Origin of the sequence: Streptomyces sp. NBC_00289 (genome assembly GCF_041435115.1) — a bacterium.
Taxonomy (GTDB): Bacteria; Actinomycetota; Actinomycetes; order Streptomycetales; family Streptomycetaceae; genus Streptomyces.
This window is the reverse complement of record NZ_CP108046.1, coordinates 6,371,776-6,429,446: the sequence shown is the minus strand read 5'-3', so window position 1 is coordinate 6,429,446 and position 57,671 is coordinate 6,371,776. Positions and strand designations below refer to the sequence as shown.

The window sequence follows — 57,671 nt, the reverse complement described above, 5'->3', positions numbered from 1 at the left end:
GTTCGGCCAGCATCGCGTCCTTGCCGGCGAAGTGCCGGTACAGACCCGGCCCGCTGATGCCGACCGCGGCGCCTATCTCGTCGACGCCGACGCCGTGGAAACCACGCTCGGCGAACAGCCGGGCGGCCTCCTTGAGGATCTGCTCGCGCCGGGTGGGAGCGTCGGTTCTGGTGGTCATGGAAGCAATTCTAGACAGGGAGGTTAGCGGTCGTTAACCTGAAGGAAATGGTTAACGCTCATTAACAGTCGATCGCTGGGTGAGGGGACCGCAGGATGCAAGAGGCACCGGAGCTCCAGAGCGCGGCCGATCCCGCGTCGGAGGCCTGGAGGGCCAACGAGGAGGCGCACCGCGCCCTCGTCGAGGAGCTGCGCGGCAAGCTGGCCGCGGCCCGGCTGGGCGGCGGTGAGAAGGCCCGGGCCCGGCACACCGCGCGCGGGAAGCTGCTGCCGCGCGACCGCGTGGACACGCTGCTCGACCCCGGCTCCCCCTTCCTGGAGCTGGCACCCCTGGCCGCCGACGGGATGTACGACGGACAGGCCCCGGCCGCCGGGGTCATCGCCGGGATCGGCCGGGTCAGCGGCCGCGAGTGCGTGATCGTCGCCAACGACGCCACCGTCAAGGGCGGCACCTACTACCCGATGACGGTGAAGAAGCACCTGCGCGCGCAGGAGGTCGCTCTCGAGAACCGTCTCCCCTGTCTCTACCTGGTCGACTCGGGCGGAGCCTTCCTGCCCATGCAGGACGAGGTGTTCCCGGACCGCGAGCACTTCGGGCGGATCTTCTACAACCAGGCCCGGATGTCGGGCGCCGGCATCCCGCAGATCGCGGCCGTGCTCGGCTCCTGCACGGCCGGCGGGGCGTATGTCCCGGCCATGAGCGACGAGGCCGTCATCGTCCGCGGCCAGGGCACGATCTTCCTCGGCGGGCCGCCGCTGGTGAAGGCCGCCACCGGTGAGGTCGTGACCGCCGAGGAACTGGGTGGCGGTGAGGTCCACGCGCGCGTGTCGGGCGTCACCGACCACCTCGCCGAGGACGACGCGCACGCGCTGCGGATCGTGCGGAACATCGTCGCCACGCTTCCCGCGCGGGGCCTGCTGCCCTGGGAGGTGACGGCGCCCGTCGAGCCGAAGGCGGACCCGTTCGGGCTGTACGGCGCGGTGCCGGTCGACTCCCGCACCCCCTATGACGTGCGCGAGATCATCGCGCGCGTGGCCGACGGCTCCCGCTTCTCCGAGTTCAAGGCCGAGTTCGGGCAGACCCTGGTCACCGGCTTCGCCCGGATCCACGGCCACCCGGTCGGGATCGTCGCCAACAACGGCATCCTCTTCTCCGAGTCCGCCCAGAAGGGCGCCCACTTCATCGAGCTGTGCGACCAGCGCGGAATCCCGCTGGTGTTCCTGCAGAACATCTCGGGCTTCATGGTCGGCAGGGACTACGAGGCCGGCGGCATCGCGAAGCACGGCGCCAAGATGGTCACGGCGGTGGCCTGCACGCGCGTGCCCAAGCTGACGGTGGTGGTCGGCGGGTCCTACGGCGCGGGCAACTACTCGATGTGCGGCCGGGCGTACTCGCCGCGCTTCCTGTGGATGTGGCCGGGCGCCAAGATCTCCGTCATGGGCGGCGAGCAGGCCGCCTCGGTCCTCGCGACCGTCAAGCGGGACCAGCTGGAGGCGCGCGGGGAGTCCTGGCCCGCCGAGGACGAAGAGGCCTTCAAGGACCCGGTCCGCGCGCAGTACGAGCGCCAGGGCAACGCCTACTACGCCACCGCGCGCCTGTGGGACGACGGTGTGATCGATCCGCTGGAGACCCGTCCGGTGCTGGGGCTCGCCCTGACCGCGTGCGCGAACGCGCCGCTGGGCGAGCCGCGGTTCGGCGTCTTCCGGATGTGAGGAGGGGACTCATGTTTGACACAGTGCTCGTGGCCAACCGGGGCGAGATCGCCGTGCGCGTCATCCGCACGCTGCGCTCGCTGGGCGTGCGCTCGGTGGCCGTCTTCTCCGACGCGGACGCCGACGCCCGGCACGTCCGGGAGGCCGACACGGCGGTACGGATCGGTCCGGCGCCGGCGGCGGAGAGCTATCTGTCGGTGCGGCGGCTGCTGGAGGCGGCCGAGCGCACGGGCGCCCAGGCCGTCCACCCCGGATACGGCTTCCTGGCGGAGAACGCCGGCTTCGCGCGCGCCTGCGCCGACGCCGGGCTGGTCTTCGTCGGGCCGTCCGCCGAGGCGATCTCCCTCATGGGCGACAAGATCCGCGCCAAGGAGACGGTGCGGGCGGCCGGGGTGCCGGTCGTGCCGGGCTCCAGCGGCAGCGGGCTCACCGACGCCGAACTCGCCGACGCCGCCCGGGAGATCGGCATGCCGGTCCTGCTGAAGCCGAGTGCCGGCGGTGGCGGCAAGGGCATGCGCCTGGTGCGGGACCCCGCGGCTCTCGCCGACGAGATCGGCGCCGCCCGCCGCGAGGCCCGCGCCTCCTTCGGCGACGACACGCTCCTCGTCGAGCGGTGGGTGGACCGGCCCCGTCACATCGAGATCCAGATCCTGGCCGACGGCCATGGCAACGTGATCCACCTGGGCGAGCGCGAGTGCTCCCTCCAGCGCCGGCACCAGAAGGTCGTCGAGGAGGCGCCGAGCGTCCTCCTCGACGGGCCGACCCGCGCCGCGATGGGCGAGGCGGCGGTCCAGGCGGCCCGCTCCTGCGCCTACCGGGGCGCGGGCACGGTGGAGTTCATCGTCCCCGGCGGCGACCCCTCCTCGTATTTCTTCATGGAGATGAACACCCGCCTCCAGGTGGAGCACCCGGTCACCGAACTGGTCACCGGCCTGGACCTGGTCGAGTGGCAGCTGCGGGTGGCGTCCGGTGAGCGGCTGCCCTGGGCGCAGGCGGACGTGACCTTCACCGGGCACGCCGTGGAGGCCCGCGTCTGCGCCGAGGACCCCTCCCGCGGCTTCCTGCCCTCGGGCGGCACGGTGCTCGGGCTGCGCGAACCCCAGGGTGACGGTGTCCGCACCGACTCCGGGCTCAGCGAGGGCACCGAGGTCGGCAGCCTGTACGACCCGATGCTGTCCAAGGTGATCGCGTACGGCCCGGACCGGGAGACCGCGCTCAGGAAGCTCCGGGCGGCGCTCGCGGAGACGGTCGTCCTGGGCGTCCCCACCAACGCCGGGTTCCTGCGGCGGCTGCTCGCGCACCCGTCGGTGCTGGCGGGAGAGCTGGACACGGGGCTGGTCGAGCGGGAGGTCGACACGCTCGTGACCGCCGAGGTGCCGGGCGAGGTCTACGCGGCGGCGGCGCTGCTGCGTCAGGCCGCGCTCGCCCCCGCGCGCGGTGCGGGATGGGTCGATCCGTTCTCGGTCGCGGACGGCTGGCGGCTGGGCGGCGAGCACGCGTGGACCGCCCACCACCTGCACGTACCGGGACACGACCCGGTGACCGTCCGCCTGCGCGACACCGCGGACGGCGGGGCCGAGGTACTGCTGGACGGCAAGGGCACCCCGTGGCGCGGGGTCGGGGGCCCGCCCCCGCGGCCGGGCGGGGACGCCCGGTTCACCTGTCGGCTCGACGGTGTCACCCACACCTTCGCCGCGACTCCGGACGGCACCTGGCTGGGCCGCGACGGCGACGCGTGGCACGTGCGTGACCACGACCCGGTGGCCGCGTCCCTCACCCGGGGGGCGCACGCGGGCGCCGACTCGCTCACCGCGCCCATGCCCGGCACGGTCACGGTCGTCAAGGTCGCCGTCGGCGACGAGGTGGTCGCGGGCCAGAGCCTGCTGGTGGTCGAGGCGATGAAGATGGAGCACGTCATCTCCGCGCCGCACGCCGGCACCGTCGCCCACCTGGACGTGACCGCGGGCACGACCGTCGCCATGGACCAGGTCCTGGCCGTCATCGCCCCCGTGGAGGAGGACCAGTGACACTTCCCATGGTCGTACCGGCCCCGGGCCTGCCCGCGCGGGTACGCATCCACGAGGTGGGCGCCCGCGACGGCCTGCAGAACGAGAAGTCGACCGTGCCGACGGCGGTGAAGGCGGAGTTCGTCCGCCGCCTCGCCGGCGCGGGGCTGACCACGATCGAGGCGACCAGCTTCGTCCACCCGAAGTGGGTGCCCCAACTCGCCGACGCGGAGCAGCTGTTCCCACTGGTGAGCGATCTGGAGGCGGCGCTGCCGGTCCTGGTGCCGAACGAACGCGGGCTCGACCGCGCGCTGGCCCTGGGTGCCCGCCGGGTCGCCGTCTTCGCCAGCGCCACCGAGTCCTTCGCGAAGGCCAACCTCAACCGCACGGTGGACGAGGCACTGGCGATGTTCGAGCCGGTGGTGGCCCGGGCGAAGGCCGAGGGCGTGCACGTGCGCGGCTATCTCTCCATGTGCTTCGGCGACCCGTGGGAGGGCGCGGTCCCCGTCGCCCAGGTCGTCCGGGTGTGCCGGGCCCTGCTGGACCTGGGCTGCGACGAGCTGAGCCTGGGCGACACCATCGGCGTGGCGACCCCGGGGCACGTCCTCGGCCTCCTCACCGCGCTGGGCGAACAGGGCGTCGACGCCGGCGCGCTCGGCGTGCACTTCCACGACACCTACGGCCAGGCGCTCGCGAACACCCTGGCCGCGCTGCAGTACGGCGTCACGACCGTCGACGCCTCCGCGGGCGGCCTCGGCGGCTGCCCGTACGCGAAGTCCGCGACCGGCAACCTCGCCACCGAAGACCTCGTGTGGATGCTCCAGGGCCTCGGCATCGACACCGGGGTCGACCTCGGCCGTCTCACCGCCACCAGCGTGTGGATGGCCGACCAACTGGGCCGACCCAGCCCGTCCCGCACCGTCAAAGCCCTCTCCCACAAGGAGCAGTGACCCGAAATGGACCACCGCCTCTCCCCCGAGCTCGAAGAACTCCGCCGCACGGTCGAGGAGTTCGCGCACGACGTCGTCGCCCCGAAGATCGGCGACTTCTACGAGCGGCACGAGTTCCCGTACGAGATCGTCCGCGAGATGGGCCGCATGGGCCTGTTCGGGCTGCCGTTCCCCGAGGAGTACGGCGGGATGGGCGGTGACTACCTCGCCCTCGGCATCGCCCTGGAGGAACTCGCCCGGGTCGACTCGTCGGTCGCCATCACCCTGGAGGCGGGTGTCTCGCTGGGCGCCATGCCGGTCCATCTCTTCGGCACGGAGGCGCAGAAGCGGGAGTGGCTGCCCCGGCTGTGTTCGGGCGAGATCCTCGGCGCGTTCGGACTGACCGAGCCGGACGGCGGCTCGGATGCGGGCGCGACGCGTACGACGGCCCGCCTCGACCCCGACACGGACGAGTGGGTGATCAACGGCACCAAGTGCTTCATCACCAACTCGGGCACCGACATCACGGCTCTGGTCACCGTCACGGCGGTCACCGGCCGCAAGCCGGACGGCAGGCCGCTGATCTCCGCGATCATCGTCCCGTCCGGCACGCCCGGCTTCACGGTCGCCGCCCCCTACTCCAAGGTCGGCTGGAACGCCTCGGACACCCGGGAGCTGTCCTTCCAGGACGTCCGGGTCCCGGCGGCGAACCTGCTCGGCCAGGAGGGCCGCGGCTACGCGCAGTTCCTGCGCATCCTCGACGAGGGCCGGATCGCCATCGCGGCGCTGGCGACGGGCCTGGCCCAGGGCTGCGTGGACGAGTCGGTGCGGTACGCCAAGGAGCGGCAGGCCTTCGGCCGCCCGATCGGGGCGAACCAGGCCATCCAGTTCAAGATCGCCGACATGGAGATGAAGGCCCACACCGCCCGCCTCGCCTGGCGCGACGCGGCCTCCCGGCTGGTGGCCGGCGACCCCTTCAAGAAGGAGGCGGCGCTGGCGAAGCTGTACTCGTCCACGGTCGCCGTGGACAACGCCCGTGACGCCACCCAGGTCCACGGCGGCTACGGCTTCATGAACGAGTACCCGGTGGCCCGGATGTGGCGCGACTCCAAGATCCTGGAGATCGGCGAGGGCACGAGCGAGGTCCAGCGGATGCTGATCGCAAGGGAGTTGGGCCTGACGGGCTGAGGACGAGGGCTCGTCGTCGCGCGCGGGTGACCGGCGTCCGGCCGGCGGCCGCCGGCCCGTGCGCCCGGGTGGAGACCCGCCCGCCCTATGGACAGTTGCTGAGGTTAGGCTAACCTTCGTTGGACTTGTCCGGCGGGCGCTCCGCCCCGTTCGAAAGCAGCACACTCATGCCCAACGCCCGTGCCACCCACTTCACCCGCCGCGGAATCCTCGCCGCGGGCGGCGCCCTCGGCCTCGGTGCCGCGCTCGCGGCCTGCGGTGACGACAAAGACACGAGCGGTGGTTCGGGCGAGCGGACCACGGCCGCCGCCTCGGGGCCGTGGACGTTCAAGGACGACCGCGGCACGACCGTGAAGCTGGACAAGGTTCCGTCGGACATCGTCGCCTTCACCGGCGTCGCCGCCGCCCTGTTCGACTACGGCATCCCGGTCAAGGGCGTCTTCGGTCCGACCAGGACCACCGACGGCAAGGCCGACGTCCAGGCCGGCGACATGGACATCAGCAAGGTGACCATCCTCGGCAACGCCTGGGACCAGTTCAGCGTCGAGAAGTACGCGGCGCTCGCCCCGCAGGTCCTCATCTCCACGATGTTCGACGGCGCCGGCACCCTCTGGTACGTCCCCGAGGCCTCCAAGGACAAGATCGCCAAGCTGGCCCCCAGCGTCGGCATCTCCGTCTACGACCGTCAGCTCACCGCGCCGTTGCAGCGCATGTGGGAGCTCGCCGAGTCGCTGGGCGCCGACATGACGGCCGCCAAGGTCACCGACGCCAAGAAGACGTTCGAGGCGGCGGCCACCCGGCTGCGCGCCGCCGCCAAGGCCAAGCCCGACATCAAGGTGATGGCCGGCTCCGCGAGCCAGGAGCTCTTCTACGTCTCCGGCACCAACCTCTCCATCGACCTGGAGTACTTCAAGGCCCTCGGGGTGAACTTCGTCGAGCCCTCGGAGAAGTCCAAGGCGGTCGGGGGCGGCTGGTACGAGTCCCTGAGCTGGGAGAACGTCGACAAGTACGCCGCCGACATCATCATGATGGACGACCGCTCCTCGACCATCCAGCCGGCCGACATCACCGAGGCCACCTGGAAGAAGCTGCCCGCCGTCAAGGCCGGCCAGGTCATCGCACGCTCCCCCGAGCCGATCCTGTCGTACGACAAGTGCACCCCGCTGCTCACGAACCTCGCCGTGGCGCTCGAGAACGCGAAGAAGGTCAGCTGACCTCCCCGCCCGCCCCCTGACTGAACCTCAGGAGCTCTCATGACGACGGCCGTTGCCGCCCCGTTCCGTTTCTTCTCCCTCCAGGTTGTGCGGACGAGGCGGCTCGGCCCGTCTCTCGTCCGGGTCACCTTCGCCGGACCCGACCTGCTCGCCTTCCACTCCGACGGACGCGACCAGAGCCTGTCCCTGTTCCTGCCGCACCCCGGCCAGTCCGAGCCCGCCATTCCGATCGAGCTGGGCGACGGCTGGTGGCAGGCGTGGCGTGAACTCCCGGACGACGTGCGGGCGGTGATGCGCTCGTACACGCTGCGGGAGCTGCGCCGCGACGCGCACGGGCACACCGGCGAGATCGACATCGACTTCGTGCTGCACGGCGTGCAGCCGGGGTCCGCCGGCCAGGCCGGCCCCGCCTCCCGGTGGGCCGCGCGAGCCGCCGCCGGTGACCGTGTGGTGCTGCTCGGTCCGGCGGTCGCGGACAACCGGGCGATCCGCTTCCGGCCCCCGCGGGACACCGACCTGGTGCTCGTCTGGGGCGACGAGACCGCCCTGCCGGCCGTCTCGGCCATCGTCGAGTCGCTGCCGGCCGGCACCCGCGCCCGGGTCTGGCTCGAGGTGCGGGACGCCGGGGACATCCAGGACCTGACGACCGAGGCGGACGCCGAGATCACCTGGCTGGTGCGCGACCGGACCGGCGTGTCCGGCTCCCCGGAATCCCCCCTGGCCCTGCAGGCGATACGCGAGGCTCAACTCCCGTCCGCCGAGCGCCCGTACGTCTGGATCGCGGGCGAGTCCGGCTGCGTGAAGGCGCTGCGCCGCCACTTCGTGGGCGAGCGGGGCGTCGACCGCCGCCGGGTGACCTTCGTCGGCTACTGGCGGGAGGGGCTGAGCGAGGAGCAGCTGCGCGAGGCCGAGTAGACACGGCCGTTCCGGAGTGACGCCGGTCACGGAAGAGGCGGGTTTCCGGCTCGTCAAATTAGGTTAGGCTTACCTAAGTTCAGTCGGAGTTCCGCCCTCTTCCGTCCGCACGGACTGTCCCCACCGGAGGACCCCCACATGCGCTCGCACCTGCTCAATGACACGACCGCGGAGCAGTACCGCCGCTCCGTGACGGAAGGCGTGGAGCGGGTGGCGGCCAAACTCGCCACCACAGACCGACCGTTCACCGGCGTCACGGTCGACGCCCTCTCTCCCCGCATCGACCGGATCGACCTGGACCGGCCGCTGCACGACACCACGGCCGTCCTGGACGAGCTCGAAGAGGTCTACCTCCGGGACGCGGTCTACTTCCACCACCCCCGCTACCTCGCCCACCTCAACTGCCCGGTCGTCATCCCGGCCCTGCTCGGCGAGGCGGTCCTGTCCGCCGTCAACTCCTCCCTCGACACCTGGGACCAGTCGGCCGGCGGCACCCTCATCGAGCGCAAGCTCATCGACTGGACGACCGCGCGCATCGGCCTCGGCCCGGCCGCCGACGGCGTGTTCACCTCCGGCGGCACCCAGTCCAACCTCCAGGCGCTGCTCCTGGCCCGCGAGGAGGCGAAGTCCCGGTCGCTCGCCTCCCTCCGCGTCTTCGCCTCCGAGGTCAGCCACTTCAGCGTGCAGAAGTCCGCGAAGCTGCTCGGCCTGAGCCAGGACGCCGTCGTCTCGATCCCCGTCGACCACGACAAGCGCATGCAGACCGTCGCGCTCGCCCACGAGCTGGAGCGCTGCGAGCGGGAGGGCCTGGTCCCCATGGCCGTCGTCGCCACGGCCGGCACCACCGACTTCGGCTCCATCGACCCGCTGCCCGAGATCGCGGAACTGTGCTCGCACCACGGCGCCTGGCTGCACGTCGACGCGGCCTACGGCTGCGGACTGCTCGCCTCCCGCAAGTACCGGGGCCGCATCGACGGCATCGAGCGCGCCGACTCGGTCACCGTCGACTACCACAAGTCCTTCTTCCAGCCCGTCAGTTCGTCCGCCGTGCTGGTCCGCGACGCCGCGACCCTGCGGCACGCCACGTATCACGCGGAGTACCTCAACCCGCGCCGGATGGTGCAGGAACGCATCCCCAACCAGGTCGACAAGTCCCTGCAGACCACTCGCCGCTTCGACGCGCTCAAGCTGTGGATGACGCTGCGCGTGATGGGCGCCGACGGCATCGGCGAACTCTTCGACGAGGTCTGCGACCTGGCGCGGGAGGGCTGGGAGCTGCTGGCCGCCGACCCGCGCTTCGACGTCGTCGTGGAGCCGAGCCTGTCCACCCTCGTCTTCCGCCACATCCCGGCAGCCGTCACCGACCCGGCCGAGATCGACCGCGCCAACCTGTACGCCCGCAAGGCCCTGTTCGCCTCCGGCGACGCGGTGGTCGCCGGCACCAAGGTGGGCGGCCGCCACTACCTGAAGTTCACCCTGCTGAACCCCGAGACCACGGCGGCCGACATCGCCGCCGTCCTCGACCTGATCGCCGGCCACGCCGAGCAGTACCTGGGAGAGTCCCTTGACCGCGCTTCCTGAACCCCGTGCGAACACCTACGACTTCGTGGGCATCGGGCTCGGACCCTTCAACCTCGGCCTGGCCTGCCTCACCGAGCCCATCGCCGAACTCGACGGCGTCTTCCTGGAGTCGAAGCCCGGCTTCGAGTGGCACGCGGGCATGTTCCTCGACGGCGCCCACCTCCAGACCCCGTTCATGTCGGACCTGGTCACCCTCGCCGACCCGACATCCCCGTACTCCTTCCTCAACTACCTCAAGGAGCAGGGCAGGCTGTACTCGTTCTACATCCGCGAGAACTTCTACCCGCTGCGCGTCGAGTACGACGACTACTGCCGCTGGGCCGCGAACAGACTGAGCAGCGTCCGCTTCGGCACCACGGTCGCCGAGGTGACGTACGACGAGGGCGAGGAGCTGTACGCCGTCCGGACCGAGGCGGGCGACACGTACCGCGCCCGGCATCTGGTCCTGGGCACGGGCACCCCGCCCCACATCCCTGAGGCCTGCGCGGGTCTGGGCGGCGACTTCATCCACAACTCCCGCTATGTGCAGCACAAGGCGGAGCTGCAGGCGAAGGAGTCGATCACGCTGGTCGGCAGCGGCCAGTCCGCCGCCGAGATCTACTTCGACCTGCTCAGCGAGATCGACGTCCACGGCTACCGGCTGAACTGGGTCACCCGCTCCCCGCGCTTCTTCCCGCTGGAGTACACGAAACTCACGCTGGAGATGACCTCCCCGGAGTACGTCGACTACTTCCACGCCCTGCCGGAGACAACCCGCTACCGCCTCACCGCCGAGCAGAAGGGCCTGTTCAAGGGCATCGACGGGGATCTGATCAACGAGATCTTCGACCTGCTCTACCAGAAGAGCATCGGCGGCCCGGTCCCCACCCGGCTGCTCACCAACTCCTCGCTGCACAGCGCGCGGTACGAGAACGGCGCGTACACCCTCGGCCTGCGCCAGGAGGAGCAGGGCAAGGACTACGAGCTGGAATCGCTGGGCCTGATCCTCGCCACCGGCTACAAGTACGCCGAGCCGGAGTTCCTGAAGCCGGTCCGCGACCGGCTGCGCCACGACTCCCACGGCAACTTCGACCTCGCCCGCAACTACGCGATCGACGTCACGGGCAGAGGCGTGTTCCTGCAGAACGCCGGCGTCCACACGCACAGCATCACGTCCCCCGACCTGGGCATGGGCGCGTACCGCAACAGCTGCATCATCCGTGAGCTGCTCGGCACCGACCACTACCCGGTCGAGAAGAGCATCGCGTTCCAGGAGTTCTCCGTATGACCTTCACCTTCCGTCCCCTCGACCCGCTGAAGGACGCCGAGCTGCTGCACGCCTGGGTCACCCACCCCAAGGCGGCCTACTGGATGATGCAGGACGCCAGGCTGGAGGACGTCGAGCGCGCGTACATGGAGATCGCGGCCGACGAGCACCACCACGCTCTGCTCGGTCTGCGCGACGGCGAACCGGCCTTCCTCATGGAGCACTACGACCCGGTCCACCGCGAGCTGGTCGGCCTGTACGAGCCGCGGCCGGGAGACGTCGGGATGCACTTCCTGGTGCCGCCGACGGACACGCCCGAGCACGGCTTCACGCGTGCCGTCATCACCGCCGTGATGGCGCGCCTCTTCGAGGACCCGGCGACCGCCCGCGTGGTCGTGGAGCCGGACGTGGCCAACACGGCCGTGCACGCCCTGAACGAAGTGGTCGGGTTCGTGCCCGACCGGGAGATCCAGAAGCCGGAGAAGAAGGCGTTGCTGAGCTTCTGCACCCGTGAACGCTTCTTCGACAGGCCCGGCGTCCCGGCGACGGAGGTGGCGGCATGACCCTCGCCGACGCCGTGGCCCACCTCTCCCCCGAGCGCTGGGCGCAGGCCAACCGCGGGCTGATCCGCAAGGCGCTCGCCGAGTTCGCGCACGAGCGGCTGATCACCCCCGAGAAGGACGGTGACCAGTACGTCGTCCGCAGCGACGACGGCCTGACCCGCTACCGGTTCACCGCCACCCGCCACGCCCTCGACCACTGGCAGGTCGACGCGGACTCCGTGACCCGGCACCGCGACGGGGCCGAACTCCCGCTCGCCGCTCTGGACTTCTTCGTCGAGCTGAGGAAGACCCTGGGCCTGAGCGACGAGATCCTGCCGGTCTACCTGGAGGAGATCTCCTCCACCCTGTCCGGCACCTGCTACAAGCTCACCAAACCGCGGACCACGTCCGCCGAGCTGGCGAGGAGCGGCTTCCAGGCGATCGAGACGGGCATGACCGAGGGCCACCCCTGCTTCGTCGCCAACAACGGACGGCTGGGCTTCGGCATCCACGACTACCTGTCGTACGCGCCCGAGACCGCGAGCCCGGTCCGGCTGGTGTGGCTGGCCGCGCACCGCTCACGGGCGGCGTTCACGGCCGGGATCGGCATCGAGTACGAGTCCTTCGTGCGGGAGGAGCTCGGGGACGCGGCCCTGGACCGTTTCTCCGCCACCCTGCGCGAGAGGGGCCTGGACCCCGACGACTACCTCCTCATACCCGTCCACCCCTGGCAGTGGTGGAACAAGCTCACCGTCACCTTCGCCGCCGAGGTCGCGCGCGGTCACCTCGTGTGCCTGGGCGAGGGCGACGACGAGTACCTGGCCCAGCAGTCCATCCGGACCTTCTTCAACAGCTCCCACCCCGGGAAGCACTACGTCAAGACGGCGCTGTCCGTCCTCAACATGGGCTTCATGCGCGGGCTGTCGGCCGCCTACATGGAGGCCACCCCGGCGATCAACGACTGGCTGGCGCAGCTGATCGCGAACGACCCGGTCCTGAAGTCGACGGGCCTGACGATCATCCGCGAGCGGGCGGCGGTCGGCTACCGGCACCTGGAGTACGAGGCGGCGACGGACCGCTACTCGCCGTACCGGAAGATGCTCGCGGCCCTCTGGCGCGAGAGCCCGGTCTCCTCGCTCCAGGACGGCGAGTCGCTGGCGACGATGGCGTCCCTCGTCCACGTGGACCACGAGGGTGCCTCCGTCGCGGGCGCGCTGATCGAACGGTCCGGGCTCGCGCCCCGGGAGTGGCTGCGCCGCTACCTGCGGGCGTACCTCACCCCGCTGCTGCACAGCTTCTACGCCTACGACCTGGTCTACATGCCGCACGGTGAGAACGTGATCCTGGTGCTGAAGGACGGCGTGGTGCGGCGCGCGATCTACAAGGACATCGCCGAGGAGATCGCGGTCATGGACCCGGACGCGGTGCTGCCGCCCGAGGTGCGGCGCATCCGGGTCGAGGTGCCGGAGGACAAGAAGCTCCTGTCGATCTTCACGGACGTCTTCGACTGCTTCTTCCGCTTCCTGGCCGCGAACCTCGCCGCCGAGGGAGTCCTGGCGGAGGACGACTTCTGGGACACGGTCGCCGAGGTCACCCGCGAGTACCAGGACGGGTCGCCCGAACTCGCCGACAGGTTCCGGCAGTACGACCTGTTCGCCCCGGAGTTCGCGCTGTCCTGCCTCAACCGGCTCCAGCTGCGCGACAACCGGCAGATGGTGGACCTCGCGGACCCGTCCGGCGCGCTGCAGCTGGTCGGCACCCTGGCCAACCCCCTCGCGGGCCGGTAACCGGCCCCCCACGGACGGCGGGCACCTCGCGGACGGTCCCGCGGGGTGCCCGCCGGCAGGGGCACAACGGCCCGGGGTGGAACAATCCCCCCATGGCGGAAATCATCCAGAAGGACGGCACGTGGGTCTTCGACGGCGACGCCCTGCGGCTGACACCGGGACGGGACAAGGACGTCAGCCTGTTCCGCCGGGCTCTGGGTGAACTCGTCGTCCCGCTCGGCGCGTTGGCCGGGATCTCGTTCGAGCAGGGCAGAAGGTCCGGGCGGGTGAGACTGCGGCTGCGCGACGGCGCCGACCCGCTGCTGCACGCCACCGGCGGGCGGCTGACCGAGCCGAACGACCCCTACCAGCTGATCGTCCAGTCCGACCGGTACGGCGTCGCCGAGTACTTCGTCGACGAGGTGCGCAACGCACTGCTCCTGGACCAGGTGCCGGCCGACCCGGTCGACACGTATCTGCTGCCGGGCCCCGCCGTCCCGTTGTCGGCCTCCGCCGGGGACGGCACCGTGAGCTTCGACGGTGAGCGGATCCGCCTGGAGTGGAACTGGAAGACGGAGGACGCCAAGGCCGCCGCCGGTCCCCGCGTCCTCACACTGCCCGAGGTCACCGCCGTGGAGTGGCATCCGGCGGCCGGCCTGGAGAACGGCCACCTCCGCTTCGGTGTGCGGCACGCCCCCACCACGGCGCCCCCGAAGTACGACCCCAACGCCGTGGAGCTGTGGGGCTTCAAGAAGGATCCGCTGATGGCCCTGGTCGCGGCCGCCGTACAGGCCCGCCTCGCCCATCCGGCCGCGGCCGCCGCCGTCGACGTACCGAAGACGGAACCCCAGGTGCCGCGGCAGCTGCCGCCCGCCGTGGAGGACGGCCACGACGCGCTGCTGCGGCGGCTGCGGGAGCTCGGGGAGCTGCACCGTACGGGTGTCCTGACCGAGTCGGAGTTCACGCTGGCCAAACAGGCGGTCCTCAAGCGGATGTAGCCGTCCACGAACAGAGGACAGAGGGCAGAGGACAGAGGACCGCCTGATCGGGCTCCCGCGCCCGCCTTCCGAGCGCGGGAGCGGTGCTACCTGGCCCTGCGGGCCACGGTGAAGTGGTCGACCTGGTCGCCGGTCTCGGCGATGCCGCGCACCGTCAGGGTGGCGAGCCGGCCCCTGGCCGCCGGGGTGACGTCGACGCGGAGGAACGAGTAGTCGAGGTAGCGCACCCGCGACCAGGCGACCGTCTCGTTCTGCTTGCCGTCCTTGGCGTTGACGAAGGAGGCCACGGAGTCGACCTCGTTCTCGTGGCCCTCGTACGACTGCGGGGCGGTGAACGCGTACAGGCTGCGGCCGGCCGCGCCCGCCGTCACGTACACCACGCCCTCGGTCTCCGGGTAGGCCGTGCCGCCGATCGGGAGCTTCTTGACGACCGCGTTGTTCTTGATCACGTCCGTACGCTCGTACTGGTGGTTGTGACCGTTGATGACCAGGTCCACGGTGTACTTCTCGAACAACGGCACCCACTCCTGTCGCACGCCCCCCTCCGAGGCGTGCGCGGTGGAGGTGCAGTAGGCGCAGTGGTGGAAGAAGACGACGACGAAGTCGACGTCCTTCGAGGCGCGGAACCTCTTCAGCTGCGCCTCGAGCCACGTGGTCTGGGTGCCGCCGGAGATGCCGAGGTTCGCCGGGATCTCGAAGGAGATGTCGTTGGCGTCCAGCGAGATGACCGCCGTGTTGCCGTAGACGAAGGAGTAGACGCCGGGCAGGTTCTTCCTGTCCGGGCCGTTGCCGGGCAGGTTCCAGCGGGCGTCCTCGCCGCCGTAGCCGTTGGGCGAGTACCAGGCCTCCATGTCGTGGTTGCCGTAGGCCGGCATCCACGGGACGGACTTGGCGACGGACTCGGTCTGGGCGAGGAACTGGTCCCACACCCGGGAGTCGAATCCGGCGTCGGCGGTCTTGCCCGCGCCGGCCGGGTCGGCGTAGGCGATGTCGCCGGCGTGCAGGTGGAAGGCCGGGTTCTGGCCGAGGAGGAGGCTGTTGTTGGCGAGGCCGTGGTAGCCGACGCCCTCGTCGCCGAAGGCGGTGAAGGTGAAGGGCTCGCTGTGCGCGGGGGCGGTGGTGAAGGTGCCGAGGGTGCCGAGCAGGTGCGCCTGCGCCGGGTCGAACCCGGCGTGGCCGACACCGTAGTAGTACGTCCTGCCGGGCTTGAGGTGGGACAGCTCGGCGTGCAGGTAGTACTGCGTGTGATCGCCACTGGCACCGACGCCGGCCGGGGTGTACAGGGTGCGCACCTCGGCCTCGATCTTGCGGGAGAGGTCCCAGGGGTGGGCACCGACGCGGATGAAGGGCTTCTTCACCGCGACCGGGACCTGCCAGGAGACGGTGATCTCGGTACGGGGGTCGCTGCCGAAGGCGAGGTGGCGGCCGAAGGGGGCGACGAGGGCGCCGTCGACGCTCTCGGTGCTCGTGGCGGCCCGCGTCGGCACGGCGGCCTGGGCGGTGGCGCCCGGTACGAACGCGCCACCCGCGACGGCGCCCAGGGTGACGGCGCCGCCTCTGATCATCGTGCGCCGGGAAAATCTGGCGCGCAGGTACTCGTGCTGTTCGGCCATGCTCATGCGCTCGGCCAGCTGCTCCGGTACGCCCATGCGAGGAGTGTCCATGGCGTCTGAAACTCGTCTCCTCAGGCGACGGGTCGCCGGACGCAGGATGGACGGCGCACGAACAGGGGCTCATAACAGATTCAACGTTCCCCCAAGGGCTCTTAACAGGGCCTTGCCCGAAATCGGGCAGGATTCTTGCGAAACGGCCTGCGGTCCCCCAGGATCTACCGGGTGCACGACGAACTTGTTGATCACCTGACGCGCTCCACGCCCCTGAGCCGGGGCGAAGCGCTGCGCGTGATCCAGGACGTGCTCGCCTACTTCGACGAGACGACGGAGGAGTACGTCCGTCGCCGCCACCGCGAGCTCCAGGCCCAGGGCCTGGTGAACGCGGCGATCTTCGAACGGATCGAGGCGGACCTGAAATACCGCGCGGTGGCACCGCCGGAGCTCACGCTCAGGCAGCTGCGCCGACTGGTCTACGGCTGAGAACTGAGGGATACGTATATATGTGCGGAATCGTCGGATACATCGGCAGGCGTGACGTGGCACCCCTCCTGCTGGAGGGTCTCCAGCGCCTGGAGTACCGCGGCTACGACTCCGCGGGCATCGTCGTCACGTCCCCGAAGACCGCCGGCCTCAAGATGGTCAAGGCCAAGGGCCGGGTCCGCGACCTGGAGGCCAAGGTCCCGGCGCGCTTCAAGGGAACCACCGGCATCGCCCACACCCGCTGGGCCACCCACGGCGCCCCCTCCGACGTGAACGCCCACCCGCACATGTCGGCCGACAACAAGGTCGCCGTCGTCCACAACGGCATCATCGACAACGCCTCCGACCTGCGCCGCAAACTGGAGGCGGACGGCGTCGAGTTCCTCTCCGAGACCGACACCGAGGTCCTCGTCCACCTCGTCGCCCGCTCGCAGGCCGAGAAGCTCGAGGACAAGGTCCGTGAGACGCTGCGGGTCATCGAGGGCACGTACGGCATCGCCGTCCTGCACGCCGACTTCCCCGACCGCATCGTGGTGGCCCGCAACGGCTCCCCGGTCGTGCTCGGCATCGGCGAGAAGGAGATGTTCGTCGCCTCCGACGTGGCCGCGCTGGTCACTCACACCCGGCAGATCGTGACGCTGGACGACGGCGAGATGGCCACCCTCAAGGCCGACGACTTCCGCACCTACACCACGGAGGGCACCCGGACCACGTCCGAGCCGACCACCGTCGAGTGGGAGGCCGAGTCGTACGACATGGGCGGCCACGACACCTACATGCACAAGGAGATCCACGAGCAGGCCGACGCCGTGGACCGCGTGCTGCGCGGCCGCATCGACGACCGCTTCTCCACCGTGCACCTCGGCGGCCTGAACCTGGACGCCCGCGAGGCGCGTGCCGTGCGCCGCGTGAAGATCCTCGGCTGCGGCACCTCGTACCACGCGGGCATGATCGGCGCCCAGATGATCGAGGAGCTGGCCCGCATCCCCGCCGACGCCGAGCCGGCCTCCGAGTTCCGCTACCGCAACGCCGTCGTGGACCCCGACACCCTGTACATCGCGGTCTCCCAGTCCGGTGAGACCTACGACGTGCTGGCGGCCGTCCAGGAGCTCAAGCGCAAGGGCGCGCGGGTGCTCGGCGTGGTGAACGTGGTCGGCTCCGCGATCGCGCGGGAGGCGGACGGCGGCGTCTACGTCCACGCGGGCCCGGAGGTCTGCGTGGTGTCCACCAAGTGCTTCACCAACACCACGGTCGCCTTCGCGCTCCTCGCGCTGCACCTCGGCCGCACCCGCGACCTCTCGGTCCGCGACGGCAAGCGGATCATCGAGGGCCTGCGCCGGCTGCCCGCGCAGATCACCGAGATGCTGGAGCAGGAGGACGAGATCAAGAAGCTGGCCCAGGAGTACGCCGAGGCACGCTCCATGCTCTTCATCGGCCGCGTCCGGGGCTACCCGGTGGCCCGTGAGGCCTCCCTGAAGCTCAAGGAGGTCTCCTACATCCACGCCGAGGCCTACCCGGCCTCCGAGCTCAAGCACGGCCCGCTGGCCCTGATCGAGCCCGCCCTGCCCACGGTCGCCATCGTCCCGGACGACGACCTCCTGGAGAAGAACCGCGCCGCCCTGGAGGAGATCAAGGCCCGCAGCGGCAAGATCCTCGCGGTGGCCCACCGGGAGCAGGAGAAGGCCGACCAGACGATCATCGTCCCCAAGAACGAGGACGAGCTCGACCCGATCCTCATGGGTATCCCCCTCCAACTCCTCGCCTACCACACGGCCTTGGCCCTGGGCCGAGACATCGACAAGCCCCGCAACTTGGCCAAGTCGGTCACGGTCGAATAACCACCCCCACCCGCCCCGGCGGGGCCCAGAACCCCCGGCCCCGCCACCCGACCACCCGACCACCCGGCACGACCACACCGACACACGGCGGGACCGCACGACCACACCGACATAGGTCCCGGGCGCACGACCACACCGCCGCACGGCGCGACCGCACGGACATACGTCCCGGGCGCACGGCGACACGAATATCCGTCCCGGGCGCACGGACGCACACACCACCACCCTCAGGGGCGCGGGGAACTGCGCAATCCCCCGCCCACCCGCACAACACCCCCAGGGGCGCGGGGAACTGCGCGAAACACCCCACCCACCCGCACCAACCATCAGGGGCGCGGGGAACACCGCAAAAGCCCCACCCACCCGCACCATCAGGGGCGCGGGGAACTGCGCAAACCACCCACAGGACGGGACCCCGCGCGCACCACCGCCACGCAGGGCCCCGCCTCTGTCGCCGGGGGCCGCCCAGACCCCCGGCCGCCGCAGCTCAACCGGTGGCCGTCACTCCCCGGCCGGCGGCGCGTCGCGGAAGGACTGTGGGCCAGTGGGCCAGGGCCGCGGTCGCGGCGTACCAGGCGACGGCCCCCGCCGCCACGGCGAACCAGCCGCCGACCTTGCCCAGGCCGTCGTTGTCCGCGAAGCGGGCGATGGCCAGGAGCAGGAGCGAGACGAAGAACAGCCCGTGGATGCCCTGGCCGAGCTGGTCACCGCCGGCCAGGGTGAGAGAGAGCGCCACGAGGGCGAAGAGCAGCAGGAACAGTCCGGCCGCGTTGTCGGACACCTGGCCGCCGGCGGAGACCGCCCAGGTGAACCACAGGGCGCCGAGCGCCGAGAAGGCCGTACCGGTGGCCGTGTCGCGGTCGCGGAACGCGAACAGTCCGGCGACGAACAGCGCAACTCCGCCCACGTAGTGGGCGAGTGACACGGCGTCGGCCGCCGTGACGCCGTCGAGGACGTCGGTGTGGCCGAGGCCGAACGCCAACAGGGTGATTCCCAGGGCGAGTCGGCCGACGATCGTGGTGGTGGTGTTTCCCGCGGAGACGTCGTTGTCCACGGCGGGCTCCCTTCCTGCATGTGCGGTTGTACGGTGAGCGATATATGCCCTTCACAAAGGCACAAACACATCTACGCGCGAGTAGCTTCAACCGACACGGACAGGGGACCGGGAGTCCCCCAGGGCTCATCTCACCTGGGAGAACCGCGAGTTACGGAATGACAACGACGGGACGCCGCGCCCGCTTGGCGAGCCGCCCGGCGACCGAGCCGAAGAGCCGGCCGACGAGACCGTGCGTGGAGCCCACGACGATGGCGTCCGCCTCGTACTCCCGCCCGACTTCCTCGAGTTCGTGACAGATGTCCCCGCCGCGCTCGACGAGGATCCAGGGCACTTCGGCGAGGTACTCCGCGCAGGCGAGTTCGAGGCCCAGGACTTCGGTCCGGTGATCCGGCACATCGACGAAGACCGGCGGCTCGCAGCCCGCCCACACAGTGGTGGGCAGCCGGTTGGCGACATGGACGATGATCAGGCCGGAGCCCGAGCGGTGGGCCATGCCGATGGCGTACGCGAGAGCTCGCTCGCTGGACGTGGAGCCGTCGAAGCCCACCACGACGCCGTGCTTGAAAGCGGGGTCGCAGGAATGGCGTGGCTCTTCCGCCGCCAGGGGCTCGGACGCCGTGTGATCGGCTACCGGCCGCTTGCGGTCCGCGGGTTCGAAGAATTCGTGACCGGCCATGAGTGTCTCGGCGTTTAGATCCTCGTGGGAGGGACGACAGTGTGCGCGGAGCTGTGTCCGGGAATCATCTTCCCAACCCCATACCCTCAAGGGTACGGCCGCACGCCTCCTTAGCCCAGTTCCCGTGCGTACTCCGCGGGGGTTCCCCGGAGCATGCACGAGGGGGCGCCGGTAACGCAATGGTTGCTGCGGCGTACAGGCGGTTTGCACAGCATTCACTTACCGTCGCCGTCCGGGGCGGCCCCGCGACCGGCGGAAGGCGGGCCGCGGCGCGCCGGAGGCAGGCGGGGGGCGGGCCCGGAGCGGGCACGGGACGGAACGGACGGGCGCCCGACGGGCACGGAGCGTGTGCGGAGCGGGCCGGCTGGGGGCGAGTGCGGCGGGCGTGGGGTGTGCGAAGCGGGTGACACCCAGTGACCGACCGGTCGAACACGCGTTGAACTCCCCGAGCCACGCCCCAGGGAGCATTCCATGCCCGGAACCCGCACACCCTCCGAGGACGCCGCGACGGACGTGATCCGCTGGGCGGCCTTCAGCTGTGTCCTGGTTCCGGTGGTCCTGCTCTGGTACGGCAGCTCTCTGGCCGGCGCCGCGGGCACCGCCCTCGGGCTCGCCGCGGTCACCGCCGTCTGCCGTATTCTCCTGCGCCAGTCCGAGCGCGGCGCGGCCCGCCTGCGCGAGGAGGCGGAAGCACCCCGGCGCGGGCGCCGTCAGCGGGGTGGCACGGGGGGCCACAGAAGCGGACGTCACTCCGGAGGCGATACACCGGTCGCCTGACCGGTTTCCGCGCACGCGAACGCTTCTTTTCAGCCAACTTCCCGCTTCGGCGCATTCCCTCCCCCCACCACCCCCCAACCCCGGTGCGACCTGCACGGAAAGCCCCTCGGGGACCCCGCGCACCCTATGGGGATTGGCCACTGCGACAAGGCGCACTTCCCTGCACGGCCCGTGAGTGCAACGCTTCGTGATCGAATGCTTCACGCCAAGTTGCCATGTCGACAATGTGCCGAGTGCTGAACTTGTCACGCTGGCACCACGGGACACAGTAGATTCGATCTTGACTGTCTTACGGCGGGGGACTCGTGCAGGACCGAGGGGAAACGTGCAGGAGCGACACAACCGAGGAGCCGCGACCACCGAGGGGGGCTTAGCAGTATGAGCCACGACTCCACTGCCGCGCCGGAAGCCGCGGCCCGGAAGCTTTCCGGGCGACGCCGCAAGGAGATCGTCGCGGTGCTGCTGTTCAGCGGCGGCCCCATCTTCGAGAGTTCCATACCACTGTCGGTGTTCGGGATCGACCGCCAGGACGCCGGCGTGCCCCGCTACCGACTACTGGTGTGCGGCGGCGAGGAAGGCCCACTGCGGACCACAGGGGGCCTGGAACTCACCGCGCCACATGGCCTGGAGGCGATCTCACGGGCAGGCACCGTCGTGGTGCCCGCCTGGCGTTCGATCACCTCACCGCCACCGGAGGACGCGCTCGACGCGCTGCGCCGGGCGCACGAGGAAGGCGCCCGCATCGTCGGGCTGTGCACCGGTGCCTTCGTCCTCGCGGCGGCGGGCCTGCTGGACGGCCGTCCCGCGACAACACACTGGATGTACGCGCCGACGCTGGCGAAACGCTATCCGTCGGTGCATGTCGATCCACGCGAGCTGTTCGTCGACGACGGTGACGTGCTGACGTCGGCGGGTACGGCCGCCGGGATCGACCTGTGCCTGCACATCGTGCGCACGGACCACGGCAACGAGGCGGCCGGAGCCCTGGCCCGCCGCCTGGTGGTCCCCCCGCGCCGCAGCGGCGGTCAGGAGCGCTACCTCGACAGGTCTTTACCTGAGGAGATCGGCGCCGACCCCCTCGCGGAGGTCGTCGCCTGGGCGCTGGAGCACCTCCACGAGCAGTTCGACGTGGAGACCCTGGCGGCGCGGGCCTACATGAGCCGGCGCACCTTCGACCGCCGGTTCCGCTCGTTGACCGGAAGCGCTCCCCTGCAGTGGCTGATCACCCAGCGCGTCCTGCAGGCACAGCGCCTCCTGGAGACGTCGGACTACTCGGTGGACGAGGTCGCGGGCCGGTGCGGATTCCGCTCGCCGGTGGCGCTGCGCGGTCACTTCCGCCGCCAGCTGGGCTCCTCCCCGGCCGCCTACCGGGCGGCGTACCGCGCCCGCAGGCCGCAGTCCGAGCGGCCGGCGGCCGACGAGAGCGTCACGCACCCGTCCGGCGCGCCGTCCCCGGCGGGCCACGGAGGCCCGCCGACCGCCCTGCATCCGGAGGGCGGCCCGGTTCCGCCGCAGACCCGCCGTACCGCGGCGGCGAGTTCGGTGGGTCCTTCGGCCTCGATGTCGACGTCCGCGGACCACGGTCGCGACGCGTACGTGCCGAGCAGGGCGAGCCTCCCGGGGCAGCGCAGCGGTACGTGACGGTGACCCGGTGATGCCGGGACCAAGGTCACGTCACGGTCGGCTCAGCCCACGGCAACGAGCCTTAAGGTGAGACACATGAACGATCGCATGGTGTGGATCGACTGCGAGATGACCGGCCTCTCGCTGTCCGACGACGCGCTCATCGAGGTGGCCGCCCTCGTCACCGACTCCGACCTGAACGTACTCGGCGAGGGGGTGGACATCGTCATCCGTCCACCGGACTCGGCGCTCGAGACGATGCCGGAGGTGGTGCGTCAGATGCACACCACCTCGGCGCTGCTCGACGAACTGGCGGGCGGTACGACACTGGCCGACGCCGAGGAGCAGGTCCTCTCCTACATCCGGGAGCACGTCAAGGAGCCGGGCAAGGCCCCGCTGTGCGGCAACTCGGTCGGCACCGACCGCGGTTTCCTGCTCCGCGACATGCCGACCCTGGAGAGCTACCTCCACTACCGGATCGTCGACGTCTCGTCGGTGAAGGAGCTGGCCCGCCGCTGGTACCCCCGCGCCTACTTCAACAGCCCCGAGAAGAACGGGAATCACCGGGCTCTCGCCGACATCCGCGAGTCCATCGCGGAACTCCGGTACTACCGGGAGGCCGTCTTCGTACCGCAGCCCGGTCCCGACTCGGAGACGGCCCGCACGATCGCCTCGAAGTACGTCCTGCCTGCGCGGTAGCGGCCGGAAGGGTCCACGGAGGGGCGCCCGAAAAGCCGTGCGCGAGCACCCCTTCGGACCCTGTACACTTTTTCTCAGCCGGTCGGGGAACCACGCGACGAACCGCCGGTCATGGTGGGTGTAGCTCAGCTGGTAGAGCACCTGGTTGTGGTCCAGGATGCCGCGGGTTCGAGTCCCGTCACTCACCCTGAGTAATCAGCCGGTGACCTTCGGATGAAGGTCACCGGCTGATTGCGTTGCATGAGCGGCCCGCTGCCGACGGTGCGCCGGCCGGGATGGTCCCGGGTACCGCGACCAGCCGGACCCCGCGTCAGGACGACGCCCGCTCCACCAGCTTCGTCGCCAGGACCACCTGCCGCCGCTCCAGGCCCCGGGACACCGCCGGGCGGCGGTCCGCGATCTCCGACAGCAGCAGGTCGATCATCCTGCGGCCCATCTCCTCGATGGGCTGGCGGACGCTGGTCATGGGCGGGTCCATGTGGCGGGCTATGGCCGAGTCGTCGTAGCCGACGAGCGCCACGTCGTCGGGGATACGGCGCCCCTGCTCGCGCAGGACCTGCCGGGCACCGGCCGCCATCACGTCCGAACCCGCGAACACCGCGTCCAGGCCGGGGCGCCGGCCGAGCAACGCGGTCATCGCGCGACGCCCGCCCTCCTCGGTGAAGTCGCCCGGCTCGATGAGCTGTTCGTCCGCCTCGTGGCCCGCGTCCCGCAGCGCCTCCCGGTAGCCGTCGACGCGGCGCTGGGCGCCGTACACGTCGAGGCGTCCGGTGATGTGGGCGATCTCGCGGCAGCCCCGGGCCAGCAGGTGCTCGACGGCGGAGCGGCCGCCGCCGTAGTTGTCGGAGTCCACCGACGCCAGCGACTCCCGCGCCGACCTCGGACCGCTGATCACGGCGGGGATCTCCAGTTGGGCGAGCAGGTCGGGCAGCGGGTCGTCGGCGTGCACGGACACCAGCAGGACACCGTCCACCCGGTGCGCGGCCAGGTACTGGGCGAGCCGGCGGCGCTCCTTGTCGCTGCCCGCGAAGATCAGCAGCAGCTGCATCTCGGTGTCCGACAGCTCCGCCCCGACGCCCTTGAGCATGTCCGAGAAGTACGGTTCCGCGAAGAAGCGGGTCTCCGGCTCGGGGACGACGAGGGCGATCGCGTCCGTGCGGTTGGCGGCCAGGGCGCGGGCGGCCGTGTTCGGGACGTAGCCGAGTTCCGCGACCGCCGCCTCGACGGCCGCGCGCGTCGCGTCACTGACCCGGGGCGAGCCGTTGATCACCCGGGAGACCGTGCCGCGACCGACACCGGCCCGCACCGCGACCTCTTCGAGGGTGGGGCGACCACCGCTTCGGCCCCGCACTCCGTGACCTGCCATGGTCAGCCTCCCTCACACGCCTCGGCCTGGAATCTAACAGTCCCGGATCAGTGGACGGAGGCCCGCCGCCGCTGTCGGCCGTGGCCGGATCCGTCTCACCCCGCAGTTAGCTAACAGGCCGATAACTGAACGCATCTCTCCGTGTTCTCACCCTTGACACCCCCGCTCGAACCGACGACTCTTCAACACATCACCTGTGGGAGCGCTCCCACGGTACCTGACACATACACATCCCGCACGTTCCCCGCCCGAGCCGCAGCTAGAACTAACGGGCCCAACAACGCAGTTGGCCGGGGGGTCGGCACGTCAGGGCAACAGGAGGACGCAATTCGAGCACGTACCCGAACCGCCCGCAAGGCGCTGGTCATCGCGGCCGTCGCGTCGCTGGGCGCGGGGCTGCTGGCCGGCTGTGCCGACGACGGCGGCGACGGCGGATCCGACGATTCGTCGTCCGGCAGCGGCAAGGGCAAGACCACGATCACGCTGGGCCTCTTCGGCACGATGGGCTTCAAGGAAGCCGGACTCTACACCGAGTACGAGAAGCTCCACCCCGAGATCAAGATCGCCGAAAACGTCACCGAGCGGAACGAGAACTACTACCCCGCACTCGTCAACCACCTCACCACCAACAGCGGCCTGCAGGACATCCAGGCCATCGAGGTGGGCAACATAGCCGAGGTCGTGGCCACGCAGGCGGCCAAGTTCGAGGACCTGTCGAAGGTCTCGGGCGTGGACAAGACCAAGTGGCTGGACTGGAAGTGGGCGCAGGGCACCACCAAGGACGGCCAGACGATCGGGCTCGGCACCGACATCGGCCCGATGGCCATCTGCTACCGCAAGGACCTCTTCGAGGCGGCCGGTCTGCCCACCGACCGCGAGGAGGTCGGCAAGCTGTGGGCCGGCGACTGGAACAAGTTCGTCGCCGCCGGCGAGCAGTACAAGAAGAAGGCCAAGTCGGGCACCTTCTTCATGGACTCCCCCGGTGGCCTCATCAACGCCATCCTCAGCAGTGAGAAGGAGAAGTTCTACGACTCCTCCGGCGAGATCATCTACAAGACGAACCCCGCCGTGAAGGACGCCTTCGACCTGACCTCGGAGGCTGCCGAGAAGGGGCTGGTCCAGTCCCAGACGCAGTTCCAGCCGGCCTGGAACACGACGATCGCGCAGAGCAAGTTCGCCACGGTGGCCTGCCCGCCGTGGATGCTCGGCACCATCAAGGGCAACGCGAAGCCGGAGGACGCCGGGAAGTGGGACGTGGCCGTCGCGCCCAAGTCCGGCAACTGGGGCGGTTCCTTCCTGGGCGTGCCGAAGAGCGGCAAGCACGTGAAGGAGGCCGAGGCGTTCGTCACCTGGCTGACCGCGCCCGAGCAGCAGGCGAAGCTGTTCAAGGTGCAGGGCTCCTTCCCGAGCGCGCCCAGCGCGTACACCCTGCCCGAGGTGACCGGCGCCAAGAACGAGATGACCGGTGACTCGCCGATCGGCACGGTCTTCTCCGCGGCCGCCAAGACCGCCCCGGTGCAGGTGATCGGCCCGAAGGACCAGATCATCCAGCAGGGTCTGACCGACAACGGCGTCATCCTCGTGGCGAAGGGCAAGTCGGCGGCGGAGGCCTGGAAGACGGCCACCAAGACCATCGACAACAACCTGGACAAGTGACCCGTATGGCCACCCGCCACGACACCGCCGCGCCCCCCGCCAAGGAGGGGGGCGCGGCCCCGGGCCGCCCGCCCGCGGTACCCACGGACACGGAGACGCGGCACCGGGCCCGGCTGTCCCGCCGCTGGCAGCGGGACATGCGCTGGAGCCCGTACGCCTTCGTCTCGCCGTTCTTCCTGCTGTTCCTCGCGTTCGGCCTGTTCCCGCTGATCTACACGGGCTGGGCGTCGCTGCACCAGGTGGAGCTGACCGCGCCGACCGACATGACGTGGGTCGGGATGCGCAACTACACGCGCATCTTCGACGACGACTTCTTCTGGAACGCGGCGAGGAACACCCTCACCATCGGGATCATCTCGACCGTTCCGCAGCTGCTGATGGCGATGGGCCTGGCCCACATCCTCAACTACAAGCTGCGCGCCTCGACCTTCTACCGGGTCGCGATGCTCACGCCGTACGCGACGTCGATCGCGGCCGCCTCGCTGGTCTTCGTGCTGCTCTTCGGGCGCGACTACGGCATGATCAACTGGGCGCTGCACTTCGTGGGCGTCGACGCCATCGACTGGCAGTCCGACAAGTGGCCGTCGCAGATCGCGGTCTCGTCGATCGTCATCTGGCGGTGGACGGGCTACAACGCGCTGATCTACCTGGCCGCGATGCAGGCGATCCCGCACGACCTGTACGAGTCGGCGGCGCTGGACGGCGCGAGCCGCTGGCGGCAGTTCCTCCACGTGACGCTGCCGTCGCTGCGTCCGACGATCCTGTTCACCGTCGTCGTCTCGACGATCGGTGCCAGCCAGGTCTTCGGTGAACCGCTGCTCTTCGACGCCAACAAGGGCGCGTCGGGCGGCGCGGAGCACCAGTTCCAGACGCTGGGCCTGTACCTGTACGAGCAGGGCTGGGTGAACCAGCACCTGGGCCGGGCCTCGGCGATCGCCTGGACGATGTTCCTGATCCTGATCGTGGTCGGCATCGTCAACTACGTCATCTCGCGCCGGCTGCGCGCCAGTAGTTAGGAGTACCGGCCGTGACGACGACGACCACGACCGCCGCACCGCCCGAGGACGCCGTACCGGCGGCCCGGCGGGTGCGCCGCCCGAAGTCCGCGCGGGCCGGCGGGCAACTGCACGGTGGCCCGATCGCCTACATCATCCTGGGCCTGTTCACCATCGGTTCGCTGTTCCCACTGGTGTGGACGGCGATCGCCGCCTCCCGCGACAACAACCGGCTGGCGCAGACTCCGCCGCCGTTCTGGTTCGGTTCGAACCTCTTCCGCAATCTCGACATCGCCTGGAACGACGCCAATCTGGGCAAGGCATTCGTCAACACCACGATCGTGGCGGGGACTTCGGCGGCGACCGTCGTGTTCCTGTCGACGATCGCCGGGTTCGCCTTCGCCAAGCTGCGCTTCCGAGGCCGCGGCGCGCTGATGCTGATCGTGATCGGCACGATGATGGTGCCGCCGCAGCTGAGCGTGATCCCGCTGTACATGATGGTCGCCAAGCTGGAGTGGACGGACCAGCTCCAGGCGGTGATCCTGCCCTCGCTGGTGAGCGCGTTCGGTGTGTTCTTCATGCGGCAGTACCTGATCCAGGCGCTGCCCGACGAGATCATCGAGGCGGCCCGGGTGGACGGCGCGAGCAGCTGGCGGGTGGTGTGGCACGTGGTGTTCCCCGCGGCGCGCCCCGCGATGTCGGTGCTCGGCATGCTGATGTTCGTCCAGACGTGGAACGACTTCCTGTGGCCGTTCCTGGTGCTGAGCCAGACCGGCAACCCGACCGTGCAGGTGGCGGTCGCGGGACTGGGCCGCGGATACACGCCCGACCAGTCCCTGATCATGGCGGGCGCGCTGCTGGGCACGCTGCCGCTGCTGCTGGTCTTCGCGATCTTCGGTAAGCAGATCGTGGGCGGCATCATGCAGGGCGCCGTCAAGGGCTGAGCCCTGCTTCCCGGAGGGGGCCGGGTCACCGCCGCCCCGGCCTCTCCTTCCCCTTTCCTCCCCTCATCCGTCGGTCTTCACGACCTCCTATGGGAGCGCTTTCATGCCTGAGCCCGTAACGCCGGTGACCTTTCCTCCCGCCTTCCTCTGGGGCGCCGCGACCTCCGCGTACCAGATCGAGGGGGCGGTGCGGGAGGACGGCCGCACGCCCTCCATCTGGGACACCTTCAGCCATACGCCGGGCAAGACGGCCGGCGGCGAGACCGGTGACATCGCTGTCGACCACTACCACCGCTACCGCGACGACGTGGCGCTGATGGCGGACCTGGGCCTGACCGCGTACCGCTTCTCGATCTCCTGGTCGCGGGTGCAGCCGACCGGCCGTGGCCCTGCCGTACAGGTGGGCCTGGACTTCTACCGCCGCCTGGTCGACGAGCTGCTCGCGCACGGCATCAAGCCCGCCATCACCCTGTACCACTGGGACCTGCCGCAGGAGCTGGAGGACGCGGGCGGCTGGCCCGAGCGGGACACGGCGTACCGCTTCGCCGAGTACGCGCAGATCGTCGGCGCGGCGCTCGGCGACCGCGTGGAACAGTGGATCACCCTCAACGAGCCCTGGTGCAGCGCCTTTCTGGGGTACGGCTCCGGGGTGCACGCGCCCGGGCGTACGGACCCGGCGGCCTCGCTCAAGGCGGCCCACCACCTCAACCTGGCGCACGGCCTCGGCACGTCGGCGCTGCGGTCGGCCATGCCGGCCCGCAACTCCGTCGCGGTGAGCCTCAACTCCTCGGTGGTCAGGCCGTTCTCGCAGGACGCGGCCGACCTGGCGGCGGCCCGCAAGATCGACGACCTGGCCAACGGCGTGTTCCACGGCCCGATGCTGCACGGCGCGTACCCGGAGACGCTGTTCGCCGCGACGGAGCTGATCACCGACTGGTCGTACGTCCAGGACGGCGACCTGGTGGCGATCAACCAGCCGCTGGACGCGCTGGGCCTCAACTACTACACGCCGACGTTGGTGTCGGCGGCGGACACCGAGGTGAGCGGGCCCCGCGCCGACGGTCACGGTGCCAGCCCGCACACCCCGTGGCCGGGCGCGGACGACGTAGCCTTCCACCAGACGCCGGGCGAGCGCACCGAGATGGGCTGGACCATCGACCCGACGGGCCTGCACGACCTGATCACGCGCTACACGCGGGAGGCCCCGGGCCTGCCCCTCTACATCACGGAGAACGGCGCGGCCTACGACGACAAGCCCGACCCGGAAGGCCGAGTCCACGACCCCGAGCGCATCGCCTACCTGCACGGTCACCTGGCGGCGGTCCGCCGGGCGATCGCCGACGGCGCTGACGTCCGCGGCTACTACCTGTGGTCCCTGATGGACAACTTCGAGTGGGCCTACGGCTACGAGAAGCGCTTCGGCGCGGTCTACGTCGACTACGCGACGCTGGCCCGCACCCCGAAGTCCAGCGCGCACTGGTACGGCCAGGCGGCACGCACGGGCACCCTCCCCGCCCTCGAAACGGGCCTGATCACCTGACCACCCGACCCGGGGACGGGGAAAGGGGCGCGGCACGTCGTGGGGGCGTGCCGCGCCCCGCTGTGCGCGGCGCGGCGGGCGGCGGTCACCGCACGACGAACACGGCCACCACGGTGACGAGGGCGACCAGCGCGAGGGCCGCCGACGTGAGGGCGGTGAGGTGCGCGACGCGCCGTTTCGAGGGGAGGCCCTGGACCTCGATGCCGGCGGGACCGGGGAAGGCGTAGTAGACGCGGTCCGGGTCGGCGTGGACCTCGACGCGGGCCAGCGGCAGGTAGCGGAGCGTGACGTGGCGGCGTACCTCGCGCTCCTTGGCGGCCAGGCGGGGGACGATCGCCTTGCGGTGGGCGTCCTCCAGGTAGTCCGGGAGTTCCTCGCCGACACCCGTCATACGGCTTCCGCTCCAGGCGCCGTTGGCGTCCGTCCGGAGTTTCAGGGCCAGCGGGGCGGGCCGCCTCACCTCGTCGCGGTCCGGGGTGTGGATGACGGCCCCCTCGGTCCACACGGTGAACAGGCCGGTGCCGCCGCACGCCTCGTCCCGCACGCGTTTGGCGCCCTTGCAGGTCTGGCAGGTGACGAACCCCTTCGCCCGGCACGTCACGCACTCCCGTTCGCGCTGCCCGAGACACGTCGGGCAGGCCACGTCCGCCCGCTTGCACCGTCTGCACGCGGCACGCTGCTCCGCGCCCTGGGGGCGCGGCCGGGCCGTGGTCCGGGCCCGGCGGGTGCGCGGGTGGCCGGTGCCGTTGCACTCCCAGCAGGCGTCGGGACCGCCGTGGCAGGTCTCGCACTCGACGTAGCGGGCGCACTGACGCCCGCCCTGCCCCTCGCACACCGGGCAGTCCTTCCTGCCCTCGACGCAGTCACCGCAGGACTCCTCGCCGAGCGAACCGTCCTTGACGAGCTCGACCCGCCCGGAGTTCGCGGGGTCGGCGGGCGGTTCGACGGGGTGGCCGGCGAGGTCGGTGTACGTCGGCCGGCCCGCGATGCCCTTCGGCCGGCCCTTGACCCGCTTCGCCGTCTCCTCCTCGCTGCGGATGGAGCGCACGACCCGGCACTCGAACACCGACTGCCAGACCAGGTAGGCCGCGCCCGGAGCGGAGAGGGAGGTGTGGACGCCGTACCGGGCGGCCTTTTCCTCGACGGCTTGGAGCATCTCTTCACGGGACGGTGCCGTGGGCAACGCCGCCTCCCCCTCGTCGACGGATGACGCATATGGGAAGAGCAGGGTAGGAGGCCCTCAACCGGGCGGCAAGAGGGCCTATGTCCCCCTTCGGGTCGCTCGGGTCAGCGCGGCTCCCGGACGACCACGACACCCCCCGGTGGCACGGTGACCGTGCCGCCCTTCAGGGGCTCGCCCGTGAGGAGTTCGACGGCGTCGGCGGCGACCGGAACCTCGGCACCGGCTCCCCGGTGGTCGACGAGGAAGAGGTAGTCGGCCGCCTCGCCCCGCCGCAGCACGGCCTCCACGCCCTCCGGTGTGACACGGACCGACGCCACTCCCGCCTCGGCGCAGACCCGGTCCAGGAGTGCGGCGAGCGTGCCGGCGTCGGGGAGCGTCGCCACGTACCAGGCGGTGCCGGTCCCGTACGCGTGCCGGGTCACCGCCGGTACGCCGGGCAGCGGGCCGGAGGTGTAGGAGGTGACGGCCCGCGCGCCCGCCAGGCGTACCCGCTCCGTCCACAGCGACGCCGTACCGCCTCCGGTCAGGTCCGCCTTCTCACCCGGCAGCAGCGGGAACAGTTCGTCGGTGCGGACGCCGAGCGCCTCACGGAACGCGCCCGGGTAACCGCCCAGCCGGACATGGCAGTTCTCGTCGACCGCGCCGCTGTGGAAGCCCACCGCGAGCGTGCCGCCGCGGGCCGCGAAGTCGGTGAGGTTCGCCGCGGACTCGTCGTCGACGAGGTACAGGCTGGGCGCCAGGACCAGGCGGTACGAGGACAGGTCGGCGTCCGGGCGGACGAAGTCGACCGCGATGCCCGAGCGCCACAACGGCTCGTACCAGGACCGGACCAGGTCGAGGTGACGGACCTGGTCGCTGGGCTGGGAGGGCAGTTCCAGGGCCCACTTGGCGTCCCAGTCCCACACCACCGCCACCTCGGCCGCGGCCGTGCTGCCCCGCACCTCGGCCAGGGCCTTCAGGTCCGCGCCCAGTGCGACGACGTCCTGCCAGATCCGGCTGTCCGTACCGGCGTGCGGCAGCATCGCCGAGTGCCACTGCTCGGCGCCCGCCTTCGCCGCCCGCCACTGGAAGTAGGCGATGCCGTCGGCGCCGCGCGCCACGTGGGCGAGGGCGTTGCGGCGCAACTCCCTCGGGTTCTTGGCCCGGTTGACCGGCTGCCAGTTGACCGCGCCGGTGGAGTGCTCCATCAGGAACCAGGGGCGGCCGCCGGCGAGGGAGCGGACCAGGTCGCCGCTGAGCGCGATGTCGATCTGTGACTCCGGGTCCGTGGAGCGCAGGTAGTGGTCGTTGGAGACGATGTCCAGCTCTGGGGCCCAGCGCCAGTAGTCCAGCGCGTCGAAGCTGTGCCCCACCATGAAGTTGGTGGTCGCGGGCTGCGCGGGTGCCGCCTTCCGCAGGACGCCCCGCTCCGCCTCGTACAGCGACAGCAGGGCGTCGCTGCAGAAGCGGCGCCAGTCGAGCCGGTGGGTCGGGTTGGGGACCGCGCCCGTCGAGCGCGGCGGGATGATCTCGTCCCAGTCGTAGTACCACTGGCTCCAGAAGGCGGTGCCCCAGGCGTCGTTGAGCGCGTCCAGGTTCTCGTACCGGGCGCGCAGCCACACCCGGAAGGCGGCCGCGCTGGTGTCGCAGTGGCACTCGGCGTTGTGGCAGCCGTACTCGTTGTGGACGTGCCACATCACCACGGCCGGGTGGTCCGCGTACCGCCGGGCCAGTTCGCCGGCGATCCGCAGGGCCGCCGCGCGGTAGGCGGGGCTGCTCGGGCAGAACGTCTGGCGGCTGCCGTAGGAGAGGGTGCGGCCGTCGTGGTCGACGGGCAGGGCCTCGGGGTGTGCCCGGAAGAACCAGGCGGGGGGCGCGGCGGTCGGGGTCGCCAGGTCGGCGGCTATGCCGTTCGCGTGGAGCAGGTCCAGGACGCGGTCCATGCGGGAGAAGTCGTAGACGCCCTCGGACGGTTCGAGCAGCGCCCAGGAGAAGATGCCGACGCTGACCATGGTCACGCCGGCCTCACGCATCAGGCGTACGTCCTCGGCCCAGACCTCCTCGGGCCACTGCTCGGGGTTGTAGTCCCCGCCGTACGCGATGCCGGGAACGGAGAGGCTGCGGCTCACTGGTCAACTCCCCCAAGAAGGCGTCGGGTTGTGGTGACGCCCCAGGCGTCGAGGGACAGCAGGCGGTCGCTGGAGGCCATCAGGCCACCGGTCGCCTCGACGTGCGCGGCCCAGCGTTCGCGGGTCTCCACCGCCGGGCGGGCCATCAGGCAGTCGGGGTCGTTGACCCAGAGGCGGCCGTGCTGCCACTGGCGGCCGGCGCCGGTGAACTCGGCCGGGTCCTGGCCGGGCTGGCTGTAGTCGCCGGCCTCGTGGACGCGGGCGGTGCGGTGGTCCACCGGCACGGAGGCCAGCGGCGTGAACGGGTGGGGCACGGTGGTTCTCTTTCACAAAAGGGGGCTGGTCCGGCCTGGTCGACGGGACCGGTCAGCCCTTGTTGGCTCCCAGCGTCAGGCCGCTGACGAACTGCCGCTGCAGCGCGAAGTACACGATCAGCGTCGGGATCGCGGTGAGCAGGGCGCCGGCGGCGACCAGGTTGGGGTCGGTGAAGTACTGGCCGGAGAGGTTGTTCAGCGCCGAGGTGATCGGCATGTTCTCGCCGGTGGAGATCAGCACGATGGCCCAGAAGAAGTCGTTGTAGATCCAGATCGAGAGGAGGGTGCCCAGGGCCGCCATCGCGGGCTTGCACAGGGGCAGGACGATCTGCCAGTACATCCGCCACACCGAGGCGCCGTCGACCAGCGCGGCCTCGGTCAGCTCGTGCGGGAGCATGCGCATGTAGTTGCTCAGCACGAAGGCGCAGAAGCCGGACTGGAACGCCACGTGGATGAGGACCAGGCCGAGCGCGGAGTCGTACAGCTTGCCGCTGGCCGTGATGCCCGGCAGGTCCACGAGCAGATACAGGCGGTACAGCGGGGTGATGATCACCTGCTGCGGCAGCAGGTTGCCCGCCGTGAAGACCAGCAGCAGGAAGAGGTTGACCCGGAAGTCGAAGCGGCTGACGTAGAACGCGACCATCGACGACAGCACCAGCGTCAGCAGCACGGCGGGGACCGCGATGATCAGCGTGTTGGCGAAGTAGTGCATCATGTCGGACTGCTCGAACGCGTTCGTGAAGTTGTCGAAGCTCAGCTTGTCCGGCCAGGAGACGTAGCCCTTGTCACTGGTCTCGGCGTACGGCCGCAGGGCCGCGAACACCGCCCACAGCAGCGGGGCGAGCCAGACCAGCGAGGTGACGACGAGGAAGACGTGCAGCAGGACCCGCGCCGGGCGGAGCGGGGTGCGCTGCTTCGCGCCGAGCGCGACGGTGGAGGTGCTCATGCGCGCCGCTCCTTCCGGAAGGTCGCGATCAGGTACGGGATGATCACGACGAGGGAGATCACCAGCAGGACGACGGCGATCGCCGACCCGTAGCCGATCCGGCTGGACTCGCCGATGATGTTGTTGGTGATCAGGATCGACAGCAGCTCGGTGCCCTGGGCGCCCTTGTTGAAGACGAACACCAGGTCGAAGGCGCGCAACGCCTCGATGATGGTGACGACCAGGACGACGGTGTTGGTGGGCCGCAGCGTCGGGAAGATGACGTTCTTGAACGTCTGCCACTCGTTCGCGCCGTCCAGCGAGGAGGCCTCGCGCAGGGACGGATCGACGCCCTTCAGGCCGGCCAGGTAGAGGATCATCATGTACCCGGTGTGCCGCCAGGAGGCGGCGATCAGGACCGCCCACAGGTTGAGGTCCGGGTCGCCGATCCAGTCGATGTAGTGGCCGGGCTTGTTGGCCCCGATGAGGCTGTTGATCAGGCCCGTGTCGGGGTTGTAGATGAGCTGCCAGACGAACCCGGTGACCGCCAGCGACACCACGACGGGCAGGAAGAAGGCGGTCTGGTAGACCCGGCTGAAGCGGATCTTCTTGTCCAGCTGCACGGCCAGGAACAGACCGAACGGGGTCGGGATCGCGATGAGCACGACGAACCAGATGATGTTGTGCTGGAGGGCCGGCCAGAACTGCGGGTTGTCGTTGAACAGGTCCTTGAAGTTCTGCAGCCCGACCCACTTGATGGCGTCGAAGCCGATGCCGTCCCAGGTGGTGAAGGCCAGGGCGATCGAGGCCAGGGCGGTGACCCAGACGAGCAGGACGTGCAGGATCGTCGGCACGCCGGCCATCAGGCCGAGCGTGATGCGGTCGCGGCGGGTCAGCAGGCGTCGGTGACCCCGCGGGACCCGCTTGCTCGTGGATGCGGTGCCCGGAGGCGGCACCTCGGCCGCCTCCGGGGACTTCTGCGTGGGGAGGTCGGTGGTCATGAGGAGGCGAAGATCGTCTTCTTCTGGCGCTCGATGGACGCCAGCAGGCTGTCCACGCCCTTGGGGTTCTGGAGGAACTTCTGCAGGGAGGGCTGCATCACCGTCGAGGTGAAGTCGGGACGGCTGTCACGGTCCATGAACTGGGTGAGGCTCTTCGCCTCACTGATCATCGTGTACGCCTTCTTCTGGAGCGCCGTGTACGAGGAGGTGTCGGCCTTGCTGGAGGCGGCGACGACGCTCGAGTCGGCCTTGAGGTAGACGGCCTCGGCCTCCGGGGTGCCCAGGTACTCCAGGAGCTTCACCGAGCCCGCGTGGTTCTTCGGGTCCTTGCTGAGCATGAAGCCGTCGGTCGGCGCCTCGACGGTGTCCTGACCGTACGCGGAGTTGATCTCCGGGAAGGCGAAGAAGTCGAGGTCGTCCACGTCGGCCTTGTTGGTGAACTGCTGCGCCACGAAGGTGCCCAGCACGTACATGCCGGCCTTCTTCGACACCAGCGTCTGGGCCGCGTCCTGCCAGGTGCGGCCCATGAAGCCGTCCTGGTGGTACGGGATCAGCTCGGCCCAGTGGTCGAAGACCGCCTTCACCTTGGCGTCGGTCCACGACTCCTCGCCCGCCATCAGGGACTTGTGGAAGTCGTAGCCGTTGAGGCGGAAGTTGATCTGGTCGAAGGTGCCCATGGCCGGCCAGGCGTCCTTGTCGCCGAAGGCGATCGGCACGAGGCCGTCCTTCTTCATCTGCTTCGACAGGGCGACCAGCTGGTCCCAGGTGGTGGGGACGGTGTAGCCGTGCTGCTCGAAGACGCTCTTGCGGTAGAAGACCGCCCAGGGGTACGTGTACAGCGGCACGAAGTAGTACTTGCCGTCCTCGCCCTTGCTGAGCTTCTTCATCGCGTCGGGGAAGTTGCCCCCGATCTTCGCCCACACGTCGTCGATGGGGGTGGCGAGCTTCTTGGCCGCGAAGAACTGCATCCGGTAGCCGGCGAACCAGGTGAAGACGTCGTCGGGCGTGCCCTGCAGGTAGGAGTTGATCTGCTCCTGGAAGGTGTTGTGGTCCTTGGTGTTCACGTCGACCTTGATGCCGGACTGCTTCGTGAAGGCCGCGTAGATCTCGGCGAACGCCTTCTTCGGCACCGCGTCGGAGGAGTTCGACCCGAGGGAGACGGTCTTCGGGTCGCTGGCCGAGCCGCTGTCGCCGCAGGCGCTCAGCAGCGGTATGCCGGCGCCGAGAACCGCGGCACCGCCGATGCCCCTCAGCAGGCCGCGGCGGCTGGGAGCGAGACGGGAGAGGCCGGAGGGGGTGAGATCGGACATGAACGGCTCCTGACGAAACAGGGTTCGGCCGGATGCGTCGTGCTTGCAGTCGTCGTAACCGACCAGAAACCAACGTGACCGAACACGGTGGCGCAATAACACTCGTATGTCCGTCATGCGTCAAGAGGTCATGCCTCCAGTTGTCGAAACGTAATCGACGTCACCGCCCATGTGCTGGCAAAGACAGAAGGCGCACAGCCATGCGGCTGCGCGCCTTCCGGGCCTCCGACCTGCGCGGAAGCGCCGGCCGACGGGAGTCGCGGCCTACTGGAAGGCGGCGAAAGCCTTCGAGAAGGCGTGCGCGTCCTGGACCACGGAGCTACAGGTGGCGTCCGCCGAGTTCTTCGCACCGCCCGGGCACTGCTTGTCCCGGGTCGCGGACCACATCGACAGCCAGCCGAGCCCCTTGCTCTTCGCGAACGTCACGAGCTGGGAGGCGTCGTCGACCTTGAAGATCTCCGAGGCCACGTCGTTGACGCCGATCATCGGGGTGACGGCGACCGCCTTCCAGGCGGCACTGTCGGACAGCCCGAGCACGCCCTTGACCTGGGCCTGCGTGGCGGTGGCGGCCTGCTCGGCATAGCTGCCCATGTCACCGCTGTACGCGGGGCCGTAGTCCATCGCCATGATGTTGACCGTGTCGATCTTCACGCCGTTGGACTTGGCGTTGGACAGCAGGCTCACGCCGTCCTGGGTCAGGCCCTCGGGCATGACGGGCAGGGTGAAGGAGACGTCCAGACCCGGGTGCTGCTGCTGGAGCTTGGCGACGGCCTGGGCCCGGCGGGTGTTCGCGGCCGCGTCGGGCAGCGCGCCGCCCTCGACGTCGAAGTCGACCTTGGTGAGCTTGTAGGCGTCCACGGCCTTGCCGTACGCCGCCGCCAGCGCGTCCGCCGACGAGCAGGTCGTCGCCAGTTCGGAGCCGGACGCGCCGCCGAAGGAGACGCGCACGTCGCCGCCCTTGGCGCGCAGCGCCCCGATCTGCGAGGCGACACCGTCGCTCGCGAGGTCGGTGACCCCGCCCCACTTCGGGGTGCAGCCGCCGCCGTCGGTGACGAAGGCGAGGTTGTAGTTCTTCACGCCGGTGGCCTCGGCGCTCGCGAGCAGGTCGAAGGCCGGGTAGAGGGAGGTGTCGACGTACGGGGCGAAACCGGCGGTGGCGGGGGTACCGGTGCCGGTGCTCTGCGAGGGGGACGCGGTGGGGGTGGAGGTGGGACCGGTGGTCCGCGTGGGGGTCGCGGTGGGGGTCGCCGTCGGGGTGGCGGACTGGGTCGGGCGGCCGCTCGGCTCGGGGGTGGCCCCGTCGTCGGCGGAGCACTTCGCGCCGCCGATGAGACAGCCCGCCGGGTCGCCGGTGCCGTTCACGACGAAGCCGACGGTGACCGCCTCGCCGACGGCCAGCCCGTCCGTGTCCCACTTGGGCGGCCTGACGGTGACGTGCTGCCCGCTGACGCTCGACTCGCCGTTCCACAGGGAGCTGAGCTTCGAGCCCGAGGGCAGGTCGAACTCCAGCTTCCAGGTGCTCTCCGCCTGGCCGCTGTTGTTCGTGACGACGTACTGCGCGGTGTATCCGGTCGACCAGTCGCTGGTCCTGGTGTACGCGGCGCCGACACCGGCGGCCTGTGCGGTGCCGGTGAGCAGGATCGCGCCGCCACCGACCACGGCCGCGGCGACGACGCCGCCTATCGCCTTGTTTCTGCCACTGACCTTGCGCCGGTGCGTGCTCATCGCGTGCCTGCCTTCGCCGTTCACGGATCCGGACGGCCGAGGGCCTTCCGGGGGTGGGGTGAGGGCAGCACGCTAGCGATCCGGAGTCGGACAAAGCGCCTGTTCCGGGCGGGCGTCGGGGATCTTAGGGCGCGCTTAAGGAAGGGATCGGGGACGGTTAAAGGTAGAGACCAATCTGCCGCGCCGACGGCGGCGCACGGACCCCCGGTGTCCCCGCCGCACCGGCTCGCGGCCGTCCAGCTGGATCCAGATCCGCACCTCCGTGCCGCCGAGCACGGAGGACCCGATCCGCACGTCACCGCCGGTCGCCTCCGCGAGCCGGCGCACGATGTCCAGGCCGAGCCCGGTCGAGCCGTCGCTGCCGGAGCCCCTCCCGCGCGCCATCGCCGCCTCCGGGTCCCGGATTCCGGACCCGGCGTCCGACACCAGCACGATCACCGCGTCCTCGCCGTTGTGCACGTCGACCGCGAAGGCGGTGCCCTCCGGGGTGTGCCGGAAGACGTTGCCGAGCAGCGCGTCGAGGGCGGCGGCCAGATCGGTCCGGGCCACGGGTATGCGCACGGGCCGGTCCGCCCCGGCCACCCGCCACTTGCGGCCCTCGTCCTCGGCGAGCGCCGACCAGAACCCCATCCGCTCCCGGACCACCTCGGCCGCGTCGCAGCCCGCGCCGGGACCGGCGGCCGCGGTCTGCGGCTTGGCCTCCCGGGCCGTCCGGATGATGGTGTCGACCTCGCGCTCCAGTTGCGCCACGGCGGCCCGCGTCTGGTCGGCGGCCGGTCCCTGGCCGAGCGAGGCCGCGTTCAACCGCAGCACGGTCAGCGGCGTGCGCAGCCGGTGTGACAGATCGGCCGCCAACTCACGCTCGTTCGCCAGCAGTTGTACGACCTGGTCGGCCATGGAGTTGAACGCGACCGCCGCCAGCCGCAGTTCGGTCGGCCCCTCCTCGGGCACCCGGGCCCCCAGCTGCCCGTCCCCCAGTTCGTGCGCGCTCTCGACGAGCCGTTGGGCCGGCTGCACCATCCGTACGCCCAGCCGGTCCGCCACCGCGACCGAGCCGACGACGAGCGCGGCACCGACCGCGGCGAGCACCGCCCAGGCGGTGCCGACGCCGTTGCTGACCTCGGACTCGGGCACGTACACCTCGACGACGGCGATCTCGCCGGAGCTCAGCGCGACCGGCTGGAGCAGCGTGGAGCCGCCGGACACCTCGCTGGTGGAGGCGCGGCCCAGCCTGCGCACGGTGTCGATGTCCTTGTCGGCGGCACGCTGGCGGCCGATGTCCTCGGCGGCCACCGCGTCGCTCGCCGGTATGTGCACGGCCATCCCGGCGTCCGAGCCGGCCGAGGCGACGACCCGCTCCAGCTGGTCGCGGTCGGTGGTGATGGACAGCGCCGGCGCCACGGCGGCGGCCTCCCGCTCGGCGTTGGAGAACGCGCGGTCCCGGACCATCTCCTTGATGACGAGTCCGAGCGGGACCGCGAAGGCGACCACGACCATCGTCGTGACCGCGAGGCAGACCTTGACCAGTGCCCATCTCATCGCGGCGGCTCCGCCCCGGGCGGCTCCAGCTTCACGCCGACCCCTCGCAGGGTGTGCAGATAGCGGGGTGCCGCGGCCGTCTCGCCCAGCTTGCGCCGCAGCCACGACAGATGGACGTCGATGGTCTGGTCGTCGCCGTAGGACTGCTGCCACACCTCGGCGAGCAGTTCCCTGCGCGGTACGACGACACCCGGCCGGCCGGCGAGGAAGGCGAGCAGGTCGAACTCGCGGCGGGTGAGGTCCAGTCGGGCGCCGTCCAGCTCGGCCTGGCGGCGCAGCGGGTCGACGGTCAGGCCGCCGACCCGGATCACGGTGGACGGCGCGGCCTCACCGGTGGCGCGGGACCGGCGCAGGACCGCCGCCATCCGGGCCGACAGGTGCTCGACGGAGAACGGCTTGGTGAGATAGTCGTCCGCCCCGGCGTTCAACAGGCGGACGATCTCCGTCTCGTCGTCCCGCGCGGTGGCGATGATCACAGGGACGTCGGTGATGCCGCGCAGCATCTTCAGGGCCTCGGAGCCGTCGAGATCGGGCAGTCCGAGGTCGAGGATGACCACATCGAAGCGGAGCTGGGCGACCTCGCGCAGCGCCTCCAGCGCCGTACCGACGCTGCGCACGGTGTGTGCGGCGTCGGTCAGATGCCGGATGAGCGCCGAGCGTACGAACTGGTCGTCCTCGACCACGAGCACACTTGCCATGCGCCGCACCGTACGCCATGCGCACGAGCCCGGTCGGGGCCTGTGGACAACTCCGTTCCTGTGGACAACCGATGGCCGACCGGTGGGCACCCGTGGGACGGGTGAGGCAGTATGGCCGCGATGCGCAGAGGACTCGTACACGTACTGGCTTGGTCGCTCGCCACGGGCGCGGCGGTCACGCTGTCGTGGTGGGGTGTCCACACGGTGATGGCGGGCACGGTGTACGACCCGCCGCGCGCCCTGCCGATCGCGGCGGCCGACGCGACCACACAGGAGTCGAAGCCGCTGGCCTCCTCCACCAACCGGCCCTCCCCGTCCGGGAGCTCGCCGAAGAGCCCGTCGCGGAAACCGGACAGGACGGCCGCGAAGCCCACCCCGACACCGAGCCGCTCCGCGGACGCCGGCCCCTCCCCCACCTCCGGGACCACCTCGGGTGAGGTCAAGGCATACGACACCGACGGCGGCCGCGCGGTCTTCGACCTCGGCAGGACGTCCGCGACCCTCGTGTCGGCCACGCCGGGCGCGGGCTGGTCGATGCAGGTGTGGAAGACGGAGTCGTGGATCCGGGTGGAGTTCTCCTCGGGCGCGGACCGGGTGTCGGTGTTCTGCACCTGGCACGACGGGCCACCACGGGTGGAAGTGGGCACCTACTGAGGGCGCGCGGCCGCGGAGGGACGGTGCGCGGTCGTGGTCACCGGAAGACGGACGGCGGTGGGGCCGGGGAGGCCACCGCCGCCGCGTCCGTGACCGGTACGGCGCCGCCGGTGAAGTCCTTGAGCGTGCTGCCGTGTTCGACCCGGGCCGGGTGCGGGTCGGAGGCGGCCCGGCGGGTGAGTTCGGCGACCGGCAGCGGATGGTCGCAGGCGACCAGGACCGCGTTGCCGAAGCGTTTGCCGCGCAGCACCGTCGGGTCGGCGACCAGCGCGAGTTCGGCGAAGCGGGCGGCCGCGGTGGCGATCTGGCCGCGCAGGTGGGCGAGCGGCGGCCCGTCGGCGAGGTTCGCGGCGTAACAACCGCCGGGTTTCAGGGCCCGGCGGACCTCGTCGAGGAACTCGGTCGAGGTGAGGTGGGCCGGGGTCCGGGTGCCGCTGAACACGTCGGCGATGACGAGGTCGGCCCACCCGTCGGGCACCTTGGCGAGTCCCTCGCGGGCGTCGACGGAGCGCACCCTGATCCGCGCGTTCGGGTCCAACGGCAGTTCCCGGCGGACCAGTTGCACCAGGGTCGCGTCCCGCTCGACGACCTGCTGGGTGGAGCGGGGGCGGGTGGCGGCGACGTAACGGGCCAGGGTCAGCGCGCCGCCGCCGAGGTGCACGGCGTGGACGGGCTTTCCGGTCGGCGCGACGAGATCGATGACGTGTCCGAGGCGGCGCTGGTACTCGAAGGAGAGGTACGCCGGATCGGCGAGGTCGACGTGCGACTGCGGTGCCCCGTCGATCAGCAGGGTCCAGGCCCGCGCCCGGTCCCGGTCGGGTATGAGCTCGGCGAGCCCGCCGTCGACGGCCTCGACGACGGCTTCGGCGGCCGTACCTCCGCGCCGGGGGTTCCTGGACTTTCCCATGGGGTCATTATCAGGGGGCGGGCGGAGACCGGCTCAGCGAGCTCCGTGGGGGTCACCGACAGTTGTCCGCCGCCGCGATCAGCCGCGCGGCCTCCCCGAGCGCCGCCCGCAGCACCGCCGGATCGGTAGCGCGGTCCGCGTCGCCGGGCGGCAGCAGCCAGGCCGAGCCCTCGACCGGCGGCCGGGGGTGCAGGCTCAGCCCCCGTCCGTTGGTCTGCGTACACGTACTGCCCGGCACGTCCCACGCGTCCGCTGTCCCCGGCGGTACCAGGAATCCCAGCGTGTCGCACCCGTCGTCGTGCAGTACGGGACCCACCGCGTCGCCCACCCCGCGCCGCAGGATGTCGACCGCCTCCAGCCCCTGGCGCGACGGCACGGTGACGAGATCGCATCCGGCCCCCGCCCCCGAGGGCACACCGGCCCGCGCACCACGATCGATGCTCTGGCTGGTCTCCATCCCGGCCTCCACCACGGAACCCCTCCTCGGACGAGCGGATCGGGAGTCGGGTGGCTCCCGGTCCACGGGGTTCAACGCGTCGGCGCGTCAACGGCTACGGCGGAAGTCCGCCGCAAAGGATGGCAGTTCATGGCAGATCGCGGATGAGATATCCGTTTTGTAGCCAAACCCTGCGTGGTGGGTCCGGCACAGCGGGTACGTTCATGCCCGCCGGACACCGGGTGACCCAAGGACAACTCACCCGTCGTCCGGCATGGTTCGACGGTTCGCACGAGAGGACCCGGCCATGGCGTCGTCAACGGTGACCTCGTCCCAGCCCCCCACACCACCGCGGCCGAACCTCGTCTTCCGGCAGTTGCGCGGACAGCGCTCGCCGGCCGAGTTCGCCGCGGCGGTACGACGGGCCGCCCGCGAGATCGGCGAGGGGGTCAGCTGCGACGCGCGTTACGTCGGCCGGGTCGAGGCCGGCGAGATCCGCTGCCCCAACTACGCGTACGAACGGGTGTTCCTGCACATGTTTCCCGGCCGCACGCTCGCCGACCTGGGCTTCGCCCCCCGCTCGTCCGTCCGCGGACGGAGGGGGCGCGCCGCCGAGGACCCGCCACCCGTACCCGCCACCCACCCGGCGTACGTGGCGGGTGAGACGCAAGGGATCCGCGAGCCGTATGAGACGCAGAACCCGCACCACCCGCACGACCTACACCAGATCCACGAGCACCACGAGATCCACGAGGAGAGCGACGTGCTGCGTCGCGCATTCATGACCGGCGGGGGCGCCACGGTGGCCGCCGCCTCACTGGGCCCCCTCGGGCTCGCCCACGAGGCCGCCGCCGCGGGACGCCCCGTCCGCCGGGTCGGGACCGGCGAGACCGGCGCCCTCGAAGAAGCCGTCCGCCGGATCAGGCTGCTCGACGACCGGCACGGCGCGGACGGCCTCTACCGGCGCGCGGCGGCCCCGCTGCGTGCCGCGTACGCGCTGCTCGACGCGGGCGCCACCCGGCAGGCGACCTCCGACCGGCTCCACTCGGGCGCCGGTGAACTGGCCATCTCGGTGGGCTGGCTGGCACACGACTCGGGCCGGTTCGACGACGCCCGCTCGCACTACGCGGAGGCGCTCGCGACCGCCCGGATGACCGGCGACGACGCCCTGGAGGCGCACGCCTTCTGCAACACGGCGTTCCTCGCCCGCGACGCGGGCCGGCCACGCGAGGCGGTGCGGGCCGCGCAGGCCGCCCAGCGCGTCGCGCGCCCGCTCGGTTCCCCCCGCCTGATGTCGCTGCTCGCGCTGCGTGAGGCGGGCGGCTGGGCCGGGCTCGCCGACCGTGCCGCCTGCGAACAGGCGCTCGCCCGTGCACACGCGTTCTTCGAGCGCGGCCCCTCGGAGGCCGACCCCGAGTGGATGAGCTTCTACGGGGAGGCCGAGCTGGAGGCGCTGGAGGCCCAGTGCTGGTCGACCCTCGGCGACTGGCAGCGCGCGGCCCGGCACGCGCGCCGTGCGGTCCATCTCCAGGACCCGCACTTCACCCGCAACATCGCGCTGTACACGGCGGAACTGGCGGACGACCTCGCCCGGGGCGGCCGCCCCGACGAGTCCGCGGCGGCGGGCATGCGGGTGCTGGACCTGCTGGGCGAGGTGCAGTCGTCCCGCATCCAGTCGATGCTGGCGGGCACCGCGCGCGTACTGCGGCCGCACCGGCGCGCGTCGGGGGTGTCCGGGTTCCTCGAGCGGCACGCCTCGTCACCGCGTACGGCCTGAGCGGGGCCCACGGGCCGTCGCAGCAGGCCGGCGCCGCCCGTCACGGCCCTCCGTACCGAGCCGGACCGCTACCCGGCCAGGTGCCCCAGGTCGTTCCAGCTCTCGATCGCCGGCTCCCCGTACGCCCAGCCCAGAACGGAAAGCGACGTCGGGCTGAGCCTGATCCGCGCCGCGAAGTCGATCGGCAGCCCGAGCCAGCGGGCGCCGATGGACCGCAGTATGTGCCCGTGCGCGAACACCAGCACATCCCGGTCCGCCGCCCGCGCCCACGCGACCACCTCGTCGGCCCGGGCCGTGACCTCGGCGAGGGACTCGCCCTCCGGCACCCCGTCCCGCCAGATCAGCCAGCCGGGCCTGACCTCCTGGATGTCCTGCGGGGTCATGCCCTCGTAGGCGCCGTAGTCCCACTCCATCAGCGTGTCCCAGGTGCTCGCGCGCTCGCCGAACCCGGCGAGTTCGCACGTCTCACGCGCGCGTGCCAGCGGGCTGGTGCGCACCTCGACCCCGGCCAGGCCGTCGAGGGGAGCCCGGTGCAGGCGCTCGCCGAGCAGCTTGGCGCCCCGCCGTCCCTCCTCCAGCAGCGGCACGTCGGTCCTGCCGGTGTGCTTGCCGGACAGCGACCACTCCGTCTGTCCGTGCCGGGCCAGCAGGATGCGCGGTGCCATGCGGGGTGACCTTTCGAGGAAAAGACAGGCGGAACCGTTCCATCATCGCGCACCCTTGGCGGGGGCAACCCGGCGGCCGATCTCTGCGTCTTTGAGGGCCGGGGCCCCCTGCCGGGGATCCCACGGGGGCGCCCCACAGGGGGCGAGCTCATACGCCGTAAAGTGGCACGGCCGGTCAACCGGAGGCCGCACAGGGACGAAGGGGGAGGGCGATCGGATGCCGCAGACCGAGATACCGGGCATCGGGGCAGGCCCACGAACCCGCCTGCGCTGGTGGACCGAGCTGCCGCTGATCGTGCTCGTGTACGCCTGCTACTCGGCAGGCCGGCTGCTCGCCCGCGGTGACGTCAGCGGCGCCGTCGACCACGGCCTGACGATCCTGCGGGTCGAGAAGTTCCTGCACCTCAACGCCGAGCACCCGCTCAACCGCCTCTTCACGCGGGAGAGCTGGATCGGCGTACCGGCCGACTTCTGGTACGCGTCGCTGCACTACCTCGTGACACCCGCGGTCCTGATCTGGCTCTTCCGCTCGCGTGCCGTGCACTACCGCATGGCCCGCACCTGGCTGATGACGTCCACCTTCATCGGCCTGATCGGCTTCACCGCGCTGCCGACCTGCCCGCCCCGCCTCCTCTCGGCGGGCCACGGCTTCGTCGACACGATGGCCCAGTACAGCTCGTACGGCTGGTGGGGCGGCGAGGCCAGCGCGCCGCGCGGCATGGGCGGCATGACGAACCAGTACGCGGCCATGCCGAGCCTGCACGTGGGCTGGGCGCTGTGGTGCGGGGTCATGCTGTGGCGCTACGGCGGGACGCGTACCACGAAGGTCCTGGGCGTCGCCTACCCGCTGCTCACCACGGTCGTGGTGATGGGCACCGCGAACCACTACTTCCTCGACGCGGTCGCGGGTGCGGCGGCGATGGGTGTCGGGCTGCTGCTCGCCCCGCATGTGCTGCGGGGCGCGGACCGGGTCAAGGCGCGGTTCGAGGGCCACGGCTCACTGGTCGCAGCGCGCTCTCCTGACACGGTGGCCCCGATTGTCAGTGCCGGATGCCAGACTTCCGCGGGTGAGCGAATTCCACGGCAGCGCGAGTCACGGATCGGATCCGGAGCCGAGCCGGGTGCCTCTTCCACGGACGCGGGGGACGGGGCTCCGGCAGCGGCTCGCTGACCTGCGCGGTCCCGACGTACCGCCCAAGGCGCTGGACGCGCGCGCCCTGGCCGCCCTGGCGGCCAACCCGGGGTGCAACCGGCGCGCGATCCTCGACGGCGCCGGGGTGGACAAGGCGGACCTGGCGAGCGCGCTCGGCTCCCCGTCCGCCTTCGGACAGTCGCAGTTCGCGCTCACCCGGGGCAACGCGTTCGAGGCGCGGGTCAAGGCGGACGGCGGCGCGGAGCTGCTGCGGCTGGTGCACGAGAAGCTCGATCCGGGCGCGGAGCCACCGGCGGACGCACAGGTTCCCGAACTCTCCGCGATCGGACCCGAGGGCCGTGCCGCGCGTACGGTCCTCGCACTGCGCGAGGCCACCGCGTCCGGAGCCTGGACGCTGCTCGACCACCCGATGCTCGCTCTCGACGTGGCCGGCTCCCCCGCCTTCCTCGAGCCGGACGCGGTGGTCGTGCACCCGGACGGCAGCTGGACGGTCGTGGAGATCAAGTCGTTCCCGATGCTGGACGGCTCGGCGGACCCCGCGAAGGTCGGCGCGGCCGCGCGACAGGCCGCGGTCTACGTGCTCGCGCTGGAGGAGGTCGCCGCCCGGCTCGGCGCGGAACCGGCGGAAGGGGACGGCGACGGGGAGGTGAGCGGGAGGCCCGGGGAGCCGGGCGGCACCGTCACCCCGCGCGTACGCCATCGCGTGCTGCTCGTCTGCCCCAAGGACTTCTCCAACCTGGCCACCGCGTCCGCCGTCGACGTCCGCAAGCAGCGCGCCGTCACCGGCCGGCAGCTGACCCGCCTCACCCGCATCCAGGACATCGCCGAAACCCTGCCCGAGGGCACCTGCTTCGCCCCGGACCTGCCGACCGCCGAGCTCACCGCCGCCGTCGAGTCCGTGCCGGCCACCTACGCGCCCGAGTGCCTGTCCGCGTGCGAGCTCGCCTTCCACTGCCGCGAGCGCTCCCGCACGGCCGGCGCGGTCACCACCCTCGGCCGCCCGGTCCGCGCGGAACTGGGCGGCCTGACCACCGTCGAGGACGTCCTGGCCGCGGCCCGCGGCGAGGCCGGCGACCCGGACGACCCGGCGGTGGCGGCCCTGCGCAGGGCCGCACGGCTGCGGGCGGAGGCGCTGGGCGGCCACCCTGCGCGTGCGGACCGCCCGGCCGTCCTCGGCCAGGAGGCCGCCGTATGTCGCTGATCTCCACCCTGGCCCGTCTCGAGGCCGTCGCCACGGGCCGCGCCCAGCCCGTCACCACGGTCCGGCACCGCCATCTGTCCGACCGTCCCCTGGTCCTCGTGCCGCTCACCACCGCCGGTGAGGCGGGCGCACCGCTCGGCGCGCTGGTCGGCACCGACCGGGACGCGCCGCACCTGCTGGTCGTTCCGCAGCCGCGCGACCGCGACCTGCGGTTCGCGTTCCTCGCCGAACTGGCCGACGTCGTCCTGCCCCACCTCGACACGTACGCCGACGCCGTCGAGACCGCCGAACGCAACGAGACCGACCCGGAGACCGGCAAGCGGGTCAAGGTCGAGGTCGAACTGTGCGCGGACGCCCCCCAGTTGATCCTGCCGAGCCGCGCGGGCATCGAGCTCGTACGGCTGCTCGGGCGTTCCACGCGATTCCGGCGTACGGCGGACCAGGACCCGGAGGCGCCGCACCCCGCGCCGCCCCGGGTACCGCTGCTGGGCCGGTGGCTGACCCACTTCGCGGAGCGGGCCAGGGTGCCCGGATCGTCGCTGCTGCCAGCCATGACGGATCTGCTGGCCCGGCACTGGGCGACCGGCCAGTCCAGCCTCGAGGACCAGCACCTCGGCGCGCTGCTCGCCTGGATCGAGCCGCCGGACGGCACCTCGGGCGCGGAGGCCGCCCTGGCCGCCGAGCTGGCCCGGGACGCCCGGGGCCAGCTGCTGTGCCCGCCCGCGGGCCCCGCCACGGACCCGGCGTTCGACAACCGGCTGCTCGCCCCCGCCATCGAGCGCTACGACCGGGCCCGCACCGCGCTGGCCGCCGCCGAGGACGGTCTGGAGGCGGACGACCGGCTCGGCGCGCTCACCGCCGCCGAGCGCGCGATCCGCGACCTGGTCGACAGCCGTACCCGGCCCACCTGGGACGCGGTCTGGCGCGGCCTGGACCTGTTGCGGGAGCTGCCGGAGGGGGCGCACGTCGAGGAGCGGTGGACGCGCGACCGCTGGTCGTTCACCGGTCACCGGGACCGGGTCGTCGCCGGGGAGCCGCCGCAGCCGCGCCGCGACGACGCGGTCACCGCGGCGAACAAGCTCGCCACCCGGGAGCGCGAGCAGGCCCGTCTGGAGGCCCAGGAGGCCCTGGACGACCCGCTGGTGATGGCGGGGCGGCGGCTGGCCGGGGAGGCGTTCGCGGGCGAGGTCACGGACGTCGTCATGGCGTACAGCGAGAGCAAGCGGCCCAGCCCGCGCCCGCTGGTGACCGTGCGCACGGAGGACCGGCCGCACCTCGCCGAGCGCGCCAAGGTGTTCCGGTCGCTGGGCGGGAAGCCCCAGGCGGCCGAGTTCGTCGGCCGGGTGTCCACCGGGGACGACCCGGAGCACTCCGAGGAGTCCGCGGACGGCACCGTCCTCCTCGTGCTGCGGATCGTCGACAAGATGGGCCGCGGCAAGGAACCCGATGCGGGGTCCGTTCCCGAGAAGGGCGACCTCGTCTGTTTCACGCTCTTCGAGCACGAACAGCGCGGTGGGGCGAAGCTGCCCGACCCGGAGCAGACCCCGTGGACGCACGGCGGCCCGCCGGGCGAGGCCGCGGCCGTGCCGGAGCCCGCCGACCCGCCGACCCCGGAGGACGTCCTGTGACCACCCGGACCGCTTTCGATCCCGGGGCCGAGGCCGGCCGGGCGACCGACGCGATCCTCCGCGACACCCTGCACGGCTCCCACCGCGGTGTCGTCGTCGACTCCCCGCCGGGCGCCGGGAAGTCCACGCTCGTCGTGCGTGCCGCCCTGGAACTCGCCGAGGCCGGACGCCCGTTGATGGTCGTCGCGCAGACCAACGCCCAGGTCGACGACCTGGTCGTCCGGCTCGCCGAGAAGAACCCCGAGCTGCCGGTGGGCCGCCTGCACAGCAGCGACGCGGACCCGTACGACAAGGCGCTCGACGCGTTGCCGGCCGTCCGCACCTCGGCCAGGGCGGTCGACCTCGCCGGACTCCCGGTGGTCGTCTCCACGGCGGCCAAGTGGGCGCACGTCAAGGTCGACGAACCGTGGCGGCACGCGATCGTCGACGAGGCGTACCAGATGCGCTCGGACGCGCTGCTCGCCGTCGCCGGCCTCTTCGAGCACGCGCTGTTCGTGGGCGACCCGGGTCAGCTGGACCCGTTCTCGATCGTCGGCAGCGAGCAGTGGGCGGGCCTGTCGTACGACCCCTCGGCCTCGGCCGTGACCACTCTTCTGGCCCACAACCCCGAGCTGCCGCAGCACCGCCTGCCGGTGTCCTGGCGGCTCCCGGCGTCGGCCGCGCCCCTGGTCTCCGCCGCCTTCTACCCGTACACGCCGTTCCGCAGCGGCACCGGACACGGCGACCGGCGACTCGCCTTCGCCGTCCCCTCGGACGGCTCCCCGCCCGACCGGGTGATCGACGAGGCCGCCGAGGCGGGCTGGGGCCTGCTCGAGCTGCCCGCGCGGCACACCCCGCGCACCGACCCGGAGGCGGTCCGGGCGGTGGCGACGGTCGTACGACGCCTGCTGGACCGGGGCGGCGCGGCCACCTCGGAGCGTTCGCCCGACCCCGCCCCCCTCACGGCCGGCCGGATCGCGGTCGGCACGGCCCACCGGGACCAGGCCGCGGCGGTCCGCGCCGCCCTGGCCGACCTCGGCGTCACGGACGTCATCGTCGACACCGCGAACCGCCTCCAGGGCCGCGAGTACGACGTCACGGTCGTCCTGCACCCCCTCTCCGGCCGTCCCGACGCCACCGCCTTCCACCTGGAGACGGGCCGTCTGTGCGTGCTGGCCTCCCGTCACCGGCACGCCTGCGTCGTGGTGTGCCGGGCCGGGGTGAGCGAGCTGCTGGACGACTATCCGTCGACCGAGCCGGTGCAGCTGGGCACCGTCGTGAAGTTCCCGGACGGCTGGGAGGCGAACCACGCCGTGCTGGCCAGACTGGCCGAGCACCGGGTGACGTGGCGGACCTGACCCCGGTCGGGGGAACATCCCGCGGGCCGGCGTACTTGAAGGTGCCGGAGTGTTCCGGGGCCTCTTGCGCGGGCGCGGGACAATGGACGGTGGCCCACTCCGCAGACGGGCCATCGGCAACGTACGAGGAGGAGAAGACATGGCGGAGCCCACGCCGCGTCGGAACGAACCGCGGCTACGCCCCGCGCCCCTGCTCTTCGAGCCCACCCAGGTGGCCGACGACCCGGAGCACTTCTTCGACCTGGAGTCGATCGACGACCCCAGGGCGCTGCTGGCCCGGGCGACGGAGCTCACGCACGCGTTCCGGGCGGCGACCGACCGCGCGGTGGAGTTCCAGGCGATCGCCGCGGCACAGCTGGCGGACCCCCGTCGCTTCGACCGGCTGACCCCGGGGGACATCGCCGAGCGGGCCGAGTGGACCGAGGACTACGCCAGGAAGATGGTCGAGTTCGGCCGGGACCTGCTGAGCGGTGTCGAGGGCAGGGGTCACGTCGACCCGGTGTGAGCAGGGTCGCGGGCTCCGCACCCCGTAGCGGGAAAGCCCGTACCGGGAAAGCCCGCAGCGGGTTTGCCCGTACCGGGTGAGCCCCGTGCCGGGGCTGACGGCACACCCCTGATGGCATATGCCAGGCGGGCAAGATACTCCCCTCCGCCCTCCCGCGTCCCGGTTTCCCGCAACCCTCGGGAACGGCGCGCTCACGGCCGGTAGACGTTGACGACATGAGCCGCACACGTGACGAGTCCGCCGCCGACCGCTTCGACGCCTCGGGGGTCACCCCGGACGGCGCCGCCTGGCTCGCGTCGGCGGGAACGTACCCGCGCAGCACCCTGTCCCTGTGGCAGGAGCGGCCGGACGCGCCGGTCGTGCTCCCCTGCGGTGCCGTCTTCGACGTGGTCAGCGCTCCCGTGGTGTTCGGGCGCCGGATGGTCGACCGGCTGTGGGACGAGGGCCCCGGGTCGGGGCCGGTCGCGGTGTTCTGGGGGCGGATGCTGCTGTTCGCCGCGCCGGGCACGGCTCAGCGGCTGCCGTCGCTGATGCGCTGGGAGGAGTGGGGCGACCGGGACGGCGAGTGCGCCCGTACGGGGTCGATCCCGCCGCTGCTGGGCCATGGCACCGGCGACGCGGTGACCGTGCCCCCGCCGCTGGGCGCCGCCGGCCCCGGGGGCCGGTTCGACGCGCGCTGGCTGGTGGCGCCGGACACCCGTCGCCCCTGGCTGCCCGGCCCGGAAATCCTGCTGTGGGCGGCGGTGCGGGCGGCCCGCGCGGCCGTACGGATTTCGATTTTTCCTCCCGCCGATCAGGATGCTAAGGTCTACGACGTCAGCAGGCGCCGCTAGCTCAGTTGGTTAGAGCAGCTGACTCTTAATCAGCGGGTCCGGGGTTCGAGTCCCTGGCGGCGCACGATGACGATGGCGAGGCAGTTTCGCGGAAACGCGAACCGGCCTCGCCATCTCTGTTGGTGCGCGGCTCGGGGGTCAGCCGGGCGTGATCCTCACCGTCCACGCTCCCGCGGCCGTGCGGCCCTGCACTTCCACCCGCACGTCGTCGCCGGGCACGGTGAAGCTCTCGCCGAGTGCGACCGGGGCGTCGGCGAGCGGCGGGTAGACGGAGTTCTCCCAGCACGCCTCGGTGCGCGGGTGGGCGTCGACCACCTCCACCGGTCCGCCGCCGGACTCCTCCCCGCTGCGCACCCGGTACACGAGGACTCCCTGCCGGCACGCGGCGGCGTCGTCACCCATCGGCCCGCGCGCCTCGAAGGCCAGCACGCTGTCGGGGCCTGTCCGCACCACCGCGAGCTTGGTGCCGAGCCCGAGGCCGAAGGCCGGCGCCCCGGCGGCGCCCACGGCCGGGCCACCCGGGTGCGCGCCCAGCGGTTCCAGGGTCAGCACCGTGGAACCGATCCCCGGCACACAGGTGACCTGGCGGGGTTCCAGCCATCCCAGCTTCCACTTGTGCCAGGCGAACAGGTCGGGCGCCAGACCGAACTGACTACCCATCAGGTCCCAGTCGCCGACGTACGTGTCCCAGTCGCCCTTGCCGTCCATCGGCCGGTGGTACAGGTCCGGCAGGTCGAAGACGTGCCCGGTCTCGTGGGCCAGCACGAGCTGGTCCGGCGGATGCTTCTCGAACACCGTGACGACCCGGCGGATGTCCGTGCCGTCGGCCCGCAGCGGGGTGTCCAGGTTGACGACCTTCGTGGCGTCCGAGTCCACGCCGGGCGCATCCGGGTCGGCGACGAGGTAGACGAGGTCGTAGCGCGAGAAGTCGACGTGCCGGTCGGCCGCGGCGAGCGCGTCCCGCAGGTAGGCGGCACGGTGGGCGGCACTCCAGTCACGCCGTATGGCGTACGAGGTCGAGCGCCGCGGCATCCTGATCCAGTGCCGCAGCGGGTGTGGGCGCAGGGTGAACTTGCCGTAGGAGGCGTGTTCGAAGAAGCGGGTGGTGGCCGGGAAGTGGTCGGCGGCCAGTTCGGCGGGGGTGGTGCGGGGGGCCGCGTCCGGGAAGGACAGGAAGACCATCACCGCGTCGAGGGCACTGGCCGGGCGCGGATAGGCGGCGTTCCAGGTGTCCAGCCCCTCCGAGTGGTGGGCCGTGGTGCGCCGGAGGGCGCACGGCGACGAGGCGAACGATTCGGCGGCCGAGGGGCCGGTCAGGATCGAGGTCGCGGCGAGCGCCGACATGGTGGTGAACACGGCCGCGGTGCTGCGCAGTCGAGGTCGGGCACCCAGTCGGCCCAGCCGCTCGACGACCTCACGGGTGACTGCCCTGAGAGGGAGCTGACGCGGCACGTGGACCTCCGGGAAGCGGTTCGCGGGACACCGCCACCCAGCCTGTGTGCATTTGTAGTACTACGTCCTGTTTGTCTGCACCAGAAGAGTGAGAGGACGCGGTGACCGACGGAAACGACACCCCCGAAACGCTCACGGACCGTCACAACTGGTCGGAGGGCCGAAGAACCCGTCCACCTGCGGGCAGAAACGATCTGTCAGAACGGCCACTGCTTCCGCGACACTGGACAGTGGCTGGAAGGGCCGGGGGCCAACCTCTATGATCGGCACACTTTCCTGACCTTTCCTGCACGGACACGGCCCGGGCGGCCGATCCTCCACCCGGCCGGCCATCCCGACGAGACCCATCCGAAAACCGAGTGCACTGCGGGAGTGAGCGGTGAGCGGAACGTCCGAAGGCCCGACGCCCGCGGCAGACCTCATCCGGCCGGCCGTCACAGTGAGTAACGCAGAACGACCTCCGGGTACGGAGGCCGGGCCACCCCCGTCTCCGGCGTCCCCGGTGTCACCCGCGCCCTTCAGGTCCGCCTTCTCCGTCGCCCCGCTGGCGATGGCGGTGGTCGACCGGGAGGGCCTGGTGGCCAGCGCCAACGCCTCGTTCCGCACCCTGCTCGGCACCGGCGCGGACCCGCTGACCGGGAGCGTGGCGGCCGACCTGGTGGACCTGGCGTCCGACGCCCGCACCTGGCACGCGTACCGCGAGATGCTGCGCGGCCGCCAGGCCAAGCTGCGCTGCACCCGCCGGCTCAAGCATCCCGACGGGCACTCGCTGTGGGTGCAGGTCACGGTGGCGCCGCTGCCGGACGAGGAGCAGGGCGTCCTGCTGTCGGTCGCCGACATCAGCGCCCGCCGTGAACTCCAGGCGCGGCTGCGGCACTTGCAGATGCACGACCCGGTGACCCGGCTGCCCAACCGCACGCTGTTCTTCGAGCGCCTCTCGGCCGCGCTGGAGGCGGAGTCGTACGAGGAGAGCGGCACGGGCCGGATCGGGCTGTGCTACCTGGACCTGGACGGCTTCAAGGCCGTCAACGACACGCTCGGACACCGGGTCGGCGACCGGCTGTTGGCCGCCGTGGCCGAACGCCTCACCCGCTGCGCCGACGAGGCGGGGCACGCCCGGACGAGCGCCCCGCTGGTGGCCCGGCTCGGCGGCGACGAATTCGCCCTGCTGGTCGAGGACTCGACGGGCACCGAGCAGCTCGCCGATCTCGCCGAGGCCGTACTGAAGTCGCTGCAGGCGCCGTTCGACATCGCCGGTCAGCGGCTGTCGCTGTCGGCCTCGATCGGGGTCGTGGAACGGCACGCGGCCGGCACCAGTGCCACGGGTCTGATGCAGGCCGCCGACACGACGCTGTACTGGGCGAAGGCCGACGGCAAGTCCCGCTGGACACTCTTCGATCCGGAGCGCAACGCCCACCGGATGACCCGCCAGGCCCTCGCCTCCACGCTCCGGCCGGCCATCGAGCGCGGCGAGTTCGCCCTGGAGTACCAGCCGTTGGTGGGGATGGAGGACGGCCGGCTGCGGGGGGTCGAGGCGCTGGTGCGCTGGAAGCACCCGCAGTTCGGGATGCTGACGCCGAATCGGTTCATCGGACTGGCCGAGGAGGACGGCTCGATCGTCCCGCTGGGCCGCTGGGTACTGGCCACCGCCTGCCGCCAGGCCCGCAGTTGGCAGGTGGACCACCCGGACGAGCCGCCGATCTTCGTGAGCGTCAACGTGGCGGTCCGACAGGTGTGGGACTCGGACCTGGTCGCGGACGTGGCACAGATCCTCGCGGAGACGGGGCTCGCGCCGCACCTGCTGCAACTGGAGCTGACGGAGTCGGCGGTGATGGGCTCGGCGGGACGGCCGTTGCAGGCCCTGCAGGCGCTCAGCGACATGGGCGTCCGGATCGCGATCGACGACTTCGGCACCGGATACTCGAATCTCGCCTATCTGAGCCGGCTGCCCGTGTCCGTGCTGAAACTGGACGGGTCCTTCGTCCGGGGCTTCCAGTACGAGGGGTCGGGCGTCGCGCCGAACCCGGCCGACGAGGTCATCGTCGAGGCGATGATCCAGCTGGCCCACCGGCTGGGGCTGACGGTCACGGCGGAGTGCGTGGAGACCTCGGCGCAGGCCTCCCGGCTGCGGCGGATCGGCTGCGACACCGGTCAGGGGTGGCTGTACTCGCGACCGGTGCCGCCGGATCGTATCTCCGGACTGCTGGGGGTGCGGGCCTGCCCGCAGGTGTGAGCCCCGGGCCCTGTCGTCACGACAGGGCCGGTCTCAGGCGGTGGGCAGGCCGTAGGCGTCCGCGATCAGTTCGTACGAGCGCAGGCGCAGGTCGCCGTTGTGGGCGTGGGACGTGATCATCAGTTCGTCGGCGCCCGTGCGCTTGTGCAGGTCGTCCAGGCCGGAGCGGACCTCGTCGGCGGTGCCGTGGATGACGTTGGAGTTCCAGGAGTCGATGAACTCCCGCTCCAGCGGGCTGAATTCGTACGCCTCCGCCTCTTCCGGGGTGGGCACGAGGCCCGGGCGGCCGGTGCGCAGGCGGACCATGTTCAGCGAGGCGGCCAGGACCTGGCGGCGGGCCTCCTTCTCGTCCTCGGTGGCGAGCGCGGAGACACCGATGAGGGCGTACGGCTCGTCGAGGACGGCGGAGGGCTTGAAGGACTCCCGGTAGAGGTCCAGGGCCGGCACGGTGTTCTGCGCCGAGAAGTGGTGCGCGAAGGCGAAGGGCAGGCCGAGGACACCGGCGAGGCGGGCGCTGAAGCCGGAGGAGCCCAGCAGCCAGACGGACGGCCGGTGCGGGGACTGGACGCCGCCGGGTGAGGTCGCCTGGATGGGGCCCGGGACTGCGTGGATACGGCTGTACGGGTGGCCGTCGGGGAAGTCGTCGTCCAGGAAGCGGATGAGTTCCGCGAGCAGCTGGGGGAAGTCGTCGGCCTGTTCGTCGAGGCGGTCGGACCGGCGCAGGGCGGCCGCGGTGGCGCCGTCCGTGCCGGGGGCGCGGCCGAGGCCGAGGTCGACCCGGCCCGGGGCCATGGCCTCCAGCGTGCCGAACTGCTCCGCGATGACGAGGGGAGCGTGGTTGGGCAGCATGACGCCGCCGGAGCCGAGACGGATGCGGCTGGTGTGGGCGGCGAGGTGGGCCAGGATCACGGCCGGGGAGGAGGAGGCGACGCCCGGCATGGAGTGGTGCTCGGCGACCCAGTAGCGGTGGAAGCTCCGGGACTCCGCGAGGCGGGACAGGGCGACGCTGGTGCGGAGGGCGTCTGTGGCGGTGTGGCCCGCGCCCACGGTGACCAGGTCCAGGACGGAGAGGGGGGTGGGAGCGGTACCGAGTGTCGTTCCCCGGATCTCGTCTGTGGTCACGGTGGGTACCTCCTGGATGTGCCGTGCGGTGTCCTCGCCGGGCGTAACAGGAGGGGGGCTCCGGTTTATTCCCTACCCTTGTACGGGGTCCGGCCCCCCGCGCCCCCGGCCCGTCGCCCGCTTCGGGGGCCAGCCCCCGTACCCCCGCTCCTCAAACGCCGGAGGGGCTGGATCTGCCCGATGCGGCTCCGCACCCCGCTCCTCCAACGCCGGAGGGGCTGGTTCTGGCCTCGGCTACGCCTGCACGATCGGTTCCCGGGTGAACAGGGCGCCGAGTGTCGGGGCGTTCACCCGGCGGTCCGCCAGGCGGAGGGCTTCCCAGACCGTGACCTGGTTCGCCGTGAGGACCGGCTTGCCCAGTTCCTTCTCCAGGGCCGGGAGGTGGGCGGCCGTGTGCAGGGCCGTGTCCGGGAGGAGGACCGCTTCCGCGTCCTGGTGGTCGGCGGCCCGCGCCAGCGCGAACAGCTCGGCCTCGCCCCAGGTGGCGACCTCCGCCGCCGTGATGATCCCGGAGCTGCGGACGGCGACCACCTCCGCGCCGCCCTCCCGCAGGAAGTCCGCGAACAGTGCCGCCACGTCGTCCGGGTACGTCGCCCCGACCGCGACGCGACGCACCCCGAGCTCGTCCGCCGCGTGCGCGAAGGCGAAGGAGGTGGAGGAGGCGGGCAGTCCGGCCGACAGGGCGAGGGCGCGCACCTGCTCGTGCGCGCCCTCCCAGCCGTACACGAAGCTGCCGCTCGTGCAGGCCCAGACGACGGCCTCGGCGCCCGAGAGCCGCAGTTGCTCGACGCCCGCCGCCAGCCGCCCGGGCGCTCCCATCTCACGCAGTGCGTCCACCCGGTGCGCGTCCTCGCCGATGTCGGTGTGGACCACGTCCACCCGGATGTCGCTGCCCAGGAGCAGTTCGATGCGCTGGTAGTCGTCCTCCGCGGAATGGCCCGGGTAGAGGAGTCCGAGTGCTGTCATGTCCAGCCTTCCTGCTGCTGTTCTTCGTCCGGCACTTCCGGCAGTACGGGGCCGGATCGCGCCGCCGGATCGATCAGCGCCTGATACGGCCCCACGGCTCGGGTACCCAGTCGGCGCAGCGCCGCCCACATCGTCACTTGGTTGGCCGAGATCACCGGGATACGCAGTTCCGCCTCCAGTTGGGGGATCACGTCGTAGGTCGGGAGGTTGGTGCAGGAGATGAACAGGGCGTCCGCCGTGCCCGCGCCCGCCGCCCCGCCGCGTACCGCGCGGCGCGCCATGTCCGCCACCTGTCGGTAGGGGACCTGCCAGATGTGCCGGGTCAGGCCCATGTAGGCGCACCCGGCGACCGTGACGCCCGCCTCGGCCACGTACTCCTCCAGGGCCCGGGTCACGGACTCCGTGTACGGGGTGACCAGCGCGACCCGTCGCAGGCCGAGCTCGGTCAGCGCCTCCAGCA

The 57,671-nt window shown here is 71.4% G+C and carries 49 protein-coding genes, 2 tRNA genes and 1 pseudogene (2 of these 52 only partly in view); 31 read left to right on the top strand and 21 right to left on the bottom strand.

The annotated features are described in order from the left end of the window. A protein-coding gene (locus OG985_RS29215) for a TetR/AcrR family transcriptional regulator (protein ID WP_371671319.1) crosses the window boundary here: on the bottom strand, nt 1-178 show its 5' end (the start). Its footprint begins 419 nt before the window's first position; 178 of the gene's 597 nt are visible here — the first part of the coding sequence; the start codon lies at nt 176-178; the stop codon falls past the left edge of the window. Nucleotides 179-273: 95 nt separating this feature from the next. Between OG985_RS29215 and OG985_RS29210 the strand changes: the two genes are divergently transcribed. The 11 genes from OG985_RS29210 to OG985_RS29160 all read left to right on the top strand — a co-directional run bounded on the left by OG985_RS29210 (nt 274) and on the right by OG985_RS29160 (nt 14,275). Further along, nucleotides 274-1,890, top strand: coding sequence for a carboxyl transferase domain-containing protein (locus OG985_RS29210; RefSeq protein ID WP_371671318.1), 1,617 nt, complete (start codon nt 274-276; stop codon nt 1,888-1,890). Between the two features lie 11 nt (nt 1,891-1,901). After that, nucleotides 1,902-3,917 carry a biotin carboxylase N-terminal domain-containing protein gene (locus OG985_RS29205; RefSeq protein ID WP_371671317.1) on the top strand — a complete coding sequence of 672 codons (2,016 nt, stop codon included), beginning with the start codon at nt 1,902-1,904 and terminating at the stop codon, nt 3,915-3,917. A gap of 8 nt (nt 3,918-3,925) precedes the next feature. Further along, entirely contained in the window at nt 3,926-4,846 is a 921-nt protein-coding gene (locus OG985_RS29200; RefSeq protein WP_371674528.1) for a hydroxymethylglutaryl-CoA lyase, read from the top strand. A 6-nt stretch (nt 4,847-4,852) separates the two neighbouring features. Then, nucleotides 4,853-6,013, top strand: a complete 1,161-nt coding sequence (locus tag OG985_RS29195; RefSeq protein WP_371671316.1) for an acyl-CoA dehydrogenase family protein — start codon at nt 4,853-4,855, stop codon at nt 6,011-6,013. Nucleotides 6,014-6,180: 167 nt separating this feature from the next. Further along, nucleotides 6,181-7,227 (top strand): ABC transporter substrate-binding protein, encoded by a 1,047-nt coding sequence (locus OG985_RS29190; RefSeq protein WP_371671315.1) that lies wholly within the window; start codon nt 6,181-6,183, stop codon nt 7,225-7,227. A gap of 39 nt (nt 7,228-7,266) precedes the next feature. Then, a complete protein-coding gene (locus OG985_RS29185) occupies nt 7,267-8,142 on the top strand; it encodes a siderophore-interacting protein (RefSeq protein WP_371671314.1) in 876 nt (291 codons plus the stop codon). Nucleotides 8,143-8,280: 138 nt separating this feature from the next. After that, nucleotides 8,281-9,723, top strand: coding sequence for a lysine decarboxylase DesA (desA, locus tag OG985_RS29180; protein ID WP_371671313.1), 1,443 nt, complete (start codon nt 8,281-8,283; stop codon nt 9,721-9,723). Continuing rightward, entirely contained in the window at nt 9,707-10,990 is a 1,284-nt protein-coding gene (locus tag OG985_RS29175; RefSeq protein ID WP_371671312.1) for a lysine N(6)-hydroxylase/L-ornithine N(5)-oxygenase family protein, read from the top strand. Before desA ends, OG985_RS29175 begins: the two co-directional genes overlap by 17 nt. After that, complete coding sequence (locus tag OG985_RS29170) at nt 10,987-11,532, top strand: GNAT family N-acetyltransferase (protein ID WP_371671311.1); 546 nt, start codon at nt 10,987-10,989, stop codon at nt 11,530-11,532. Before OG985_RS29175 ends, OG985_RS29170 begins: the two co-directional genes overlap by 4 nt. Beyond that, complete coding sequence (locus tag OG985_RS29165; RefSeq protein WP_371671310.1) at nt 11,529-13,298, top strand: IucA/IucC family siderophore biosynthesis protein; 1,770 nt, start codon at nt 11,529-11,531, stop codon at nt 13,296-13,298. Before OG985_RS29170 ends, OG985_RS29165 begins: the two co-directional genes overlap by 4 nt. 92 nt (nt 13,299-13,390) lie before the next feature. Beyond that, nucleotides 13,391-14,275 carry a DUF4429 domain-containing protein gene (locus tag OG985_RS29160; RefSeq protein ID WP_371671309.1) on the top strand — a complete coding sequence of 295 codons (885 nt, stop codon included), beginning with the start codon at nt 13,391-13,393 and terminating at the stop codon, nt 14,273-14,275. An 86-nt stretch (nt 14,276-14,361) separates the two neighbouring features. Here OG985_RS29160 and OG985_RS29155 read toward each other — a convergent pair whose 3' ends face one another. Beyond that, entirely contained in the window at nt 14,362-15,924 is a 1,563-nt protein-coding gene (locus OG985_RS29155) for a fibronectin type III domain-containing protein (RefSeq protein ID WP_371671308.1), read from the bottom strand. 186 nt (nt 15,925-16,110) lie between these two features. On the opposite strand from OG985_RS29155, the gene OG985_RS29150 reads away from it, so the two are divergent. Together OG985_RS29150 and glmS are read left to right on the top strand one after the other, a co-directional pair. Further along, complete coding sequence (locus OG985_RS29150; RefSeq protein WP_371671307.1) at nt 16,111-16,368, top strand: hypothetical protein; 258 nt, start codon at nt 16,111-16,113, stop codon at nt 16,366-16,368. Nucleotides 16,369-16,388: 20 nt separating this feature from the next. Further along, nucleotides 16,389-18,206 (top strand): glutamine--fructose-6-phosphate transaminase (isomerizing), encoded by a 1,818-nt coding sequence (gene glmS, locus OG985_RS29145; RefSeq protein ID WP_371671306.1) that lies wholly within the window; start codon nt 16,389-16,391, stop codon nt 18,204-18,206. A 487-nt stretch (nt 18,207-18,693) separates the two neighbouring features. Here the strand turns inward: glmS and OG985_RS29140 are convergent, their stop codons facing one another. Then, the gene (locus tag OG985_RS29140) at nt 18,694-19,260 is read right to left on the bottom strand and encodes a GPR1/FUN34/YaaH family transporter (RefSeq protein ID WP_371671305.1); all 567 of its coding nucleotides are present in this window, start codon (nt 19,258-19,260) and stop codon (nt 18,694-18,696) included. Between the two features lie 151 nt (nt 19,261-19,411). After that, a complete protein-coding gene (locus OG985_RS29135; RefSeq protein WP_371671304.1) occupies nt 19,412-19,939 on the bottom strand; it encodes a universal stress protein in 528 nt (175 codons plus the stop codon). A 471-nt stretch (nt 19,940-20,410) separates the two neighbouring features. On the opposite strand from OG985_RS29135, the gene OG985_RS29130 reads away from it, so the two are divergent. From OG985_RS29130 to OG985_RS29115, 4 genes are all read left to right on the top strand, one after another. Beyond that, entirely contained in the window at nt 20,411-20,716 is a 306-nt protein-coding gene (locus tag OG985_RS29130) for a hypothetical protein (RefSeq protein ID WP_371671303.1), read from the top strand. 378 nt (nt 20,717-21,094) lie between these two features. After that, nucleotides 21,095-22,357 carry a helix-turn-helix domain-containing protein gene (locus OG985_RS29125; protein WP_371671302.1) on the top strand — a complete coding sequence of 421 codons (1,263 nt, stop codon included), beginning with the start codon at nt 21,095-21,097 and terminating at the stop codon, nt 22,355-22,357. 78 nt (nt 22,358-22,435) lie between these two features. Next, nucleotides 22,436-23,038 (top strand): oligoribonuclease, encoded by a 603-nt coding sequence (orn, locus tag OG985_RS29120; protein ID WP_371671301.1) that lies wholly within the window; start codon nt 22,436-22,438, stop codon nt 23,036-23,038. A 114-nt stretch (nt 23,039-23,152) separates the two neighbouring features. Next, nucleotides 23,153-23,225 (top strand) — tRNA-His (locus OG985_RS29115). A gap of 123 nt (nt 23,226-23,348) precedes the next feature. Here OG985_RS29115 and OG985_RS29110 read toward each other — a convergent pair. Then, a complete protein-coding gene (locus tag OG985_RS29110; protein ID WP_371671300.1) occupies nt 23,349-24,404 on the bottom strand; it encodes a LacI family DNA-binding transcriptional regulator in 1,056 nt (351 codons plus the stop codon). Between the two features lie 327 nt (nt 24,405-24,731). On the opposite strand from OG985_RS29110, the gene OG985_RS29105 reads away from it, so the two are divergent. The 4 genes from OG985_RS29105 to OG985_RS29090 all read left to right on the top strand — a co-directional run bounded on the left by OG985_RS29105 (nt 24,732) and on the right by OG985_RS29090 (nt 29,539). After that, nucleotides 24,732-26,060, top strand: coding sequence for an ABC transporter substrate-binding protein (locus tag OG985_RS29105; protein WP_371674527.1), 1,329 nt, complete (start codon nt 24,732-24,734; stop codon nt 26,058-26,060). Nucleotides 26,061-26,065: 5 nt separating this feature from the next. Then, nucleotides 26,066-27,076 carry a carbohydrate ABC transporter permease gene (locus tag OG985_RS29100; protein ID WP_371674526.1) on the top strand — a complete coding sequence of 337 codons (1,011 nt, stop codon included), beginning with the start codon at nt 26,066-26,068 and terminating at the stop codon, nt 27,074-27,076. A gap of 11 nt (nt 27,077-27,087) precedes the next feature. Further along, entirely contained in the window at nt 27,088-27,999 is a 912-nt protein-coding gene (locus tag OG985_RS29095) for a carbohydrate ABC transporter permease (RefSeq protein WP_371671299.1), read from the top strand. A 103-nt stretch (nt 28,000-28,102) separates the two neighbouring features. Next, complete coding sequence (locus OG985_RS29090) at nt 28,103-29,539, top strand: GH1 family beta-glucosidase (protein WP_371671298.1); 1,437 nt, start codon at nt 28,103-28,105, stop codon at nt 29,537-29,539. A gap of 85 nt (nt 29,540-29,624) precedes the next feature. Here OG985_RS29090 and OG985_RS29085 read toward each other — a convergent pair whose 3' ends face one another. From OG985_RS29085 to OG985_RS29045, 9 genes and pseudogenes are all read right to left on the bottom strand, one after another. Next, nucleotides 29,625-30,722, bottom strand: coding sequence for a hypothetical protein (locus OG985_RS29085; RefSeq protein ID WP_371671297.1), 1,098 nt, complete (start codon nt 30,720-30,722; stop codon nt 29,625-29,627). A gap of 104 nt (nt 30,723-30,826) precedes the next feature. Beyond that, nucleotides 30,827-32,830, bottom strand: coding sequence for a beta-galactosidase (locus OG985_RS29080; protein WP_371671296.1), 2,004 nt, complete (start codon nt 32,828-32,830; stop codon nt 30,827-30,829). Continuing rightward, nucleotides 32,827-33,090, bottom strand: a pseudogene (locus tag OG985_RS29075) (alpha-galactosidase); the annotation flags it as partial. The gene OG985_RS29080 and the pseudogene OG985_RS29075, both read right to left, overlap by 4 nt. Nucleotides 33,091-33,196: 106 nt before the next feature. Further along, the gene (locus OG985_RS29070; RefSeq protein WP_371671295.1) at nt 33,197-34,090 is read right to left on the bottom strand and encodes a carbohydrate ABC transporter permease; all 894 of its coding nucleotides are present in this window, start codon (nt 34,088-34,090) and stop codon (nt 33,197-33,199) included. Then, entirely contained in the window at nt 34,087-35,070 is a 984-nt protein-coding gene (locus OG985_RS29065; protein ID WP_371671294.1) for a carbohydrate ABC transporter permease, read from the bottom strand. Before OG985_RS29065 ends, OG985_RS29070 begins: the two co-directional genes overlap by 4 nt. Continuing rightward, nucleotides 35,067-36,380 carry an ABC transporter substrate-binding protein gene (locus tag OG985_RS29060; protein WP_371671293.1) on the bottom strand — a complete coding sequence of 438 codons (1,314 nt, stop codon included), beginning with the start codon at nt 36,378-36,380 and terminating at the stop codon, nt 35,067-35,069. The genes OG985_RS29065 and OG985_RS29060 overlap by 4 nt, the downstream gene beginning before the upstream one ends. Before the next feature lie 264 nt (nt 36,381-36,644). Next, nucleotides 36,645-38,105: a cellulose binding domain-containing protein gene (locus OG985_RS29055; RefSeq protein ID WP_371671292.1), complete on the bottom strand. Its 1,461-nt coding sequence runs from the start codon at nt 38,103-38,105 to the stop codon at nt 36,645-36,647. A 135-nt stretch (nt 38,106-38,240) separates the two neighbouring features. After that, nucleotides 38,241-39,644, bottom strand: a complete 1,404-nt coding sequence (locus OG985_RS29050) for a sensor histidine kinase (RefSeq protein ID WP_371671291.1) — start codon at nt 39,642-39,644, stop codon at nt 38,241-38,243. Beyond that, on the bottom strand, nt 39,641-40,342 hold the full coding sequence (locus tag OG985_RS29045) for a response regulator transcription factor (RefSeq protein ID WP_371671290.1): 702 nt from the start codon (nt 40,340-40,342) through the stop codon (nt 39,641-39,643). The genes OG985_RS29050 and OG985_RS29045 overlap by 4 nt, the downstream gene beginning before the upstream one ends. A 120-nt stretch (nt 40,343-40,462) precedes the next feature. Between OG985_RS29045 and OG985_RS29040 the strand changes: the two genes are divergently transcribed. Further along, entirely contained in the window at nt 40,463-40,996 is a 534-nt protein-coding gene (locus tag OG985_RS29040) for a hypothetical protein (RefSeq protein ID WP_371671289.1), read from the top strand. A 37-nt stretch (nt 40,997-41,033) separates the two neighbouring features. Here OG985_RS29040 and OG985_RS29035 read toward each other — a convergent pair whose 3' ends face one another. Then, complete coding sequence (locus OG985_RS29035; protein WP_371671288.1) at nt 41,034-41,903, bottom strand: spermidine synthase; 870 nt, start codon at nt 41,901-41,903, stop codon at nt 41,034-41,036. A gap of 52 nt (nt 41,904-41,955) precedes the next feature. After that, a complete protein-coding gene (locus OG985_RS29030) occupies nt 41,956-42,375 on the bottom strand; it encodes a hypothetical protein (RefSeq protein ID WP_371671287.1) in 420 nt (139 codons plus the stop codon). A gap of 271 nt (nt 42,376-42,646) precedes the next feature. Between OG985_RS29030 and OG985_RS29025 the strand changes: the two genes are divergently transcribed. Then, nucleotides 42,647-44,116, top strand: coding sequence for a hypothetical protein (locus OG985_RS29025; RefSeq protein WP_371671286.1), 1,470 nt, complete (start codon nt 42,647-42,649; stop codon nt 44,114-44,116). Between the two features lie 68 nt (nt 44,117-44,184). On the opposite strand, the gene OG985_RS29020 is transcribed toward OG985_RS29025, so the two are convergent. Continuing rightward, complete coding sequence (locus OG985_RS29020) at nt 44,185-44,781, bottom strand: histidine phosphatase family protein (protein WP_371671285.1); 597 nt, start codon at nt 44,779-44,781, stop codon at nt 44,185-44,187. Between the two features lie 217 nt (nt 44,782-44,998). On the opposite strand from OG985_RS29020, the gene OG985_RS29015 reads away from it, so the two are divergent. The 7 genes from OG985_RS29015 to OG985_RS28985 all read left to right on the top strand — a co-directional run bounded on the left by OG985_RS29015 (nt 44,999) and on the right by OG985_RS28985 (nt 51,502). Continuing rightward, a complete protein-coding gene (locus tag OG985_RS29015) occupies nt 44,999-45,952 on the top strand; it encodes a phosphatase PAP2 family protein (protein WP_371671284.1) in 954 nt (317 codons plus the stop codon). After that, complete coding sequence (locus OG985_RS29010; RefSeq protein WP_371671283.1) at nt 45,903-47,135, top strand: hypothetical protein; 1,233 nt, start codon at nt 45,903-45,905, stop codon at nt 47,133-47,135. Before OG985_RS29015 ends, OG985_RS29010 begins: the two co-directional genes overlap by 50 nt. Then, the gene (locus OG985_RS29005; RefSeq protein WP_371671282.1) at nt 47,126-48,763 is read left to right on the top strand and encodes a hypothetical protein; all 1,638 of its coding nucleotides are present in this window, start codon (nt 47,126-47,128) and stop codon (nt 48,761-48,763) included. The genes OG985_RS29010 and OG985_RS29005 overlap by 10 nt, the downstream gene beginning before the upstream one ends. Further along, nucleotides 48,760-50,100, top strand: coding sequence for an AAA family ATPase (locus OG985_RS29000; RefSeq protein WP_371671281.1), 1,341 nt, complete (start codon nt 48,760-48,762; stop codon nt 50,098-50,100). Before OG985_RS29005 ends, OG985_RS29000 begins: the two co-directional genes overlap by 4 nt. A gap of 139 nt (nt 50,101-50,239) precedes the next feature. Then, nucleotides 50,240-50,605, top strand: a complete 366-nt coding sequence (locus OG985_RS28995; RefSeq protein WP_371671280.1) for a hypothetical protein — start codon at nt 50,240-50,242, stop codon at nt 50,603-50,605. 215 nt (nt 50,606-50,820) lie between these two features. Beyond that, nucleotides 50,821-51,438, top strand: a complete 618-nt coding sequence (locus OG985_RS28990; protein ID WP_371671279.1) for a bifunctional DNA primase/polymerase — start codon at nt 50,821-50,823, stop codon at nt 51,436-51,438. Next, nucleotides 51,429-51,502, top strand: a tRNA-Lys gene (locus OG985_RS28985). Before OG985_RS28990 ends, OG985_RS28985 begins: the two co-directional genes overlap by 10 nt. Nucleotides 51,503-51,576: 74 nt before the next feature. On the opposite strand, the gene OG985_RS28980 is transcribed toward OG985_RS28985, so the two are convergent. Further along, nucleotides 51,577-52,890, bottom strand: coding sequence for a M6 family metalloprotease domain-containing protein (locus OG985_RS28980; RefSeq protein WP_371671278.1), 1,314 nt, complete (start codon nt 52,888-52,890; stop codon nt 51,577-51,579). A 379-nt stretch (nt 52,891-53,269) separates the two neighbouring features. Here OG985_RS28980 and OG985_RS28975 point away from each other — a divergent pair, with 379 nt between their 5' ends. Then, nucleotides 53,270-55,123 (top strand): putative bifunctional diguanylate cyclase/phosphodiesterase, encoded by a 1,854-nt coding sequence (locus OG985_RS28975; protein WP_371671277.1) that lies wholly within the window; start codon nt 53,270-53,272, stop codon nt 55,121-55,123. A gap of 33 nt (nt 55,124-55,156) precedes the next feature. Here OG985_RS28975 and OG985_RS28970 read toward each other — a convergent pair whose 3' ends face one another. The 3 genes from OG985_RS28970 to OG985_RS28960 all read right to left on the bottom strand — a co-directional run. Further along, nucleotides 55,157-56,245, bottom strand: coding sequence for an LLM class flavin-dependent oxidoreductase (locus OG985_RS28970; RefSeq protein ID WP_371671276.1), 1,089 nt, complete (start codon nt 56,243-56,245; stop codon nt 55,157-55,159). Between the two features lie 234 nt (nt 56,246-56,479). Next, a complete protein-coding gene (locus OG985_RS28965) occupies nt 56,480-57,211 on the bottom strand; it encodes an aspartate/glutamate racemase family protein (RefSeq protein ID WP_371671275.1) in 732 nt (243 codons plus the stop codon). Then, nucleotides 57,208-57,671, bottom strand: the 3' portion of a protein-coding gene (locus OG985_RS28960) for an aspartate/glutamate racemase family protein (protein WP_371674525.1). 352 nt of this gene lie beyond the right edge of the window; only the last 464 of its 816 coding nucleotides appear in the window; its start codon lies off the right edge, out of view; its stop codon occupies nt 57,208-57,210. Before OG985_RS28960 ends, OG985_RS28965 begins: the two co-directional genes overlap by 4 nt.

Coding starts and splice junctions, on each gene's coding strand:
- OG985_RS29015 (WP_371671284.1), top strand. CDS start 44,999: ATGCCGCAGACCGAGATACCGGGCATCGGGGCAGGCCCACGAACCCGC.
- OG985_RS29205 (WP_371671317.1), top strand. CDS start 1,902: ATGTTTGACACAGTGCTCGTGGCCAACCGGGGCGAGATCGCCGTGCGC.
- OG985_RS29005 (WP_371671282.1), top strand. CDS start 47,126: ATGTCGCTGATCTCCACCCTGGCCCGTCTCGAGGCCGTCGCCACGGGC.
- OG985_RS28965 (WP_371671275.1), bottom strand. CDS start 57,211: ATGACAGCACTCGGACTCCTCTACCCGGGCCATTCCGCGGAGGACGAC.
- OG985_RS29065 (WP_371671294.1), bottom strand. CDS start 35,070: ATGACCACCGACCTCCCCACGCAGAAGTCCCCGGAGGCGGCCGAGGTG.
- OG985_RS29020 (WP_371671285.1), bottom strand. CDS start 44,781: ATGGCACCGCGCATCCTGCTGGCCCGGCACGGACAGACGGAGTGGTCG.
- OG985_RS29185 (WP_371671314.1), top strand. CDS start 7,267: ATGACGACGGCCGTTGCCGCCCCGTTCCGTTTCTTCTCCCTCCAGGTT.
- OG985_RS29195 (WP_371671316.1), top strand. CDS start 4,853: ATGGACCACCGCCTCTCCCCCGAGCTCGAAGAACTCCGCCGCACGGTC.
- OG985_RS29125 (WP_371671302.1), top strand. CDS start 21,095: ATGAGCCACGACTCCACTGCCGCGCCGGAAGCCGCGGCCCGGAAGCTT.
- OG985_RS29155 (WP_371671308.1), bottom strand. CDS start 15,924: ATGGGCGTACCGGAGCAGCTGGCCGAGCGCATGAGCATGGCCGAACAG.
- OG985_RS29190 (WP_371671315.1), top strand. CDS start 6,181: ATGCCCAACGCCCGTGCCACCCACTTCACCCGCCGCGGAATCCTCGCC.
- glmS (WP_371671306.1), top strand. CDS start 16,389: ATGTGCGGAATCGTCGGATACATCGGCAGGCGTGACGTGGCACCCCTC.
- OG985_RS29210 (WP_371671318.1), top strand. CDS start 274: ATGCAAGAGGCACCGGAGCTCCAGAGCGCGGCCGATCCCGCGTCGGAG.
- OG985_RS29110 (WP_371671300.1), bottom strand. CDS start 24,404: ATGGCAGGTCACGGAGTGCGGGGCCGAAGCGGTGGTCGCCCCACCCTC.
- OG985_RS29055 (WP_371671292.1), bottom strand. CDS start 38,105: ATGAGCACGCACCGGCGCAAGGTCAGTGGCAGAAACAAGGCGATAGGC.
- OG985_RS29130 (WP_371671303.1), top strand. CDS start 20,411: ATGCCCGGAACCCGCACACCCTCCGAGGACGCCGCGACGGACGTGATC.
- OG985_RS29045 (WP_371671290.1), bottom strand. CDS start 40,342: ATGGCAAGTGTGCTCGTGGTCGAGGACGACCAGTTCGTACGCTCGGCG.
- OG985_RS29160 (WP_371671309.1), top strand. CDS start 13,391: ATGGCGGAAATCATCCAGAAGGACGGCACGTGGGTCTTCGACGGCGAC.
- orn (WP_371671301.1), top strand. CDS start 22,436: ATGAACGATCGCATGGTGTGGATCGACTGCGAGATGACCGGCCTCTCG.
- OG985_RS29060 (WP_371671293.1), bottom strand. CDS start 36,380: ATGTCCGATCTCACCCCCTCCGGCCTCTCCCGTCTCGCTCCCAGCCGC.
- OG985_RS29070 (WP_371671295.1), bottom strand. CDS start 34,090: ATGAGCACCTCCACCGTCGCGCTCGGCGCGAAGCAGCGCACCCCGCTC.
- OG985_RS28995 (WP_371671280.1), top strand. CDS start 50,240: ATGGCGGAGCCCACGCCGCGTCGGAACGAACCGCGGCTACGCCCCGCG.
- OG985_RS29165 (WP_371671310.1), top strand. CDS start 11,529: ATGACCCTCGCCGACGCCGTGGCCCACCTCTCCCCCGAGCGCTGGGCG.
- OG985_RS29200 (WP_371674528.1), top strand. CDS start 3,926: ATGGTCGTACCGGCCCCGGGCCTGCCCGCGCGGGTACGCATCCACGAG.
- OG985_RS29100 (WP_371674526.1), top strand. CDS start 26,066: ATGGCCACCCGCCACGACACCGCCGCGCCCCCCGCCAAGGAGGGGGGC.
- OG985_RS29090 (WP_371671298.1), top strand. CDS start 28,103: ATGCCTGAGCCCGTAACGCCGGTGACCTTTCCTCCCGCCTTCCTCTGG.
- OG985_RS29170 (WP_371671311.1), top strand. CDS start 10,987: ATGACCTTCACCTTCCGTCCCCTCGACCCGCTGAAGGACGCCGAGCTG.
- desA (WP_371671313.1), top strand. CDS start 8,281: ATGCGCTCGCACCTGCTCAATGACACGACCGCGGAGCAGTACCGCCGC.
- OG985_RS29135 (WP_371671304.1), bottom strand. CDS start 19,939: ATGGCCGGTCACGAATTCTTCGAACCCGCGGACCGCAAGCGGCCGGTA.
- OG985_RS29050 (WP_371671291.1), bottom strand. CDS start 39,644: ATGAGATGGGCACTGGTCAAGGTCTGCCTCGCGGTCACGACGATGGTC.
- OG985_RS29025 (WP_371671286.1), top strand. CDS start 42,647: ATGGCGTCGTCAACGGTGACCTCGTCCCAGCCCCCCACACCACCGCGG.
- OG985_RS28990 (WP_371671279.1), top strand. CDS start 50,821: ATGAGCCGCACACGTGACGAGTCCGCCGCCGACCGCTTCGACGCCTCG.
- OG985_RS29040 (WP_371671289.1), top strand. CDS start 40,463: ATGCGCAGAGGACTCGTACACGTACTGGCTTGGTCGCTCGCCACGGGC.
- OG985_RS29035 (WP_371671288.1), bottom strand. CDS start 41,903: ATGGGAAAGTCCAGGAACCCCCGGCGCGGAGGTACGGCCGCCGAAGCC.